At 64.0% G+C, this 55201-nt stretch carries 58 protein-coding genes (2 of these 58 running past the window's edge); 17 read left to right on the forward strand and 41 right to left on the reverse strand.

The annotated features are described in order from the left end of the window. The 4 genes from NKI17_RS15860 to NKI17_RS15875 form a co-directional block, all read left to right on the forward strand. Positions 1-182, forward strand: the 3' portion of a protein-coding gene (locus tag NKI17_RS15860; RefSeq protein ID WP_352782892.1) for a YciI-like protein. The gene continues 115 nt to the left of window position 1, outside the view; only the last 182 of its 297 coding nucleotides appear in the window; the start codon falls outside the window, past its left edge; the stop codon is at positions 180-182. A gap of 134 nt (positions 183-316) precedes the next feature. After that, positions 317-742, forward strand: coding sequence for an EVE domain-containing protein (locus tag NKI17_RS15865; RefSeq protein WP_352906303.1), 426 nt, complete (start codon positions 317-319; stop codon positions 740-742). Next, complete coding sequence (locus tag NKI17_RS15870) at positions 739-1395, forward strand: class I SAM-dependent methyltransferase (protein ID WP_352906398.1); 657 nt, start codon at positions 739-741, stop codon at positions 1393-1395. The genes NKI17_RS15865 and NKI17_RS15870 overlap by 4 nt, the downstream gene beginning before the upstream one ends. A gap of 48 nt (positions 1396-1443) precedes the next feature. After that, a complete protein-coding gene (locus NKI17_RS15875) occupies positions 1444-1863 on the forward strand; it encodes a DUF1761 domain-containing protein (RefSeq protein WP_352826622.1) in 420 nt (139 codons plus the stop codon). A gap of 3 nt (positions 1864-1866) precedes the next feature. Here NKI17_RS15875 and gcvA read toward each other — a convergent pair whose 3' ends face one another. Then, positions 1867-2787 carry a transcriptional regulator GcvA gene (gene gcvA, locus NKI17_RS15880; protein WP_352826620.1) on the reverse strand — a complete coding sequence of 307 codons (921 nt, stop codon included), beginning with the start codon at positions 2785-2787 and terminating at the stop codon, positions 1867-1869. A 162-nt stretch (positions 2788-2949) separates the two neighbouring features. Between gcvA and NKI17_RS15885 the strand changes: the two genes are divergently transcribed. Further along, on the forward strand, positions 2950-3198 hold the full coding sequence (locus tag NKI17_RS15885) for a hypothetical protein (RefSeq protein WP_352817338.1): 249 nt from the start codon (positions 2950-2952) through the stop codon (positions 3196-3198). Positions 3199-3307: 109 nt separating this feature from the next. On the opposite strand, the gene NKI17_RS15890 is transcribed toward NKI17_RS15885, so the two are convergent. Then, positions 3308-3844 (reverse strand): L,D-transpeptidase family protein, encoded by a 537-nt coding sequence (locus tag NKI17_RS15890; protein WP_352456366.1) that lies wholly within the window; start codon positions 3842-3844, stop codon positions 3308-3310. Between the two features lie 144 nt (positions 3845-3988). Here NKI17_RS15890 and NKI17_RS15895 point away from each other — a divergent pair, with 144 nt between their 5' ends. Both NKI17_RS15895 and NKI17_RS15900 read left to right on the forward strand, forming a co-directional pair. Continuing rightward, complete coding sequence (locus tag NKI17_RS15895) at positions 3989-4672, forward strand: response regulator transcription factor (protein ID WP_023680479.1); 684 nt, start codon at positions 3989-3991, stop codon at positions 4670-4672. A 125-nt stretch (positions 4673-4797) separates the two neighbouring features. Next, positions 4798-5253, forward strand: a complete 456-nt coding sequence (locus tag NKI17_RS15900) for a Crp/Fnr family transcriptional regulator (protein WP_023680480.1) — start codon at positions 4798-4800, stop codon at positions 5251-5253. A gap of 46 nt (positions 5254-5299) precedes the next feature. Here the strand turns inward: NKI17_RS15900 and NKI17_RS15905 are convergent, their stop codons facing one another. The 6 genes from NKI17_RS15905 to NKI17_RS15930 form a co-directional block, all read right to left on the reverse strand. Next, positions 5300-6193, reverse strand: a complete 894-nt coding sequence (locus tag NKI17_RS15905) for a sugar phosphate isomerase/epimerase family protein (RefSeq protein WP_352594143.1) — start codon at positions 6191-6193, stop codon at positions 5300-5302. 110 nt (positions 6194-6303) lie between these two features. Further along, positions 6304-7242 (reverse strand): ABC transporter substrate-binding protein, encoded by a 939-nt coding sequence (locus tag NKI17_RS15910; RefSeq protein ID WP_352906304.1) that lies wholly within the window; start codon positions 7240-7242, stop codon positions 6304-6306. An 86-nt stretch (positions 7243-7328) separates the two neighbouring features. After that, entirely contained in the window at positions 7329-8306 is a 978-nt protein-coding gene (locus NKI17_RS15915; protein ID WP_502894527.1) for an ABC transporter permease subunit, read from the reverse strand. Positions 8307-8326: 20 nt separating this feature from the next. Next, the gene (locus NKI17_RS15920) at positions 8327-9871 is read right to left on the reverse strand and encodes a sugar ABC transporter ATP-binding protein (RefSeq protein WP_023680484.1); all 1545 of its coding nucleotides are present in this window, start codon (positions 9869-9871) and stop codon (positions 8327-8329) included. Further along, positions 9868-11247: an FGGY-family carbohydrate kinase gene (locus tag NKI17_RS15925; protein ID WP_352906306.1), complete on the reverse strand. Its 1380-nt coding sequence runs from the start codon at positions 11245-11247 to the stop codon at positions 9868-9870. Before NKI17_RS15925 ends, NKI17_RS15920 begins: the two co-directional genes overlap by 4 nt. Then, the gene (locus NKI17_RS15930; RefSeq protein WP_352638296.1) at positions 11244-12026 is read right to left on the reverse strand and encodes a DeoR/GlpR family DNA-binding transcription regulator; all 783 of its coding nucleotides are present in this window, start codon (positions 12024-12026) and stop codon (positions 11244-11246) included. Before NKI17_RS15930 ends, NKI17_RS15925 begins: the two co-directional genes overlap by 4 nt. Positions 12027-12253: 227 nt before the next feature. Between NKI17_RS15930 and NKI17_RS15935 the strand changes: the two genes are divergently transcribed. Genes NKI17_RS15935 through NKI17_RS15945 form a run of 3 tightly spaced genes read left to right on the forward strand, consistent with a single transcriptional unit; the run spans position 12254 to position 15433 of the window. Beyond that, complete coding sequence (locus tag NKI17_RS15935) at positions 12254-13297, forward strand: class II aldolase/adducin family protein (RefSeq protein WP_352906307.1); 1044 nt, start codon at positions 12254-12256, stop codon at positions 13295-13297. A 1-nt stretch (position 13298) separates the two neighbouring features. Continuing rightward, positions 13299-14585: an FGGY-family carbohydrate kinase gene (locus tag NKI17_RS15940; RefSeq protein WP_352906308.1), complete on the forward strand. Its 1287-nt coding sequence runs from the start codon at positions 13299-13301 to the stop codon at positions 14583-14585. Beyond that, on the forward strand, positions 14582-15433 hold the full coding sequence (locus NKI17_RS15945; protein ID WP_352456310.1) for a TIGR01459 family HAD-type hydrolase: 852 nt from the start codon (positions 14582-14584) through the stop codon (positions 15431-15433). Before NKI17_RS15940 ends, NKI17_RS15945 begins: the two co-directional genes overlap by 4 nt. 20 nt (positions 15434-15453) lie before the next feature. Here the strand turns inward: NKI17_RS15945 and NKI17_RS15950 are convergent, their stop codons facing one another. From NKI17_RS15950 to tesB, 6 genes are all read right to left on the reverse strand, one after another. Further along, positions 15454-16260: an exodeoxyribonuclease III gene (locus tag NKI17_RS15950; protein ID WP_352906309.1), complete on the reverse strand. Its 807-nt coding sequence runs from the start codon at positions 16258-16260 to the stop codon at positions 15454-15456. Positions 16261-16394: 134 nt separating this feature from the next. Beyond that, positions 16395-17078 carry an outer membrane lipoprotein carrier protein LolA gene (locus tag NKI17_RS15955; RefSeq protein WP_031213172.1) on the reverse strand — a complete coding sequence of 228 codons (684 nt, stop codon included), beginning with the start codon at positions 17076-17078 and terminating at the stop codon, positions 16395-16397. A gap of 134 nt (positions 17079-17212) precedes the next feature. Continuing rightward, the gene (locus NKI17_RS15960) at positions 17213-19870 is read right to left on the reverse strand and encodes an FtsK/SpoIIIE family DNA translocase (protein WP_352906311.1); all 2658 of its coding nucleotides are present in this window, start codon (positions 19868-19870) and stop codon (positions 17213-17215) included. Positions 19871-20210: 340 nt separating this feature from the next. Beyond that, the gene (locus tag NKI17_RS15965; RefSeq protein WP_031212694.1) at positions 20211-21533 is read right to left on the reverse strand and encodes an ammonium transporter; all 1323 of its coding nucleotides are present in this window, start codon (positions 21531-21533) and stop codon (positions 20211-20213) included. A gap of 49 nt (positions 21534-21582) precedes the next feature. Continuing rightward, positions 21583-21921 (reverse strand): P-II family nitrogen regulator, encoded by a 339-nt coding sequence (locus tag NKI17_RS15970; protein WP_023679755.1) that lies wholly within the window; start codon positions 21919-21921, stop codon positions 21583-21585. Between the two features lie 219 nt (positions 21922-22140). Continuing rightward, positions 22141-23016, reverse strand: coding sequence for an acyl-CoA thioesterase II (gene tesB / locus NKI17_RS15975; RefSeq protein ID WP_352906312.1), 876 nt, complete (start codon positions 23014-23016; stop codon positions 22141-22143). Between the two features lie 101 nt (positions 23017-23117). Here tesB and NKI17_RS15980 point away from each other — a divergent pair, with 101 nt between their 5' ends. Beyond that, positions 23118-24362, forward strand: coding sequence for a ubiquinone biosynthesis hydroxylase (locus NKI17_RS15980; protein WP_352906313.1), 1245 nt, complete (start codon positions 23118-23120; stop codon positions 24360-24362). 31 nt (positions 24363-24393) lie between these two features. Here the strand turns inward: NKI17_RS15980 and NKI17_RS15985 are convergent, their stop codons facing one another. The 3 genes from NKI17_RS15985 to NKI17_RS15995 form a co-directional block, all read right to left on the reverse strand. Next, positions 24394-24921 (reverse strand): hypothetical protein, encoded by a 528-nt coding sequence (locus NKI17_RS15985; protein ID WP_352578116.1) that lies wholly within the window; start codon positions 24919-24921, stop codon positions 24394-24396. Between the two features lie 143 nt (positions 24922-25064). Then, entirely contained in the window at positions 25065-25421 is a 357-nt protein-coding gene (locus NKI17_RS15990; RefSeq protein WP_352450152.1) for a YciI family protein, read from the reverse strand. A 2-nt stretch (positions 25422-25423) separates the two neighbouring features. Next, a complete protein-coding gene (locus tag NKI17_RS15995) occupies positions 25424-25663 on the reverse strand; it encodes a hypothetical protein (RefSeq protein WP_031212700.1) in 240 nt (79 codons plus the stop codon). A 223-nt stretch (positions 25664-25886) separates the two neighbouring features. Between NKI17_RS15995 and NKI17_RS16000 the strand changes: the two genes are divergently transcribed. Continuing rightward, the gene (locus tag NKI17_RS16000; RefSeq protein ID WP_352757304.1) at positions 25887-26312 is read left to right on the forward strand and encodes an OsmC family protein; all 426 of its coding nucleotides are present in this window, start codon (positions 25887-25889) and stop codon (positions 26310-26312) included. Between the two features lie 302 nt (positions 26313-26614). Here NKI17_RS16000 and NKI17_RS16005 read toward each other — a convergent pair whose 3' ends face one another. The 7 genes from NKI17_RS16005 to NKI17_RS16035 all read right to left on the reverse strand — a co-directional run bounded on the left by NKI17_RS16005 (position 26615) and on the right by NKI17_RS16035 (position 31994). Further along, entirely contained in the window at positions 26615-27253 is a 639-nt protein-coding gene (locus NKI17_RS16005) for a YceH family protein (RefSeq protein WP_352572237.1), read from the reverse strand. A 239-nt stretch (positions 27254-27492) separates the two neighbouring features. After that, a complete protein-coding gene (locus tag NKI17_RS16010; protein ID WP_292663232.1) occupies positions 27493-28272 on the reverse strand; it encodes a succinate dehydrogenase iron-sulfur subunit in 780 nt (259 codons plus the stop codon). Beyond that, positions 28272-28709: a DUF3052 family protein gene (locus NKI17_RS16015; protein ID WP_031212704.1), complete on the reverse strand. Its 438-nt coding sequence runs from the start codon at positions 28707-28709 to the stop codon at positions 28272-28274. The genes NKI17_RS16010 and NKI17_RS16015 overlap by 1 nt, the downstream gene beginning before the upstream one ends. A gap of 2 nt (positions 28710-28711) precedes the next feature. Further along, positions 28712-30550, reverse strand: coding sequence for a succinate dehydrogenase flavoprotein subunit (gene sdhA, locus NKI17_RS16020; RefSeq protein WP_023679766.1), 1839 nt, complete (start codon positions 30548-30550; stop codon positions 28712-28714). Between the two features lie 4 nt (positions 30551-30554). After that, positions 30555-30950: a succinate dehydrogenase, hydrophobic membrane anchor protein gene (gene sdhD, locus NKI17_RS16025; RefSeq protein ID WP_023679767.1), complete on the reverse strand. Its 396-nt coding sequence runs from the start codon at positions 30948-30950 to the stop codon at positions 30555-30557. A 1-nt stretch (position 30951) separates the two neighbouring features. Beyond that, on the reverse strand, positions 30952-31371 hold the full coding sequence (sdhC, locus tag NKI17_RS16030) for a succinate dehydrogenase, cytochrome b556 subunit (RefSeq protein WP_292663224.1): 420 nt from the start codon (positions 31369-31371) through the stop codon (positions 30952-30954). A gap of 242 nt (positions 31372-31613) precedes the next feature. Next, positions 31614-31994, reverse strand: a complete 381-nt coding sequence (locus tag NKI17_RS16035; RefSeq protein ID WP_031212707.1) for a hypothetical protein — start codon at positions 31992-31994, stop codon at positions 31614-31616. A gap of 249 nt (positions 31995-32243) precedes the next feature. Between NKI17_RS16035 and NKI17_RS16040 the strand changes: the two genes are divergently transcribed. After that, entirely contained in the window at positions 32244-32603 is a 360-nt protein-coding gene (locus tag NKI17_RS16040; RefSeq protein WP_031212708.1) for a hypothetical protein, read from the forward strand. Here the strand turns inward: NKI17_RS16040 and NKI17_RS16045 are convergent. Beyond that, complete coding sequence (locus NKI17_RS16045; protein WP_023679771.1) at positions 32587-33807, reverse strand: GGDEF domain-containing protein; 1221 nt, start codon at positions 33805-33807, stop codon at positions 32587-32589. The genes NKI17_RS16040 and NKI17_RS16045 overlap by 17 nt on opposite strands. Before the next feature lie 77 nt (positions 33808-33884). Further along, positions 33885-35081 (reverse strand): GGDEF domain-containing protein, encoded by a 1197-nt coding sequence (locus NKI17_RS16050; RefSeq protein ID WP_023679772.1) that lies wholly within the window; start codon positions 35079-35081, stop codon positions 33885-33887. A 161-nt stretch (positions 35082-35242) separates the two neighbouring features. Here NKI17_RS16050 and NKI17_RS16055 point away from each other — a divergent pair, with 161 nt between their 5' ends. Continuing rightward, positions 35243-35554: a hypothetical protein gene (locus tag NKI17_RS16055; protein ID WP_023679773.1), complete on the forward strand. Its 312-nt coding sequence runs from the start codon at positions 35243-35245 to the stop codon at positions 35552-35554. A gap of 58 nt (positions 35555-35612) precedes the next feature. On the opposite strand, the gene leuC is transcribed toward NKI17_RS16055, so the two are convergent. From leuC to rplS, 5 genes are all read right to left on the reverse strand, one after another. Beyond that, positions 35613-37022, reverse strand: coding sequence for a 3-isopropylmalate dehydratase large subunit (gene leuC, locus NKI17_RS16060; protein WP_023679774.1), 1410 nt, complete (start codon positions 37020-37022; stop codon positions 35613-35615). Positions 37023-37428: 406 nt separating this feature from the next. Beyond that, positions 37429-38064 carry a class I SAM-dependent DNA methyltransferase gene (locus tag NKI17_RS16065; protein ID WP_352906314.1) on the reverse strand — a complete coding sequence of 212 codons (636 nt, stop codon included), beginning with the start codon at positions 38062-38064 and terminating at the stop codon, positions 37429-37431. 52 nt (positions 38065-38116) lie between these two features. After that, on the reverse strand, positions 38117-38932 hold the full coding sequence (locus NKI17_RS16070; RefSeq protein WP_352906316.1) for an amino acid ABC transporter permease: 816 nt from the start codon (positions 38930-38932) through the stop codon (positions 38117-38119). A 266-nt stretch (positions 38933-39198) separates the two neighbouring features. Then, positions 39199-39996, reverse strand: a complete 798-nt coding sequence (locus NKI17_RS16075) for a transporter substrate-binding domain-containing protein (protein WP_031212709.1) — start codon at positions 39994-39996, stop codon at positions 39199-39201. A 256-nt stretch (positions 39997-40252) separates the two neighbouring features. Further along, complete coding sequence (gene rplS, locus NKI17_RS16080) at positions 40253-40792, reverse strand: 50S ribosomal protein L19 (RefSeq protein ID WP_352572231.1); 540 nt, start codon at positions 40790-40792, stop codon at positions 40253-40255. Between the two features lie 382 nt (positions 40793-41174). On the opposite strand from rplS, the gene NKI17_RS16085 reads away from it, so the two are divergent. Continuing rightward, complete coding sequence (locus tag NKI17_RS16085; RefSeq protein ID WP_352572230.1) at positions 41175-41927, forward strand: sulfite exporter TauE/SafE family protein; 753 nt, start codon at positions 41175-41177, stop codon at positions 41925-41927. Here the strand turns inward: NKI17_RS16085 and trmD are convergent. After that, positions 41909-42607 (reverse strand): tRNA (guanosine(37)-N1)-methyltransferase TrmD, encoded by a 699-nt coding sequence (gene trmD / locus NKI17_RS16090; protein ID WP_352593785.1) that lies wholly within the window; start codon positions 42605-42607, stop codon positions 41909-41911. The genes NKI17_RS16085 and trmD overlap by 19 nt on opposite strands. Continuing rightward, positions 42604-43203, reverse strand: coding sequence for a ribosome maturation factor RimM (rimM, locus tag NKI17_RS16095; protein WP_352906317.1), 600 nt, complete (start codon positions 43201-43203; stop codon positions 42604-42606). Before rimM ends, trmD begins: the two co-directional genes overlap by 4 nt. A 115-nt stretch (positions 43204-43318) precedes the next feature. Between rimM and NKI17_RS16100 the strand changes: the two genes are divergently transcribed. Next, a complete protein-coding gene (locus NKI17_RS16100) occupies positions 43319-44257 on the forward strand; it encodes a tyrosine recombinase XerC (RefSeq protein WP_352906318.1) in 939 nt (312 codons plus the stop codon). Between the two features lie 85 nt (positions 44258-44342). After that, positions 44343-45410: a TraB/GumN family protein gene (locus tag NKI17_RS16105; protein ID WP_023679785.1), complete on the forward strand. Its 1068-nt coding sequence runs from the start codon at positions 44343-44345 to the stop codon at positions 45408-45410. An 892-nt stretch (positions 45411-46302) separates the two neighbouring features. Here the strand turns inward: NKI17_RS16105 and lpdA are convergent. The 8 genes from lpdA to NKI17_RS16145 all read right to left on the reverse strand — a co-directional run. Then, positions 46303-47709, reverse strand: a complete 1407-nt coding sequence (lpdA, locus tag NKI17_RS16110) for a dihydrolipoyl dehydrogenase (RefSeq protein ID WP_352906319.1) — start codon at positions 47707-47709, stop codon at positions 46303-46305. Between the two features lie 18 nt (positions 47710-47727). Beyond that, positions 47728-48483, reverse strand: a complete 756-nt coding sequence (locus tag NKI17_RS16115) for an SDR family oxidoreductase (RefSeq protein WP_352906320.1) — start codon at positions 48481-48483, stop codon at positions 47728-47730. Next, positions 48480-49007, reverse strand: coding sequence for a hypothetical protein (locus NKI17_RS16120; RefSeq protein WP_352906321.1), 528 nt, complete (start codon positions 49005-49007; stop codon positions 48480-48482). The genes NKI17_RS16115 and NKI17_RS16120 overlap by 4 nt, the downstream gene beginning before the upstream one ends. 23 nt (positions 49008-49030) lie before the next feature. Then, positions 49031-50329: a 2-oxoglutarate dehydrogenase complex dihydrolipoyllysine-residue succinyltransferase gene (gene odhB, locus NKI17_RS16125; RefSeq protein ID WP_352906322.1), complete on the reverse strand. Its 1299-nt coding sequence runs from the start codon at positions 50327-50329 to the stop codon at positions 49031-49033. Positions 50330-50358: 29 nt separating this feature from the next. Further along, positions 50359-53346 (reverse strand): 2-oxoglutarate dehydrogenase E1 component, encoded by a 2988-nt coding sequence (locus NKI17_RS16130; protein WP_352906323.1) that lies wholly within the window; start codon positions 53344-53346, stop codon positions 50359-50361. 125 nt (positions 53347-53471) lie between these two features. Then, positions 53472-54374: a succinate--CoA ligase subunit alpha gene (sucD, locus tag NKI17_RS16135; RefSeq protein ID WP_352906324.1), complete on the reverse strand. Its 903-nt coding sequence runs from the start codon at positions 54372-54374 to the stop codon at positions 53472-53474. A 49-nt stretch (positions 54375-54423) separates the two neighbouring features. Next, positions 54424-54795: a cupin domain-containing protein gene (locus NKI17_RS16140; protein ID WP_352623530.1), complete on the reverse strand. Its 372-nt coding sequence runs from the start codon at positions 54793-54795 to the stop codon at positions 54424-54426. Positions 54796-54827: 32 nt separating this feature from the next. Beyond that, positions 54828-55201, reverse strand: the 3' portion of a protein-coding gene (locus tag NKI17_RS16145; protein ID WP_352570012.1) for a hypothetical protein. The gene runs 118 nt beyond the window's last position; the window shows 374 of its 492 coding nt (coding positions 119-492); its start codon lies off the right edge, out of view — the gene reads right to left on this strand; it ends in the stop codon at positions 54828-54830.

The raw sequence follows: 55201 nt of genomic DNA on the forward strand, positions 1-55201 counted from the left end.
TCGCCGGCCCGTTCCTCGACGCCGACGGCAAGCCGAACGGCACTCTCGCCGTTGTCGAGGCGCCCGATCTGGCTGCGGCAAAAGCCCTGTCGGCGGCCGATCCCTATACCAAGGCAGGGCTGTTCGAAAGCGTCGAAATCCGCCAGTGGAACTGGAGCTTCAACAAGCCGACGGATATCTGATGCATGTCGCGCAAAAGTGTGCAGCGGTTTTGTGATAACGACATGCATACAACAAGAACCTAAAGCGCGTCGCATGAGGCCGGTCGAACGCGACGCGCTTTTAGTCGCGGCGGCACCTGAGGAGGAGCAACACAATGAACTACTGGCTGTTCAAATCCGAACCTTCGGTCTTCGCCTTCGAGGACCTCAAGGCCAAGGGCAAGGCCGGCACGCAATGGGACGGCGTGCGCAATTATGCGGCGCGCAACAACATGAAGGCGATGCAGATCGGCGATCTCGGCTTCTTCTACCATTCCAATGACGGGCTCGACATCGTCGGCATCGCCGAAGTCTGCGCTCTGGCCCATCAGGACAGCACCACCGACGATCCCCGCTGGGAGTGCGTCGACATCCGCGCCTTCAAGGCCATGCCGAAGCCGGTGACGCTGGAGCAAGCCAAGGCCAATCAAAAGCTGGCCGACATGGCGCTGGTGCGGCTCGGGCGGCTGTCTGTGCAGCCGGTGACGCCGGCCGAATGGCAAGAGGTTTGCCGCATGGGCGGCCTGACGCCGGCGCCATGACGGCGCTGACGCCGGACAGCGCCAGGAAATTCATCCTCGACAACACGGCGCCGACGGCGCCGCCACATGTGCCGGAGATCCGCCTGCACCTGGCCGACGAGGCGCACGAACTGTGGCGGCGGACCGAGGACGAGCTGACCGAAATCGGCCTGCCGCCGCCCTTCTGGGCTTTTGCCTGGGCCGGCGGCCAAGGCCTTGCCCGCTACATCCTCGACAATCCGGCGGCGGTGCGCGGCAAGCGCGTGCTGGACTTCGCCTCCGGCTCCGGCCTTGTCGCCATTGCCGCGGTGAAGGCCGGAGCTGCCGAGGTGATCGCCGCCGATATAGACCCATTCTGCGCGACCGCGATCCGCCTCAATGCCGAGGCAAATGGGACCGAGATAAAATTCCTCGTCGGCGACTGCATCGGCACCGATGCGGGCTGGGACGTGGTGCTGGCCGGCGACGTCTTCTACGACAAAACTTTCGCCGACAGGCTGATGCCGTGGTTCGCGGCGTTGAAGGCGCGCGGCGGCGACATCCTGGTCGGCGATCCCGGCCGTTCCTATCTGCCGAAGACCGGGCTGGAACCGCTTGCCGTCTACGAAGTGGCGGTGACCCGGGCGCTGGAGGACGCCGAGGTCAAGCGCACCACCGTCTGGCGCCTTGCTTGACGGCATCGCCGAACAGGCGTTCCATCGCGCAATCGACCGGAGGGAACCATGGATTTTTCAGCAATCAATTGGCTGGCGGTAATCGTTGCTGCCGTCGTGGCGTGGCTGTTCGGCGCGGCCTGGTACATGGGCTTGAGCAAGCCGTGGCTGAAGGCCGCCAAGCTTGATCCGGCGACGATGAGTAAATCGATGCTACCCTTCGTCGTCTCCTTCGTCGCGGAGCTCGTCATGGCGCTGGTCATGTCGCTGATCATCGGCGCCGTAACCGGCGGCGAGCCGAGCCTGCTTGCCGGGGTGATCTTCGGCTTCGTTCTCTGGCTGGGGTTCGTCGCCACCACGCTTTCTGTCAACCATCGCTACGAAGGTTTCGGCTGGGATCTGACGCTAATCGACACCGGCCATTGGCTAGGCGTGCTGCTTCTCATCGGCGCGGTGATCGGCTGGTTCGGCGCGGCGGCGACAGGCTGACCGTCAGCTCGGCGTCTTGGCGACTTCCTCGAGGAGCCAAGCGCGAAAGGCGACGATGCGCGCATCGTTCGCCGCAGTCTCCGGATAGACCAGGAAATAGGCGAATTCAGGCGCGACCTTGATGCCGAGTTCGAACGGCCGGATCAGCCTGCCTTCGGACAGGTCGTTTGCCACCATGGCGAAATCGGCGAGCGCGACCGCGTTGCCGTCGAGCGCGGCCTGGACGGCATCGGTCGAGTTGCCGAACACGATGGTCCGGCTGTCGTCGAAATCGTCGACGCCCGCCGCCGCCATCCACATGCTCCAATTCGGCCAGGTGACGCCCTGGCGCGACCACTCGATATGGGCCAGCGTATGATGGAACAGGTCGCGCGGCTCCTTGAGCGGCGGCCCTGACCGCAGCAAGGCCGGGCTGCAGACGGGGATGATGACGTTTTCGAACAGCCGGTGCGAGCGAAGCCCCGGATATTTGCCGGTGCCGAAACGGATGCCGAGATCGACGTCGTCGCGCTCGAAGTCGCGCACCTCGTAACTGATGTCGAAACGCAGCTCGATTGCCGGATGCTGCTTGCGAAAATCGTCGACGCGCCGCATCAGCCACTTCGTCGCGAATTGCGCATCGAGGGTGACCTTCAGCAGCGCCGATCCGCGCGCCGTCTTCTGCGCCCGTGAGACGGCCCGGCCAAGCAGGTCGAGCGCATCGGTCGAAGCTTCGAACAGCACCGCGCCCGCCTCGGTCAGCCGGATCGTGCGGCTGGTGCGTGTGAACAGCACGATGCCGAGCTGATCCTCGATTTCCTTGATCTGATGGCTGACCGCTGCCGGCGTCAGGCCGAGCTCGTCGGCGGCGCGGGTGAAATTGAGGTGCCGCGCCGCTGCCTCCAGCGTCCGCAGCGCACGGGTTCCAGGCAGCAGGCGCGCCATCAGTGCCAGACGAGGAGGGTTCGGTCGAGCATTCCAATCATCAAACAGAACTTGAAGATGCAGAAAAAACTACTCGTTTCCCCTTTGAATTTCAATCCGCCATGCTCTGAACATCGAAGAAACATCAAACCGGATTTGATGTCCGGAGAAGCGGATTGCACCATGTCTGACATCGCCTTGCGCTCGGTAACCCTCCGCCCGGCCTGGCTGCGCGCCATGCTTGACTGGCTTCGGCACGCAAAAATCGCGGTCAGTCTTCCCTACGAAAATGTCGAGGATCTCTCCGATCGCCAGCTTCGCGACATCGGCGGCGAACGCAAGGACATCGCACGCGCCATGGACCGCGAACTCGGCCGGCTCGGCCTTCTCGACATAGGGTGGCAGAGGCCGAGGAAGCGGATAGGGCAGTAGTGAATGGTGAATGGTAAATGGTGAATGGGAAGCTAGGCGGTGCGCCTGCACATGTCCCTACCGATCGCTTCTCGCCACTCACTATTCACTATTCACTATTCACTATTCACTACCTCACCACCCTTACCACCGTCCGCTCCGACAGCAGCGGCAGCAGCCGTGCCATGGTGCGGGCCGTTACCGCGACGCAGCCTTGCGTCGGCGTGAAGCCGGGGCGCGCCAGGTGGAAGAAGATGGCGCTGCCGCGCCCGCGCCGGCGCGGCACAATGTTCCAGTCCAGCACCAGGCAGGCGTCATAGAGATCGTCGGTGCGCAGCATCCGCTCATGGCTGGCGCCATAGGGGATTTTGACCGGGCGGTTGTAGTTGCGGTCCCCAGGCACTTCGCACCAGCCGAGGTCGCGGCCGATCGGCATCATCGCCAGCCGCGTCCGGCGGCCGCCGGCAAAACGGTCGCCGCGAAAATATCCCGACAATATCCGCATCGAGGCAAGCGGCGTGGCGCCGTCGCCCTCGCGCTTGCCGGCCGAGATGCCGCCATGCCCCAGCGCACATGGAAACACGAGTTTGCCGGCCTGCAGAAAGCCCTGGCTGGGTTGGCCGGGGCGCGCGCGCACGGTGAGCACGGTGAGCCCTTTCGGCAAAATTGCGCCGACTGCATTGCGATCGTGTTTTTTCTTGTATGATCGTGCCACGGAACAAATCACTGTGAACGGCTGTTGTGCCGGTCAGCTTCCGCATAAACAGGCAGCGGTCAACTGAAATCTCTTTTCAAAACAACGGATTGATCCATGACTTCACGCACCATTCTGATCGTCGACGACGATGACGACCTGCGCGGCACCCTTGTCGAGCAATTGTCGCTTTATGAGGAATTCGATGTCCTGCAGGAAGCGACCGCCGCCAAAGGCGTCGCCACGGCGCGTGGCGGGCTCATCGACCTGCTCATCATGGATGTCGGCCTGCCCGACATGGATGGCCGCGAGGCGGTAAAGATATTGCGCAAGGGCGGCTACAAGGCGCCGATCATCATGCTGACCGGCCATGATACCGATTCCGACACCATCCTTGGCCTCGAGGCCGGCGCCAACGACTATGTGACGAAGCCGTTCCGTTTTGCCGTGCTGCTGGCCCGCATCCGCGCGCAGTTGCGCCAGCACGAACAGAGCGAGGACGCCACTTTCTCGGTCGGCCCCTACACGTTCAAGCCCAGCCAGAAGCTTCTGATCGACCCGCGCGGCGCCAAGGTGCGGTTGACCGAAAAGGAAGCCTCGATCATCAAATATCTCTACCGTGCCGACCAGAAGGTGGTGACCCGCGACGTGCTGCTGGAGGAAGTCTGGGGCTACAATTCCGGCGTCACCACGCATACGCTCGAAACTCACGTCTACCGGCTGCGCCAGAAGATCGAGCGCGATCCTTCCAACGCGGAAATTCTCGTGACAGAAAGCGGCGGCTACAAGCTGGTTCCTTAAACATTTCATTATTCAAATAAGCGATCCGGGCGGGGCGCTTTTCGGGTACGGTCCTGAGGCTGGAGGTGGTTTTGGATCGGCCTCGTAGGGGAGGAGTCGGACTGACGGTTCGGGGACATAGCTAGATGGCGCTGGATGACGACATCCGCATCCTGTCCACCGTGAGGCTCTTCGAGGGCTTTACGCAGGAACAGCTGCGTCTGCTCGCCTTCGGCGCCGAAACCACCATGTTGAAAGCCGACCACAAGCTTTACCGCGAGGACGACGAGGCTGATTCGGCCTACATCGTGGTCAGCGGCCGCATCGTCCTCTACCGCGAGCACGACGGCGAGCGCATCCCGATCGGCACCGCCGGCCCCGGCACCATACTCAGCGAACTGGCGCTGATCGCCGACACCAACCGGCTGACCAGCGCCTCCGCCGAAATCGATTCGGAAGTGCTGCGGCTCAGCCGCAAGATGTTCCGCCGCATCCTCGAGGAATACCCGGAACTGGCGGTTCACTTGCACCAGCGCATTTTGGAGGATTTCCAGGCGATGATCCGCCGCATCGAGGAACTTGGGCCGCGTTTTGCCGGCTAATATAGCGCCTCTGGCCTAACCAGATCGATTTCGGAACTGCGAGGGCTCAGGGCCGGTGCGTTGCGGAAACAAGCTCGGCCTTGCGTCGCGCCGTCTCCAGTCCCAGCGCAATGAAGCGGCGCGCATGCTTGGCCAGCTCCATATTGTCGGTCCACAGATTGCGCCAGATCGCGGTTTTCCGCGACAGGTTCTCGTCGACGATTTCCGACGAGAAAGATTCGAAGCTGAGGTCGTCGCTGTAGCCGATGGCGGTCAGCGCGTCGAATATCGCGGCAAAATCGATATTGCCGGTGCCGAGGAAGCCGCGATGGCTCTCGCCGATATGGACATAGCCGATCTTCCCGACCGCATTGCGAATGGCCAGGCCGACATCGGCCTCCTCGATGTTCATATGGAAGCTGTCGAGATGCAGGAAGATGTTGTCGGAGCCGCTGTCCGCGATGAAGGCCATGCCTTGCGCGGCGGTGTTGAGCAGATTGCTTTCGAAGCGGTTGACGATTTCGAGGTTGAGGGTGACGCCGGCTGATTTTGCCGTGTCCGCCACCTCGGCCAGCGTCCCGGCGCTGCGGTTCCACTGGTCACGCGTCGGCGCCTCGCTCTGCAAGCCGTGGCTGGTGCTGAGTATGCCCGCAACCTTCTGGCCGCCGAGATCGCGGGTCAGCGCGATCGTACGTTCCAGGATTTCGACGCCGTGCGCGGCAATCGTTTTGTCGGCGCTCGAAATATCGCCGTCGGCCGGCAGTCCAATGCTGATCGCAACGCCGAGGCCGAGATCGGCGATCCGCTTGGCCAAGCCGTCAATGTCGACATTGGCGGGATCGAGATAGGAGAATTCGATCAGGTCGAAGCCGGCTTCCCTGGTGTTGGCCAGCGTCCGCTCGAGGTCGCCCTGCGCCGAGCTCGCCGACCAGACGAATGAGTGGATTCCGATGCGCGACATGATTGTCTCCGGTTATTTCCAGCTGACCCAAGTCCAAAGCGGTTTTGGAAATCCTTTGCTCGCACAAAACGGTGCGCCCGGGCACCCCGCCCGCACCAGGCTTGGGAGGCTTAGCGAGCCGCGGTCCAGCCCTTGTAATCCTTCAAATTGTCGGCCGTGATCAGCTTCGGGTCGAGCAGCACCGTCGGCTCGGCCGGCTTCTTGCCGGCAAGCAGGTCAGCCGCCATCGTCAGCGACTGGCCGGCCATCACATAGGGATCCTGCGAGGCCGAGGCCTTGATCATCGACGTGCCGGAGGCGAGTTCCTTCTCGATATCGGGTGCACCGTCGACCGCGGTGAAGATGAACTCCGAGCGGTTGAGCTGCTTGGCCGCAAGCTGGGCGCCGATCGCCGTCGGATCGTTGATGGCGAAGACCGCGTCGACCTTGTCGAAACGCGTCAGCAGCGACTGGAACACTTTCAGGCCGCCGTCACGCGAGCCTTCGGCGTTCTGGTCGTCGGAAAGGATCTTGATGTCGGGGTGCTTTGCCAGCACGTCCTTGCAGCCCTTGACCCGCTCCAGGATCGACGACGAGGCCGGGCCATTGAGGATGACATAGTCGCCCTTGCCGCCGGTATTATCGACCAGATACTGGCACGCCTCTTCGCCGGCCTTGACGTTGTTGGTCATCACGGTGACGTCGGCGCCCGGCGCCGAAACGTCGAAAGCGGCAACGACGATGCCGGCCGCCTGCGCCTTCTTCACCGCCGGCGCGATCGCCTTGGCATCGACTGCGTTGAGCATAATGACGTCGACACCGGCAGCGATGAAGGAATCGACCTGCGATACCTGCTTGTTGAGATCGTAGTCGGCCGATACCGAGGTCACCTGCACATTCGGGTTGATCTTCTTGGCCGCGTCCTCGATGCCCTTGATGGTGGCGACGAAGAACGGGTTGCCGAGCAGTCCGACCGAGATGCCGACCTTGTTCAGATCCTTTGCCGATGCCGGCGCGATGACGGCGGCCGCAAGGGCGACGCCGCAGAGCAGTTTAGCGATGGTCTTCATTGTTTTATTTTCCTCCTGATGCCCCGCGCCTCTCACGGTGCGTTACACATGAAACCGGCTCGTTGGATGCCGGCGACTAAGGGCCATCACGTTCTTGCTCCTGCCTGGAGCCGGTAACGGTCGAGGGCGACCGCCACGATGATGACCAATCCCTTGATGATGTACTGCCAGATGTCCGAAACACCGGCGAGGATGAGCCCGTTGGACAGCACGGCGATGATCAGGCCGCCGATCAGCGTGCCCCAGATCGAGCCGACACCGCCGACGAAACTGGTGCCGCCGAGGATGACTGCGGCAATGGCGTCGAGTTCGTAGGACTGGCCGAGCTGAAGCCCGTTGGCGGCATAGAGCCGGGCCGCCGACATGGCGCCGCCAAGGCCGGCCAGAAGGCCGGAAACGCCGTAGACGAAGAGCAGCACCAGCGGCACCTTGATGCCGGTCAGCCTGGCGGCCTCGGCGTTGCCGCCGACGGCGTAGATCCAGGTGCCGAGCACGGTGCGCTTGAGCACCAGCCAGGACAGGACGACGACCGCCAGCGCGATGATTACCAGCCACGGAATGCCGAACAGCGAACCGTTGCCGATGAAGTCGAACGGCAGGTCCGCGTTGAACACCGTCGTGTCCTGGCCGAGCAGGCGGGCGACGCCGCGCACGGCGGTCAGCGATCCCAGCGTGACGATGAAGGGCGGCAGCTTGATATAGGCGATCAGCAGCCCGTTGATGACGCCGAAACCGAGCCCGACGAGAATGGCCGCGGGCACGCCCAGCAGTCCCCAATCGGGCACCAGCGACACCATCACCGCCACCATCGCCGAGGCGGCAAGGATCGAGCCGACGGACAGGTCGATGCCGCCGGTCAGGATGACGAAGGTCATGCCGGCGGCCAGCACGATGTTGATCGACGATTGCTGCATGACGATCAGCAGGTTGGTCTGGGTGAAAAAGCGCGGATTGATGAACTGGAAGCCGACCGCCAGCAGGATCAGGATCGGCAGCATGCCGAGTGCGGCGATGGCGGTACGCCACCTCGTGCTCCTGCCGACCGCCCGGTCGTCCGCTTTCATCGTGTCGGCCACCTTGTCGGTCATCGCTGAGCCGCTCCCGTTGCAAGTTCCATGATCGCTTCCTGCCGCAGCGGCTCGCCCTCCGACGCCGTCACCTCGCCGGCAATGGTGCCGTCGCGCATCACCAGCACGCGGTCGGCGATGCCGATCACCTCCGGCAGTTCGCTGGAGATCATCAGGATGGCGATGCCTTTCTTGGCCAGGTTGTCGATCAGCCGATAGATTTCCGACTTCGCCCCGACATCGACGCCGCGGGTCGGCTCATCGAGGATGACGACCTGCGGCTCGGTTTCCAGCAGGCGGGCGAGCAGCACCTTCTGCTGGTTGCCGCCCGACAGCGAGCCGGCATTGGCCTGCACCGAGCTGGTGCGGATGGAGAGGTCTGACACCGCCTTGGCGGCGCGCTTTTCGGCAGCCGTGAAGTCGCGCAAACCGCCGGCCTTCGCGTCCTTTGCCAGCACGCCCATGCTGATATTGTCGGAGATCGACATGTCGAGAAACAGGCCAAGTTGCTTGCGGTCCTCGGTCAGGTAGGCGATGCCGGCATCGAGCGCCTCGCTCGGCGAACCGATGGATATCGGTTTGCCGCCGAGCTCCAGCGTGCCTGATGTGTGCCTGTCGGCGCCGAAGATCAGCCGTGCCAGTTCGGTGCGGCCCGAGCCGACCAGGCCGGCCAGTGCCAGCACCTCGCCCTTGTGGAGGTCGAAGGAACAATTCTTTATGAGATTGCCGTCCGACATGCCGCGCACCGACAGCGCGATGGCGCGCTTGCTGTCCGGCGGACGGTGATCCTTCTTGTAGAACGTCGACAGATCGCGCCCGACCATCATCGATACCAGGCGCGAGGCGTTCAGGTCGGCGCGGTCGAGCGTGCCGACATAGCCGCTGTCGCGTAGCACGCTGACGCGGTCGGCGAGCTGGTAGACCTCTTCCATGCGGTGGCTGATGTAGATGATGGCGATGCCCTGCGACTTCAGCGTCGCGATCACCTCGAACAGCCGGTCGGTCTCACGCGAGGTCAGCGACGTGGTCGGCTCGTCCATGACGATGATGCGCGCATTGGTCGACAGCGCGCGGGCGATTTCCACCAGCTGTCGCTCGCCGAGCGACAGGCTTGCGACTGGAGTGCGCGCCGAGAAGGTCACGCCGAGCCGCGCGATGATCTCGCTGGCGCGCCGATTGCACTGCTCGCGGTCGACAACGCCGAACCGTCGCGGCTCGTTGCCGAGAAAAATGTTCTGCGCTACCGACAGATTAGGCGCCAGCGACAGCTCCTGATAGATGACCGCAATGCCGGCGGCGCGCGCCTTGATCGGGTCGCCAGTCGCGGCCGGCACGCCGTCGATCAGGATTTCGCCGCCGGGGTCCGGCCGGTAGGCGCCGGACAGCACCTTCATCAGCGTCGACTTGCCGGCACCGTTTTCGCCCATCAGCGCGTGCAGCTCGCCGGCGTGAACGGTCAGCGACACATCGTGCAAGGCGCGGATCGCACCGAACGTCTTGGAGATGTGGCGCATCTCCAGCACCGGCTGGCGCACCGTCTCGATCCGGGCGGCGGCGCTCATCGCGCACCTCCTGCAGCTGCGCTGGCCACAGCCCGGTCGGCGGCAAGGCCGCGCCAGTCGTTGCGATAGCCGGCAAGGCCGCTGAAACTTGCCGCATGCACCGCCTCCGGCGCTTCGATGGCAAACTCGCGTCCGACGCTTTCGAAGGCAAGTGCGGCAGCACCGGTGGCGCTGCCCTCCAGCGTTGCGCCCTGCAGGAAAGCCTGCCCGGGCCGCAACTGCGCCAGCAACGCGGCAAGCAGCCCGCCATTGTTCAGGCCGCCGTCGACGATCACTGTGTTGTCCGAATGGATCAGCTCGAGGCACAGATCGACCATCAGCGCGACATAGAGCAGCGCCATGGCCGCGCGTTCCTCGGCATTGGGCGTACGCCCGACCAGTTCGCCGCGGCGGTGCGGCATCGGGCCGCCGGGCGCGAAGCTCGGCAGCGCCATAATGCCGGCGTCGATCACCCGTTGTATCGATGACGGCGCGATTGCGCCCTGCCAGCCGGCGCTGATCGTGGCGAATTCGCGCCCGCCCATGAAGCGGACGGTTGGCACCGGGCTGCCATCGACATCGACATTGACCAGCATGTCGCGCTCACCGTCGAGTGCGTCGAGCGGGCAGTCCGGATTGAGCACGACCACCCAGGTGCCGGTCGAGACCACGGTCACCGGCCCGAGCTGCTGCCGGCGGTAGGCATGGAGCGCGGCATTGCTGTCGTGGACGCCATTATGGATGGCGACTGGCTTCGCGGCCTGGCCGAAGCGCTGCTCGCCGATCACCGCGCCGGCACGCTCGAAGGCGGGCATCTGGCCGCGCCAGCCTTCGGCATCGACCAGCGAGCTGAAATCGCGTTTGCGCGGCGCCCATAAATGCGAGTGGCAGCCAAGATACGACACTTCCGATACCGGCCGGCCGCCAAACCGCCAGCTCCAATATTGGGGGTAGCCGAGGATCGATTTCGCTGTGTCGAAGGCACCGGGCTCCACCTCCTTCAGCCACAACATGTGGCGGCCGTAGTTGAAGCCAAGCGGCAGGCGCGGCGAAAAGGTCTCGGCAAAATCCGGAATGCGGCGGTCGATCTGCGCGGCGATTTCAGCTGGCGGTTCCTGCTCGTAATCGAGGATCGGATGCGTCAGCGCGGCTTCGTCGACCAACGCGAAGGTGCAGCCATGGCCGGATACCATCAGCCCTTCCACGCCATGCGTGTCGACTGCATCATCAACGGCGCGAGCCGCCCAGTCGTGCAGCGCTGGCTCGTCGAGCACGCTGAAGCCGCCTTTGCGGATCCAGCTCGGCTGGGTGCGGCGCTCGTCGAGGATCTGTCCGTCCTGGCCGAAGACGAACAGCTTCGAATTGGTCTTGCCGAAATCGAGGACGGCGATGTTCACTGGGCGCCTCCCGAGGAAGCCGCGATCCGCACCATGACGCCGGCATCTTCGAGCGTGCGGGCATCTGTCTCGGACAGGCCGTCATCGGTGACCAGCGTGCCGATCCGCGACAGCGGCAGTGCCACATTGCGCGCGTGGATCGACAGTTTTCGGCTGTCGGCCAGCACGACGATCTGGTCGGCGCAGAGGCTGAGCTCGACGATCGAGCGGACCAGCAGCGGGTGCGATTCCAGAAGGCCTTCCTGGCCGATGCCTTGCGCGCCGAGAAAGAACTTCGAGGCGTAGAACGGCACCGTCTGCGTCAGCGAATGGATGATGCCCGGCTCGCGGTGCAGTTCGCCGCCGGCGACGGTGAGGCTGCAATGGCCGTGGTCGCTGAGATAGGCCGCGAGCGGCATCGAGTTGGTGTAGAGCCGGATGTTGCGGTCCGCGAGCTTGACGCCGAGATGGAAGCAGGTCGAACCGCCATGCACGATGACCGCGTCGCCGTCGCGCACCATGGTGGCGGCGAGAGCGGCGATCTGCCGCTTGGCCTCGACGGCGAGGTCGCGGTTCTCGTCATAGGGCCTGGCATAGGCGACGCCGGCTTGCGAAGCGCCATCGAGCGCCGAGATGCCGCCATAGACCTTGCGCGCTTCGCCGGCCTCGTCGATCTTGTCGATGTCGCGCCGCACTGTCGCCGCCGACACGCCAAGCCGCTCCTGCAGCTCGCGCACCGATGCGAAAGGCCGGTCCCGCAAAAGCTCGACAATCTGGCGCTGGCGGCCGGAGTCGCTCAACCCTTACCTCCCAATGCGCTTGCCTCCCAAGCATTTGCACGGCATTGCCATTTTGCACGGCAATTGGTGCAACTTACTCAACACGCCTCGGATTGCAAGCCTGATCTGACGCGATAACATCACTGTTGACGTAACTTACTCGCATCTGCGATACCAGCGTCGGTCTTCGTCCCGGCACCGGGACGTCCAAAGCCGTGGCCACGCGGCCGGTTTGTGGAGGAATTTCGATGACGATCAGTGCGGATGCGCAGGAACTGGCAGCGCTGCGGTCGCTTTCGGCCGCCATCGGCAGCGACCCGCATCTGACCCAGGCCGCCGGCGGCAACACCTCGCTGAAAGCCGGCGACACCCTCTGGATCAAGGCCTCCGGCACCTGGCTGAAGGACGCGCTCATCGCCGACATCATGGTGCCGGTCGGCATCCCGCCATTGCTCGACGCCATCGAACGGCGCGACCCGGCCGCCGAACAGCCGCAGGCCTTCACTGTCGACGCCCTCAACGCGCGCGGCTTGCGCCCGTCGATCGAGACCACCGTGCATGCGCTGATGCCGCAGCGCATCGTTCTGCATGTTCACTGCGTCGAGACCATTTCGCTGGCCGTGCAGGCCGACTGCGAGGCCGAGGCCGCCAGGCGGCTCGACGGCCATCAATGGGCGTATATTCCCTATCGCCGGCCGGGACTGCCGCTCGCGCAGGGTATCGCCGAGCGCCTTCGGCCAGGCGTGGATATCCTGATCCTCGGCAATCACGGCCTGGTCGTTGCAGCCGAGACCGTCGCCGCGGCCGACATGCTGCTGCGGCGCGTGACACGACTGTTGGCGCGGCCGCCGCGCCAGGTGGCGGAACCGGACATCGCGGCATTGACGGCGCGCGCCGGCGACAGCGACTACAGATTGCCGGCGGACGTTGAGGCGCATGCGGTGGCGATCGACCCCGAAAGCTGCCGCATGGCTTCGGCTGGCAGCCTCTACCCCGACCACGTCATCTTTCTCGGCGAAGGCTCGGTCCTGGCGAGACCGGACGAGGGTGTGAAGCGCGTCATCGAGCGCTGCGGCGCCGCACCCGTGGCGATCCTGTTTCCTGGACTCGGCGTGTTGATGCGCGGCGACGCCGGCGCCGGTGCCGACGCCATGCAGCGCTGCCTTTCCGACGTGACAGCGCGGATCAATGTCGCGGCGAAGCTGAATTATCTGACAGCGGCGGAGAATAACGAGCTGATCAACTGGGACGCCGAAAAATATCGCCAGAAACTCAATGCCGGAGGCAGCTGACATGCCGCGTTCGTCTGGTCCGCTTGCCATCGGCATCGACATCGGCACATCCGGCGCGCGCGCCGTCGCCATGCGTCCGGACTTTTCAATTGCCGCGCATTCCGCTATTGCCCTCGAGCGATTTGGGCCGAACGGCCGCGACCCAGCCATATGGTGGGAGGCGGTCGGCGCGACGTTGGCGGAACTGCTCAAATGTATCGATCGCGCGGCAGTGCGCTCGATCGCCGTCGACGGTACGTCGGGCACGCTGCTGCCGGTCGACGGCGCCGGGCGGCCGCTGGCCGAACCGCTGATGTACAACGACAAGGTCGCTGACGACACTATCCTGACTGAAATAGCCGGCGCGGCACCGGCAACGAGCGCTGCACTTGGGGCGACCTCCGGTCTCGCCAAGGCGCTGTCTTTCCAGCACCTGCCCGGCGTCGCCACTGTGCTGCACCAGGCAGACTGGATCGCCGGACAGTTTTCCGGCCGCTTCGATGTCAGCGACGAGAACAACGCCCTGAAGACCGGCTACGACGTCGGGGCCCGGCACTGGCCGGACTGGATCGCGGCGACCGGCGTGCGCATGGAATTCCTGCCCCGCGTCGTGCGGCCGGGCGATGTCACGGACACGCTCACCGCCAGCGCTGCGAAAATGTTCGGCCTGCCGCGCGACGTGGTTATCGTTGCCGGCACGACGGATGGCTGCGCCTCATTCCTGGCGACCGGTGCGAGTGCCGCGGGCGACGGCGTTACCGCGCTCGGCTCGTCGCTGACCATCAAGATCCTCTCCGACCGGCCGATCTCGGCGCCGCAATTCGGCATCTACAGCCATCGGCTGGGTGACACCTACCTGGCGGGCGGCGCCTCGAACTCCGGCGGCAAGGTGCTGGCCCAGCATTTCCCCGTCGCCCGCATTGTCGAACTCAGCAAAAAAATCGACCCGGCGACGAAGACCGGCCTCGATTATTACCCGCTGCCGGCGCCGGGCGAACGCTTCCCCATAGCCGATCCGGCGCTGCCGCCGCGCCTCGAGCCGCGGCCCGCGGACGACGCCGACTATCTGAAAGCGATGTTCGAGGGTATTGCGGCGATCGAAGCGCTCGGCTATCGCCGGCTTGCCGAACTCGGCGCCCCCCGGCTGACATCGGTCAGGAGCGTCGGCGGCGGTGCGGCCAATCCGGCCTGGACAGCGATCCGGCAGCTCAAGCTTGGCGTCGCTCTCGTGCCGGCTCTTTCGGAGGAGGCCGCTGCCGGCACGGCGCGGCTGGCGCTGATGGGCGCAAGCGCAGCGGGGCTTTTATGACGGCCAAGGCAATTCAACACCTCGACGGCATCGCCGCGCTGACCGACCGCTATCAGGTGTTCCTGCTCGACCAATTTGGTGTGCTGCACGACGGCACCAGCGCCTATCCAGGTGCTGTCGAAGCGTTGTCGGCACTCAAGCGCGCCGGCAAGACCATCGTACTGATCTCGAATTCCGGCAAGCGGGCGCAACCCAATGAGCGCCGCCTGCTGAAGCTCGGCTTCGAACCGGGAAGCTGGGATCACTTTGTCTCCTCCGGCGAGGTGGCGTGGCGCTCCTTCCACCAAATGGCAGCATCCGGAGCCCTGCGCCCGCAGACAAAATGCCTGCTGATCCGCCGCGACAATGACCGTTCGGCTGTCGACGGCCTGCCCTTCGTCCTGGCCAAGGACGGCAACGATGCCGAACTGGTGCTGATTTCCGCCAGCGAGGGCGATCGCTACGACCTCGACCATTATCGCCGGCTTCTTGGTCCGGCGGCGGCGCGGCGGGTGCCATGCTTCTGCACCAATCCCGACAAGATCATGCTGACTGCCGTCGGCCCTCGCTTCGGCGCCGGCCGGCTCGCCGATCTCTATGAGAGCCTCGGCGGCAGCGTGGCGCGCATTGGCAAGCCCAATCCGCAGATATTCGAGGCAGCGCTGGCACTGGCGGGCCACCCGGAGCGCGACAGCGTGGTCTGCGTCGGCGACAGCGTCGAGCACGACATCGCCGGCGGCAACGGCGTCGGCGTCGCGACGACGCTGGTCCTGTCGGGCATATTGGCGGGGGCGCCTGACCTGGAGGACGTTTTCGCCACGCTGAACGCCCGTCCCGACTACATCGCGGATAGCTTCAGGTTTCGCTGAGTTGTTAAGGCGAGACAAAGCTAATCCAGGTTGAAACGCCCGATCACCGGCACATGGTCCGAGGGCCGTTCCCAGCCGCGCGCCGGCCGCAGGATTTCATAGCCGGCAAAATGCGGCACCAGGTTTGGCGACGACCAGACATGGTCGAGGCGGCGGCCGCGATTTGAGGCCTGCCAATCCTGGGCGCGATAGCTCCACCAGGTGTAGAGTTTCTCCTCGTAAGGCACATTGAGCCGCATCAGGTCGATCCAGTCGCCGGCGAGCCGCATTGCCTCGAAGTTTTCCGTCTCGACCGGCGTATGGCTGACGACATTGAGGAGCTGCTTGTGCGACCAGACATCGTGCTCGAGCGGCGCGATGTTGAGGTCGCCGACCAGGATCGAGCCGGAGTGCTCGTCATGCTCGGCGCGGACGGCGTTCATCTCGGCAACGAAATCGAGCTTGTGCTTGAACTTGCGGTTGACGGCCGGGTCGGGCTCGTCGCCGCCGGCCGGAACGTAGAAATTGTGCAGCAGGATCGTTTTGCCGCCGGCCTTGACGGTGACCGACAGATGCCGGCTGTCGTCGATCTCGCAGAAGCGGCGCTTTTCGACCACCTCGATCGGACGGCGCGCTATGGTCGCAACGCCGTGATAGCCCTTCTGGCCGTGGAAGGCGATGTGCTCGTAGCCGAGCTTGTGGAACGCCTTCTCCGGAAACAATTCGTCCGGAACCTTGGTTTCCTGCAGGCAGAGCACGTCCGGCGCCTGCTCGACCAGCAGGCGCTCGACGATCGGCATGCGCAGCCGGACGGAGTTGATGTTCCAGGTAGCGACGGAAAACGGCATGTGGGGTTCCGGACAACGCAAGATCCGCCGGATGGCTCCGACGGAAGTCAATCGCGGAAACTACTGCCAGCCGCGCACCGCAAAAACAAGCCGCCCGCACCAACGCGGAAAAGCCATCCAGCAGCAGTAGCAAGTTACCGCGTCTTGGTGTTCAGCTCGCGGTTCGCCGTATAGTCGATGGCGAAGGTGTCGGGGGCGAAGCTGACGCCCTCCTTGGTGTTGAAGATCATCACCGTCGTGTCCTTGCCTTGCGCATCGGTGATGGTCCACTGCCGCAATTCATAAGATTTCGGATCGAACATCATGGTGATCTTCGAATTGCCGAACACCGATTTGTCGGCAAGCTGGATGGTGGTGAGATCGTCCTCTTCCTTGACGCTTCTGACGCGCCCGCCCGACAGATCGATCTTGTCGTCGAGCAGCAGCTTCAGCGGCGTCTTCGACAGCGGATAGAGGTCGGAGGTCCGCAGCTTCTTGTTGAGGATGACCACCGACTTGCCGTCGGAAATCACCCTGAAATTCGAGGCGCCGTCGTAATTGAAGCGGATCTTGCCCGGCCGTTCCAGAAAGAACTTGCCGCCGGTCTGCTCGCCCTTGGGTCCGAACTGCACGAACTCGCCGCTCATCGATTTGACCGAGGAGAAATGATCGGCGATCTTCTGCGCCGTCGCCGGAACCGCTGCTTGCGCCGACGCCAGCAACTGGAAGCCGGGCACGAGGTTGGCGGCCGCCGCACCGGCCAGGACCAGGCCGAGGCCGAGCACCTGCCGGCGGGTTGGGGCGAAATCCCTGCTTGGGGCGAGAGTTGCGTTTTTCATGCCGGTCACCATCATCTGATTGCTTGCTCGTTATATTGGTCTGGCCCCCCAGTTGGGCTTAAGTTTGGCGGGCCGCACGGCGCCCGTCCGCTGTAACGCGCCAAAAGGTTCAAAGTTGCCGGCGCGGACGCGCTCTAGAACTTGTCGTCCTCCGTCGGCACCAGGATTTCGCGTTTTCCGGCATGGTTGGCCGGGCCGACAATGCCTTCCTTCTCCATCTTCTCGATGATCGAGGCGGCGCGGTTGTAGCCGATGCCGAGCCGGCGCTGGATGTAGCTGGTCGAGGCCTTGCCGTCGCGCAGCACCACCGCGACCGCCTGGTCGTAGGGATCGTCGGAATCCTCGAAATTGCCGCCGTCGCCGCCGCCACTGCCTTTGCCCGTCGGCTCGTCGTCATCCTTGTCGTCATCCTCGGTGATGGCGTCGAGATATTCCGGCACGCCCTGCAGCTTCAGATGCGCGACAATTTTCTCCACCTCGTCGTCGGAGACGAAGGGACCGTGCACGCGCTGGATGCGGCCGCCGCCGGCCATGTAGAGCATGTCGCCCATGCCGAGCAGCTGTTCGGCGCCCTGCTCGCCCAGGATGGTGCGGCTGTCGATCTTCGATGTCACCTGGAAGGAGATGCGGGTCGGGAAATTCGCCTTGATGGTGCCGGTGATGACGTCGACCGACGGCCGCTGCGTCGCCATGATGACATGGATGCCGGCGGCGCGCGCCATCTGCGCCAGGCGCTGCACCGCGCCTTCGATGTCCTTGCCGGCGACCATCATCAAATCGGCCATCTCGTCGATGATGACGACGATGTAGGGCATCGGCTCGAGGTCGAGGTTCTCCGTCTCGTAGATCGCCTCGCCGGTTTGGCGGTCGAAGCCGGTCTGCACGGTGCGCGAGATCCTTTCGCCCTTTTTCTCGGCCTGCTGCACGCGCGCGTTGAAGCCGTCGATGTTGCGGACGCCGACCTTGGACATCTTGCGGTAGCGGTCCTCCATCTCCCGCACGGTCCATTTCAGCGCCACCACAGCCTTCTTCGGATCGGTGACGACCGGCGTCAGAAGATGCGGAATGCCGTCATAGACCGAGAGCTCCAGCATCTTTGGATCGATCATGATCAGCCGGCAGTCCTGCGGCGTCAGCCGATAGAGCAGCGACAGGATCATGGTGTTGATGGCGACGGACTTGCCCGAGCCGGTGGTGCCGGCGACCAGCACGTGCGGCATTTTGGCGATGTCGACGATCACCGCCTCGCCATTGATGGTCTTGCCCAGCGCCAGCGCCAGCTTGGCCTTGGTGGTTTCGAAATCGCGGCTGGCCATGATCTCGCGCAAATAGACCGTCTCGCGCCTGGCGTTCGGCAATTCGATGCCGATCGCGTTGCGGCCGGGCACCACGGCGACACGGCAGGCGATGGCGCTCATCGAGCGGGCGATGTCGTCGGACAGGCCGATGACCCGCGACGATTTGATGCCGGGCGCCGGTTCCAGCTCGTAGAGCGTGACGACCGGACCCGGACGCACATGGATGATTTCGCCCTTGACGCCGAAATCCTCCAGCACGCCCTCGAGCAGGCGGGCGTTCTGCTCCAGCGCGTCCTTGGACAGGCTGGCGTCGCGCACCACGTTCTTTGGTTCCGACAGGAAGTGCAGCGACGGCATCTCGAATTTTTCCGAGCCGATCAGCGAAGTCTGCGCCTCGCGCTGGACGCGGGCGCCGGGGGCCGGCCGCGGCGCCGGCGCCTCGACGCGTGTCGCCGCGTCGGAACGGAAGTTCTGCACCTTTGCCGTCGGCGCCGCGCGGCGCTGGCCGGCCGGCTCGGGCGCGAAATCCATGTCGTCGTCATGGTCGTCGTTATCGAAGACGTCGGCATCGTCAGGGTCGATCGAGGCACTGCGGTCGTTGACCATGGCGGCGAAGAATTCCGGCTCGACGCGGGCGCGCCCGCCCGGGCTCATCCGCGCCTCGGCGAACTCGGCCGATTCGACCCGTTCGGCCGCCCGCCGCCAGGCGCTGGGGCGCGGTTCCATCTCCGGCTCGAAATCGTCGCGCTCGCGCCGGCGCGCGGCGCGGCGGCGCAGATAGGCCCGCAGCGACAGCCACCAGTGGGTGATGGCGCCAAGCGCCAATATACCTTCGTCGCCCTCGTCCTCTTCATTGTCGAAAAGCAGGTCGTCCTGCGGATCGGGCACTGCAGGCTGTTCGAGGACCGCAAAGCCGTTCTTGCGCGAAATCAGCGCCGAGCCATACAAGAATACCCACAGCGCCGGCGCTGCCAGGAGCACGGCGAGCACGCTGGCGACGAGGCCGGTCGGATAGCCGCCGATGACCAGGCCCGGGATATTGAGCACCATGTCGCCGAAGACGCCGCCGAGGCCGGTCGGCAGCGGCCAGGTCTTGGGCGGCACCACGCAGCCGGCAATTGCCGCGCCAAGCAGCGAAAACCCGAACCAGGCCAGCGCCCGTTTCGGCAGCCGGTCGACGCCGCGCGCGGTAAACAGCAGAAATCCCCAGATCACCGCCGGCACCAGCGCCGCAACGGCGGCAAGTCCGAAGAACTGCATGGCAATGTCCGAAAAGACGGCGCCGGCATAACCCATTGCATTGGTGACGATATTGTCGGTGGCATGCGAAAAGCTCGGATCGGCGACGTTCCAGGTGGCAAGGGCCGCGACGCCGAAACCAACCAGAGCAAACAGCCCGGCACCGACCAGCCGCCCGACCTGGCGCCTCGCGAACGACCGGATGCCGTGCCCCGTATCGGCCAGCGCAAGCGGTGCTGAAGCCCCTGAACGCATGCTCTTCCTCGTCTGTCGTTGCCCGGCCGGGCGCGGACGCGCAACACGGCAGATTCGGCTGTCAGACTAGCGGCGGGAAGGTTAAGGGCGCATTAACCATGGGCATTCTGCGTCACCGGAACGGGCGACCGCCACCACAGTTCGAAGCCGCTGCGGCCGATGTTTCACGCCGCCGGCGGATCGAGCACCTTGATCAAGCGACCGTGATTGAGCCATCACGGCCATCCGCGCGCAAAAAAGAGGCCCGGAAATCTTCCGGGCCTCAAGGCGTGAGCCCTTTCGGGAGCATCACGACGGGATCTTCCCGGCACCGGCAAAACGCCGGTACCAGCCAATACCTTTACGGCACCACTTCGCCGTGCTGGCTGATGTCGAGGCCTTCGACCTCTTCCGGGGTGGAAGGACGCAGGCCGACCAGCGCCTTGACGATGTAGAGGATCACGAAGCTCGCGATCGCCGTCCACAGGATGGTGAAGACGATACCGTAGAGCTGCTTGCCGACAGAGGCGCCCGAGCCGAGGCTGTTGATCGCCGGATCGGCGAGCACGCCGGTCAGCAATGCACCGATGATGCCGCCGATGCCGTGCACGCCGAATGCATCGAGCGAGTCGTCATAGCCGAACGCGTGCTTGAGCTTGACGGCCGAGACGTAGCAGAGCACGCCGGCGACGATGCCGACGATGAAGGCGCCGGTCGGATTGACGAAGCCGGAAGCCGGCGTCACCGCGACCAGGCCAGCGACGGCGCCCGAGATGATGCCGAGAACGCTCGGCTTCTTGGCGACGATCCATTCGGCGAACATCCAGGCGAGCGCCGCAGCAGCAGCGGCAACCTGGGTGTTCAGCATCGCGGCACCGGCAAGGCCGTCGGCGGCCAGTTCCGAGCCGGCGTTGAAGCCGAACCAGCCGACCCACAGCAGCGAAGCGCCGATGACGGAGTAGACGAGGTTGTGCGGCGCCATGTTGGTGGTGCCGTAGCCTTCACGTTTGCCGAGAACCAGCGCGCAGACCAGGCCGGCAACACCGGCATTGATGTGAACGACCGTGCCGCCGGCGAAATCGAGAACGCCGGCTGTGCCGAGGAAGCCGCCGCCCCACACCCAGTGCGCGATCGGGGCGTAGACCACCAGCAGCCACGCGCCCATGAAGATGAGCAGCGCCGAGAACTTCATGCGTTCGGCGAAGGCGCCGGCAATCAGCGCCGGCGTGATGATGGCGAAGGTCATCTGGAACATCGAGAAGACGAACTCAGGAATGTTCGCCACGCCCGGCAGCCACAGCGAGGAGGTGGTGATGCCGTTGTGGAAGAACTTCGAGAAGCCGCCGAGATAGGCATTCATGCCGCCGCCATCCGAGAAGGCCAGCGAGTAGCCGAACATGAACCACAGCACCGTCACCAGGCAGGTGATGGCAAAGCTCTGCATGATGGTGGCGAGCACGTTCTTTTTGCGCACCATGCCCCCATAAAACAGCGCCAGGCCCGGTATGGTCATCATCAGCACCAGCGCCGTCGAGGTCAGCATCCAGGCTGTGTTGCCGGTGTCGAGCGCGGGCGCAGGGGCAGCCGGTGCCGCCGGTGCCGCTTCCTGCGCGAACGCAGCAACCGTGCCCAGTGCAGCGAGAGCGAGCGAACCTAAAACGGCCGCGCGTCCCGTTATCTTCAAGGTGGAAGGAATATTCATTGAACTCTCCATTGGAATACGTATCCGCAGCTCAAAGCGCGTCGGTGTCTGTTTCGCCGGTGCGAATGCGCACCGCCTGGTCGATGCCGAAAACGAAGATCTTGCCGTCGCCGATCTGGCCGGTCTTGGCCGCCGCGGTGATGGCTTCGACGGCCTTGTCGACCATGTCGACAGCGACCGCGACTTCGATCTTGATCTTCGGCAGGAAGCTGACCGCGTATTCCGCCCCGCGATAGATTTCCGTGTGCCCCTTCTGACGTCCGTAGCCTTTTACTTCGGTGACGGTCAGGCCCTGGATGCCGACTGCGGTGAGCGCCTCGCGCACCTCGTCGAGCTTGAACGGCTTTATGATTGCCATCACGATCTTCATAAGGTTTCACCCTTTGCTGTTGCGGGTCCCCGCGTTTGCACGACTTCGCCGATCCCCATGAGAGCCGGAGAGTGCCCGCTAGGATTCAAGCTCCGTGCCAATTGCCGAAGCAGGGTGTTAAGCTGTTGTTAAACAACGAAATCGAGAAGGTCTGGCAGCTGCCTGTTCACAGGCGCGGCAGTGCATATGCTTAAAAAATAGGCAAATTTCGAAAAATGCCTACTCCGCAGGCGGCCGCTTCAGCCGGATGAGTCCTTCTTGGGCAACCGAGGCGATCAAGATGCCGTCGCGGGCAAACAGCGAGCCGCGGGTAAAGCCACGCGATCCTTGCGTCGACGGGCTGTCTTGCGTGTACAGCATCCAGTCGTCGAGCGGATGGCTGCGGTGGAACCACATGGCGTGGTCGAGGCTGGCTGCCTGGATATCACGATCGAAAATGGCGCGGCCATGGGCAAAGGTCGAGGTGTCGAGCAGCGTCATATCCGAGAGGTAAGCGAGCACGGCCGCCTGCGTGGCGCGGTCGGCCGGCACCGGGCCGGTGGTGCGGATCCAGATGTTCTGCTTCGGCTCGAGCTTTTCCCGGCTGGTATAATGCTTCAGCATCACCGGCTTCATCTCGATCGGCCGGTCGCGCTCCCAATAGCGCTTGATGCCGTCGGGCACGGCTTCGCCGAACTTGCCCAGCAATTCGCGCTGCGACAGCAACGTGTCGGGCGCCGGCACGTCCTGCGGCATCGGCACCTGATGTTCCAGGCCGACCTCATCCTGCTGGAACGAGGCTTCCAGCGAAAAGATCGCCTGGCCGTGCTGGATCGCCACGACGCGGCGCGTGGTGAAGGAGCCGCCGTCACGGATGCGGTCGACCTCGTAGATGATAGGCACCTTGGTGTCGCCCGGCCGCATGAAATAGCCATGCAGCGAATGCACGTGGCGCTCGGGCTCGACCGTTCGCTGCGCGGCGACCAGCGCCTGGGCGATGGTCTGGCCGCCGAAGATGCGCTGCCAATCGAGCTTGGGGCTGCGACCACGATACAGGTTGTGTTCCAGCTGCTCGAGGTCGAGAATGCCGAGAAGCTCGTCCATGGCTGCCGTCATCTTGACCTCGCCGCAAAATTACCATGGCGGTTTCCGACAGGAACAGCGGGCAGTCAAGGGCGGAATGCCCGGCGACAGTCAGGCTGCGAAAGGAATTGCCCATGGTCGACAGCAAGAATTCGCTCGACGTTCTGGTCGCCGGCGCCGGTTATATCGGCTTGGCCGCCGCCGTGTCGCTGAAGCAGGCGCGGCCGAGCCTCGCCGTCGCCGTCGTCGATGCCGCGCCGGCCGGCGTCTGGCAGAAGGACGGCCGCGCCTCGGCGATTGCCGCCGCCGCGTGCCGCATGCTCGACCAGCTCGGCGTCTGGAACGAGATCGCGCCGGAGGCGCAGGCAATCACCGAAATGATTGTCACCGATTCGCGCACATCCGATCCGGTCCGCCCGGTGTTCCTCACCTTCGACGGCGAGGTCGCGCCCGGCGAACCCTTTGCGCATATGGTCGCCAACAAGGATTTGAACGGCGCCTTGCGCCGGCGCGCCGAACAACTCGGCATCGGCATCATCGAAGGCGTCGCCGTCAGCGCCTTCGACATCAACGGCGCCGGCATAACGGTGCATCTTGCCGACGGCGCGACGCTGAAGACGCGGCTGCTGGTTGCCGCCGACGGCGTCAATTCGAAGCTGCGCGACATGGCCGGCATCAAGACGGTGAAATGGGAGTATGGCCAGTCCGGCATCGTCTGCACGGTGGCGCACGAGCGGCCGCACAACGGCCGCGCCGAAGAGCATTTCCTTCCCGCGGGCCCGTTTGCCACGCTGCCGCTCAAGCCGGGCAAGGACGGCACCAACCGCTCATCGATCGTCTGGGTCGAACGGTCGCAGGATGCCGAAAAGCTGGTCGCGGGCGACACCCTGGTCCTGGAATATGAACTCGAGCAGCGCTTTGGCCTCAAACTCGGCGAAATCCATATCGCCGACAAGCCGCGTGCCTGGCCTCTCGGGCTGACCATTGCGCGCGCCTTCGTCGCGCCGCGCATCGCCTTGGCCGGCGACGCCGCCCACGGCATCCACCCGATCGCCGGCCAGGGTCTCAATCTCGGCTTCAAGGACGTGGCGGCGCTGGCCGAAGTGGTGGTCGAGGGCGACCGGCTCGGCCAGGACATCGGCGCGCTCGACGTGCTCGAGCGCTACCAGCAATGGCGGCGTTTCGACACGGTGCAGATGGGCATCACCACCGATGTGCTGAACCGGATGTTTTCCAACGATTTCGGCCCGCTGCGCACTTTGCGCGACATCGGCCTCGGCCTTGTCGAACGCATGCCGCGGCTGAAGGGGTTCTTCATCCGCCACGCGTCGGGTCTGTCCGGCGACACGCCGAAACTGTTGAAGGGCGAGGCGATTTAGGCTTGGCAAGTGCGCGTCACTGGCCGTTCGGTCAGTTGACCTCGAAGCCCAGCTTCTGGCGCAGCCTGAGCATTCGCTGGTCGGAAATCTGCAGGCTTTGCCCACCCGCCTCCGCCACACGGCCGACCATCTGCAGCAGATCGTTCCTTTCAGCCGCGTCGAGGCGTTCGCGCAGGAACGGCGCCAGCTTGTCGATGACGACCGTGGCGTCGTCGATTTGCGAAGCCGCCCATTTGGCGTAGATCACCGCCTCATCGGTCTGCTTTTTATCGGCAATCTCCGAAATGACCGATTGAATGGCGGCTTCGCGTTGCGGCAGGATAGGACCGTTCTCGGAAACGATGGCGGTGATCAGCGTCGCGGCCGCCACGACCGGATCGTCGATCGCCGTCAGCGGCGAGAGTGCCGCCTGCTTGCGCAGCTTCTTGCGGCGCACATTGCCCTGCACGCGGCCAACGACGTCGGCAACCTCACGCGCCGCGTCGTTCATGATCTTCAGCCGGTACCACCAGAAGCCCGCTGCTCCGAGCAGGCCGATTGCTGCAATCAATATATGCATGCCCCGAAATCCCCCGATCTCGGCGACGATAGGAGAAGTATTGCTTCGCTTCAACACGCAAAAGTTGCGTCCGACGAAGAAAACGAAAGCCCATGCCAGTCGTTGGTCCCCGCCGCTCCGCGGAGGAACTTATCGAGACATCTCTATGACCCGGGCACCTTATAGATCGCCCGCACCTCGATCGTGCCGATTTCGGCCAGCGGAATCTCGCCCGCGATCTCCAGCGCCTCGTCGAGGCTCTCGGCCTCGATCATGACGAAACCGAGCAACTGCTCCTTGGTTTCGGCGAAGGGGCCGTCGGTGACCAGCCGCTTGCCCTTGCGCCTGCGAACGGTTTTCGACGTTTTCACCGATTGCAGCGCCTGCGCGATGATCAGCATCCCGCGTTGGTCCAATGACCGGTCATGGGCCATCGAATCGGCGTCGAGCTTGGCCAGCCTCTCGGGCGTCATTGCGTAGAGATCTTTTTCTTCACCATAAACCAGGCAAACATACTTCATTTTTATCTCCATTCCTGGCTTGAAGCCGAAGACGAGGCTACGGAAATCTCCGCGGAGCCCTTGCCTGCCGCAGAATCGAGACCGGCCGCAGCATAGTCGAGAAGAGATACCGCAATCCCGATAATGGCAATCGCCGCAAGCAATCGGCCGAAGCCGGAAGGCTGCAGGCGCGACCAGTCGGCTTGTTGTTCACCGGCCCTGTAGCCGGTGCTTGTGCAGTGAGCAGAAAACAGGTTGTTCATGTGGTCCTCCATCCGGCCACCAAGTCCATGGCCGCCCGCAGGACGGCCGGGACAGATGGAAGTCGACATTTTTGCACGCGTATTTTTTTCGAATTTTTTTTCGCTCGACATGATGTGTCACGCTGCCGCCGATACGAAAGCGTGGGTGGCCTTCGCTCCGGCGCGCGCTATAGTCGACTGGATGCCGATCACGGGCTCAATCACGACAATCAAGGAGGAATTGATGGACCGCACCGCCAACGCCGTTTGGAAAGGCAGTTTCAAGGAAGGCAAAGGCACGCTCGATACACAGAGCGGGACGCTGAAGGGCACGCCCTATTCCGCCAAGATGCGTTTCGAGGACGAGAGCGGCAAATCCGGCACCAACCCGGAAGAGCTGATCGCCGCCGCCCATGCCGGCTGCTACGCCATGCAGCTTTCGCATTTTCTCGCCGAGAACGGCACTCCGGCCGCCGAACTCGACGCCAAGGCCGTGGTAACGCTGGTTCCCGGCACCGGCATCATCGGCAGCGCGATCACCCTGGTCGGCAAGGTACCGGGCATCGATGCCGCCAAGTTCAAGGAATTGGCCGAGAAGGCCAAGGCCGAATGCCCGGTCTCGAAAGCGCTCGGCGCCATCAAAGTATCGCTCGACGCTAGGCTCGGGTGAGGGAGCTTTTATGCCTGATAGATTCCAACTGGTGTTGGAGTCCATCAATTGTTGAAGTCGGCGCCGCCCCTCATTGCCCTGCCGGGCATTTCTCCCCGTAAGTGACGGGGAGAAAGAAGCTGGCCGCAGCTGCGGCACTCTTCTTGCAACGTTGATGATTGACGAAACCGTCGAAGAGCGTCCCTCTCCTCGTCCCTATACGGGAGAGGTCGCCGGCAGGGCAATGAGGGGCGGCGCCAGCCAATCGAAAGTAGGCAACGAACACGTTACCTGAGGGGCCGTCCCCGACGTCTCGAAAATCCTTATCGCCCATCGCCGGACAGTGCGTCGAGACGGGCGCGCAATGCCGCGACCTCTTCCTCGAGGGCCTGCACGCGCGTCTCCAGATCCGACGCCGGCGAGGACGACTGCAGGGGCGCTGCGGCAGCCGACAGCTGCGGCGACCCGCTGAGCAGATGGACATAGCGATCCTCGCGCTGGCCTGGGCCGCGATCGATCTGCTGCACCAGCGGTGGCCGGCGGCCGATCAGCAGATCGAGATTGCCGCGAAGCTCGTCGATCGACGGCAGCCGCGCCATGCGCTCGCTTCGCGCCAGCAATTCATAGGCCGTCTGCGGGCCGCGCAGCAGCAACAGGCCGAGCAGCGCGATCTGCGCCGAGGTCAGGGAAAAGCGCTGCGCCACCACATGCTCGTAGCGCTCGACGCGCGACGCGAACACCTGCCTGACTAGGCCCTTCTGCTCGAGCTGGCCAAGCGCTCTTCTGACCTCGCCAAGTTCGACCGACATCACCGGCTCGCGCGCCGTCTTCTGGTTGGCCGCCGCATGTGCCGCATTGAGCGTCAGCGGATAGACGTCCGGCGTCAGCTCCTTCTTCTCGATAAGGCAGCCGAGCACGCGGGCTTCGATGGGAGAGAGGATGGGAAGGTCGATATCGGTCATAAGTTTGCTATCCTTTCGAACTCGGCGGGACAGCGCCCCCCTCTGTCCTGCCGGACATCTCCCCCTCTAGTGGGGAGATTGGCTGTCATCACCGCTTCGCCACTTTTCAAGGCTGCAGAAAGGGCGCTGTCCTCCAAGCTGCTAATCTCCCCCCTTGAGGGGGAGATGTCCGGCAGGACAGAGGGGGGCGCGAAGGATCGCTGCGGACGAGACGATCTCGGCTGCAACTCGCCCGCCGCCTACACCCGTCGCTCCACCATCATCTTCTTGATCTCGGCGATCGCCTTGGCCGGGTTGAGCCCTTTGGGGCAAGTCTGGGCGCAGTTCATGATGGTGTGGCAGCGATAGAGCCGGAACGGGTCTTCGAGATTGTCGAGCCGCTCGCCCGTCGCCTCGTCCCTGGAATCGATCAGCCAGCGATAGGCCTGCAGCAGCGTCGCCGGGCCGAGATAGCGCTCGCCGTTCCACCAGTAGCTCGGGCAGGAGGTCGAGCAGCAGGCGCACAATATGCACTCGTAGAGCCCGTCGAGCTTTTCGCGGTCCTCATGGCTCTGCAGCCATTCCTTGGCCGGCTCGGGCGACACCGTCTTCAGCCACGGCTCGATCGAGGCGTGCTGGGCGTAGAAATTGGTGAGGTCGGGCACCAGGTCCTTGACCACAGCCATGTGCGGCAGCGGATAGACCTTGATCGCGCCGGAAATGTCGTCGCAGCCCTTGGTGCAGGCCAGCGTGTTCGACCCGTCGATGTTCATGGCGCACGAGCCGCAAATGCCTTCGCGGCAGGAGCGGCGCAGCGTCAGCGTCGGGTCGATCTTGTTCTTGATCCAGAGCAGCGCGTCGAGCACCATCGGCCCGCAATCGTCCATGTCGACGAAATACGTATCCATGCGCGGGTTCTCGTCATCGTCCGGCGACCAGCGGTAGATGCGGTATTCGCGCAGATTGGTCGCGCCCTCCGGCTTCGGCCAGGTTTTTCCGGCCATGATCTTCGAGTTTTTCGGAAGCGTGAGTTCGACCATTACCTCAGGTCCTTTCGGATGACGAGCTTCAGCCCGGACCAGATCTCGTTCACGGCGGCGACCTTGACGTCGACGAGGTCGAGCTTCAGCGCCTCTGTGCGGATAACGTCCTCGGTGACGTCGGTCGGCACTTTCGATGCCTTCTTCGGCCATGACACCCAGACCATGCCGTCCCGCTTGATCGCCGCTTCGACGTCGCCGAGACGGTCCTCGATCTCGACACGCTGCCTGGTGAAGGCGTGAACGGCATCGTATTTCTCATGAACGCCAGAGATCGCCGACCAATCAGCCAGCCGGTCGACGTGGGCAAACTCGACGGCGTCTGCCAGATCGTCGAGTTCGGGCGGCAAGGCGACGAAGGCGGCAATCATCCCGTCCTTCAGGCCGAGCTTGGCCGGAAGGGGCGTGCCGGAATATCCCGCAACCGCCAGCGCCATCATCAATACACCCTGGCCTTCGGCGCGATCTTGGCCGGGTTGATGCCGCCGTCTGCTTCCTTAAGCAGCGTTTCGGTGTGCACCGGCCGGTAGGTGAGCGCCACCTCGCCGGCCTCGTTGAGCCGAGCCAGCGTATGCTTGCGCCAGTTGGCGTCGTCGCGGGCCGAAAAGTCCTCCCGCGCGTGCGCGCCGCGGCTTTCCTTGCGCGCCTCGGCGCCGTAGACGGTGGTGATGGCGTTGGCCATCAGGTTTTCCAGCTCCAGCGTCTCGACCAGGTCGGAGTTCCAGATCATCGAGCGGTCAAACACCTTGACGTCGCCGAGTTCACCCCAGATCTGCGAAATGCGCCTGCAGCCGCTTTCCAGCGATTCCTGGGTGCGGAACACCGCCGCGTCCTCCTGCATCGCCTTCTGCATCTTTTCGCGCAAAACCGCTGTCGGCGTCGAGCCGTTGGCGTGACGCAGCCGGTCGAAGCGGTCCATTATCTTTTCGACGGCGGCCTCGTTGGGCGAAGGGATCGCCGATGTGCGGTCGATCACCTGGCCGGCCCGGATTGCCGCCGCACGGCCGAACACCACCAGGTCGATCAGCGAGTTGGAGCCCAGCCGGTTAGCACCGTGCACCGAGGCGCAGCCGGCTTCGCCGACCGCCATCAGCCCGGGCGACACCTGGTCCGGATTCGACGCCGTCGGGTTCAGCACCTCGCCCCAGTAATTGGTCGGCACGCCGCCCATATTGTAGTGGACCGTCGGCAGCACCGGGATCGGCTCCTTGGTCAGGTCGACGCCGGCAAAGATCTTTGCCGATTCCGAAATACCCGGAAGCCTCTCGTGCAGAACGGCCGGGTCGAGATGGTCGAGATGCAGGAAAATGTGATCCTTCTTCGGGCCGACGCCGCGGCCCTCGCGGATTTCCAGCGTCATGCAGCGCGAAACCACGTCGCGCGAAGCCAGATCCTTGGCTGACGGCGCGTAGCGCTCCATGAAGCGCTCGCCCTCGGAATTGACGAGATAGCCGCCCTCGCCGCGCGCGCCCTCGGTGATCAGGCAGCCGGCGCCGTATATGCCGGTCGGGTGGAACTGCACGAACTCCATATCCTGCAGCGGCAGGCCTGCGCGTGCGGCCATGCCGCCGCCATCGCCGGTGCAGGTATGCGCCGAGGTGGCCGAGAAATAGGCGCGGCCATAGCCGCCGGTCGCCAGCACCACCATCTTGGCCGAAAAGCGGTGGATGGTGCCGTCGTCGAGGTTCCAGGCGACGACGCCGGTGCAGGTGCCGTCCGGCTCCATGATCAGGTCGAGCGCGAAATACTCGATAAAGAACTGCGCATTGTGCTTCAGCGACTGGCCGTAGAGCGTGTGCAGCATGGCGTGGCCGGTGCGGTCGGCGGCCGCACAGGTGCGCTGCACCGGCGGCCCCTCGCCGAAATTCATCATCATGCCGCCGAACGGCCGCTGGTAGATTTTCCCGTCCTCGGTGCGGCTGAAGGGAACGCCGTAGTGCTCGAGCTCGTAGACCGCCGCCGGCGCTTCGCGCACCATGTATTCTTGAGCGTCGGTGTCGCCCAGCCAATCTGAGCCTTTGACGGTGTCGAAGAGATGCCACTGCCAGTTGTCGGGCCCCATATTGGCGAGCGAGGCGGCGATGCCGCCCTGCGCCGCAACCGTATGCGAGCGCGTCGGGAACACTTTGGTGATGCAGGCGGTGCGCAGGCCCTGCTCAGCCATGCCGAGCGCGGCGCGCAGGCCGGCGCCGCCGGCGCCGACGACCACGACGTCGAATTTGTGATCGACATAGCTATAGGCGGAAGCCGTGTTGGCGTTCTTCGCGTCCTTGGCCAAAAAATCAGCCTCCAAATGCCAGTTTAAGCAGGGCGAAGACCGAAGCGACGCCGACGACTACGGGAAAGAATGTGTTGAGGGCGAGCAGCGCCAGCCTGGTGCCTTCGCCATGCACATAGTCTTCGATGATCGCCTGCATGCCGAGCCGCATGTGGTAGAGCACCGACAACAGCACCAGCGCCAGCACCAGTGCAACGAACGGATTGGCAAGTGCGGCGCGCACCTCGAGATAGCTGGCGCCGTTGAGTGCGATCAGGAAGCCGACGAAGAACAGGACCAGCGGGATGTTGGAGATCGCCGTCAGCCGCTGGCGCCAGAAATGGCCGGTGCCCTCGCGGGCGGAACCGAGGCCGCGGACCTTGGCCAGCGGCGTGCGCATGTCGGGGTTCTTGCCGTTCATGTCAGGCTCCCCGCGCCATGTAGCCGGCAATCCAGATCAGCAGCGTCAGCGTGACCGAGCCGGCCAGCGTCGCCCAGGCGATCCTCGATGCCGTATGCTTTTCCAGCCCTGCCCCAGTGTCCCAGATAAGATGGCGCACACCGCCCAGCATGTGGTGCATCAGCGCCCAGCTGTAGCCGAACAGCACCAGCCGTCCCAGCCACGAGCCGAAGGCCCAGTTGACGGCATTGAAGGTCGCCTCCGAGCTCGCCGCCGCCATCAGCCACAGCGCGACCAGCAGCGTGCCGAAATAGAGCGCCCCGCCGGTGATGCGGTGGACGATCGACATCGTCATGGTGATCGGCGGCCGATAGACGGTCAGATGCGGCGAAAGCGGCCGTTCACGTCTGGCAAATTCGCGGGTGGCTGGTGATTTGCTCATGGCTCCCCCAGTTCGGCGTCTCTGGAGCCTCAGGTGGGAATGCGGCATTACCGCTTCCGGTTGCGACTTCGGACAGCCGGTTTCTAATGCTCTTTTTGCACCGCGTCAAAGCCGGAAAACCGTTTCGAAAACGTAATTTAGTCTGATGAAAGCGAGGCTTTCAGCTTCAATCGATTAGGGCTGTCGCCTTGCGCCGGCACAATGTCGCCGCACTGCAAAATATGGCTGGCGCAAGGGGCGGATCAGCGCTTGCAGGCCAGCGGTGATGCACCGCCCTTCATCACCAGCGCCTCACGCCCATCGATCACGATTGCGTCATGCGCCTCGCCGTAACGGCTGGTCTGATTGGCCGGTGACGCCGGCAGCTCGGCGCTGGCGCCGTTCTGGCCGAGGACGCGCACCGACGTGCCGAGATTCTCGATGGTTATCACGCTACCGTCGGCGCAGTTGTAAGTAGCTGTGCGCGGCTGCGGTGCCGTCGGTTCGCTAGCGGCGGGAGCAAGCGACACGGAAGCGGCGGCCGTGTTGCCGAGCTTGGGCGCGCTGGTCTGCGGCGCGCAGGCGGCGGCAGCCAGCAGCGGCGGAATGGCCAGCGCCATCCGAAACGTGCGGCGTAATCTCATTTGCTGCTTTCCCCCCGCGTATCGAGCCCGCCGCGATGCTCCGGCAAGCCACCGGATTTCATGCTTTTCGAGTCGCGCCCGATGCTGGGGATGGTGGGAACAAGGCATGGCCGAATGATGGCCGGTGGGCGATCGAGTATTAACCATATTTTCCGAGACCTCGCCCCTGCTGCGGTTGCCCTCAAAGGTTAATAAAAGGTTAATTTCTGATTCGAGGAGGCTTGCCTCTCAGCAATGGAGCAGCACGCCATGCATTCGAATTCAGCAGGATCGCGCCTTCCCTGGTTCCTAGTGGCGGCGCTCGCCGTCGGCGTCGTCGCACCGGCATTCGCCGGGACGCGCCATCATGACCGCGTCTATGCCGATTCCTTCGGCAATCTCGTCATCGACAGCGCCGCCGGCTACAAGCGTATCCTCGTTGGCGAGGGCAAGCTGGCCAAGGAATTGTCCGACTACACCAGCGCCGGCCAGCCCGACGTGATCTACGAAAACGAATCGGACGATGTCCGCGGCGGCGACTGCTATAGGCCGCCGGTTTTCGTCAAGGGCCGCAGCTATATGTACGGCCTCTCCGACGGCGAAATGCCGGAGCTCAGCCCCTGCCGCTGACGGCCACGCCGCCCTTGGTTGACGGCGCCGGCAGGGCAACAGCCGGCCCCGCCGAGACACGCACGCAATCGCGACCGCTGCCCTTCGCCTGATAGAGCGCTTTGTCGGCGCGCCGCAGCAGGTCGGAAAAGCTTTCGCCCGGACCAAGCTCGGCAATGCCGAAGCTGGCGCTGCAGCGGTGATCCGCGGGCAGGCAGTCGATCGGCGTGGCACCGAAGGCGCTACGCGTGCCCTCGGCAAAGAGCCGGGCGGCGGCTAGATTGGTCCCCGGCAGGAAAATAGCGAATTCCTCGCCGCCGATGCGGCCGGCGACATGATGGTCGGCCGCGGCATCGCGGAGAAACCCGGCAAAGGTCTCGATGACCCGATCGCCCGACGCGTGGCCGTAAGTATCGTTGATGCGCTTGAAATGGTCGAGATCGGCAATGACCAGTGCCGCTGGAACGGCGCGCCGCATGGCGTCACGCAGCGCGATCTCGGCATGGCGCTCGAAGCCGCCACGGTTGAGCAGCCGCGAAAGCGTGTCGGTTTCCGATTTCGACGTCGCCTCGGCGAGCACGTCGCGGACCAGGATAGCCAATGTCACCAGCGCAAGCGCCAGGCCGAACACGGTGCCGACCGACTGCGACACCAACGCATAGCTGGTCTGCGCATAAGATTGCGGATTGGCGCCCCAGCCACCAAGCGCATGGGCGATGAAGGGTTTGCTGGCGAACTGCAAGGTGCTGGCCGCTAGGACAGCCATCAGCATATAGTCGAGCCGCTCGCGTCTTTGCCTGGACGACAAGACGATCGCCAGCCCGGTGAACTGCATAGCCGCATAGGGAAGCTGGTAGGCCGCCATTCGCACAAAGGATTGGCGTGGCAGGTCCTGCACGAAGTGGACCGCGAGGGTGGCGAAGACCAGGAAGAACAGCATCGGCGGCCAAGGCGGCGAAACGCGGTATTTATGGGCAAGCCCGCCATTGAAGGCGACGGTAGCGCCAAGGAAGGCGGCAAAGGCGGCGACAACCACGGGGCGCGCATTGTCGAAGGCAGGAATGCTGAACTCGATCGCAAAATAAGCCGTGCCGAGCACATAGCCGAACGCCAGCCAGCGTGCCGACACCCGGCCGGCGTCATAGACCGCGATCGTCATGAAGGCCGCCGCCAGCAGCCCGGCAACGAACAGGTTGATCAGCAGGATGAAATTAGCGCTGCCCATGGCGTTTTGGCACTTCCCCCCGAACAGCAAATCACCAACGCGCGAAAAAGACGTTAATTCGAAGCCGCCGCTGACGCTCAGCCAGCACTGGTCCGATTGGGAAGGACGACCGTTTCAGGCCGCGGATAGGACAGGCATACGCTGTCGCGGCCACTCCTTTTGGCTTTGTAGAGCGCTTCGTCGGCGCGGCGCATCAGCGGGTCCAGCCCTTCGTCGCTGGTGCGGGCGGCCACCCCGAAGCTCGCGGTCACTCTCGTGTCGGGCGGAAGTCCGTCGATTCTGCCCGCCGAATAGACCGTGCGAATGGCTTCGGCAAACAGTCTTGCCGCGCCAAGGTCGCTGAGCGGCAACAGCACGGCGAACTCTTCGCCGCCGATACGGCCGGCAACGCCGCGCGTACCTGCAGCCGACAGAAGCTTGGCAGCGAAGTCGGCGATGACGCGATCGCCGGCCGCGTGGCCATGCTGATCGTTGAGCGCCTTGAAATGATCGAGATCGGCAAGCACCAGCGCAACCGGCAATTGCGCCGTGGCACAGTGCTGCAGGACAAGCATGGCGCGCTCCTCGAAGCCGCGGCGGTTGAGCAGGCCCGACAGCGGGTCTGTCAGGGTTTCGGTCTTCAGGGCCTTCATCACATCGAGCGCGGCGGCGCCGAACAGGCAAAGCGCAATAAGCAGCGACAGCAATGCATGCGATAGCAGAGCCGTCGTCCAGTAGGACGAGGAGTAAAGCCCTTCATAGCTGGTGAACGGCCCATGCGCGATGACGACGGCAAGCGTCCGCGCCAGGAAGTTCAGGCCGGAAAGCAGCGACAGCACGAACAGGATCATTTCTGTCGGGCCGTTGTTGCGCACCACGCGCAACTCGGCGGCGACAACCAGGCTGATGCCGCCGAAGCTGAAATTGATGGCAAGGATGCGCCAGGTGAGATCCGGCCGGGCAAAAAGAAACCACGAAAACGCGGCCAGGCCGCCGCAGGCCAGAATGCCGACCGCCGGGTAAGGCACGCGCCGCCCATAGCGCGCAATGACCGCGCCGGCGAGACAGCAGGTGGCGAAGGTGAAGCACAGGATCGAGATGAGCTTGGTCGGTGCCATGCCGACCGGCAGCGTGAAATACTGGAGCAGGAAGCCTGCGGCCGAGGCCGAGTAGCCCGCCGCCAGCACGCCCAGATAGGGACGGTGGCGCTGATAGAACCACAGCACGAGAAATGCCGCGCCGAGTGTGAGGGCGATGCCTGGATTGAGCAGCGCTATGAGCAGGCCGGTGTCCAAGCGCTGTAATTTCCCCTCGCTTCCCCTTGGAGGACCTTAGAGCGGAAGCCCAAACAAGCGGTTAAGCGAAAGCGAATATACGACAGGTGCGTCGACAAAGCCGCTGGGCGGAACCGCGAACGGCGAGCGGCGTTTCACGACGGCAACCAGGAGACGCTCCGATGGCCGACACGATCATGCTGACCGATCACGATGCAATTCGCTCATGGGCCGCGGCACGCGCCGGCTTTCCGGCGATCGTCGACGTGTCGCCCGAAGCCGGAACGCAGCCCATGCTGAGGCTGGTCTTCGGCCAGCATGCCTACCAGGACCAGGATGAGGCCGAACGCCCGGTCAATGCCGGCGGCTACGAACTGGTCGAATGGGACGAATGGTTCAAACTCTTCGACGAGCGCCAACTGGCGCTGGTCGTCGCAAAGGACCAACCCGGCCGCCGTGAGGGATTCCACGAATTCGTCAGGCGGCCCGACTGAAGAATGCCCGAACCGCATTGCGGCTCGGGCTCCTCATATCCGACTGCGCGCGCCTGCCCTATTTCCACTCGCGGATGTCGACGAAATGGCCGGCGATCGCCGCCGCCGCGGCCATTGCCGGCGACACCAGATGCGTCCGGCCCTTGAAGCCTTGGCGCCCCTCGAAATTGCGATTCGAGGTCGAGGCGCAGCGCTCATGCGGCTTCAGCCGGTCGTCGTTCATGGCAAGGCACATCGAGCAGCCCGGCTCACGCCAGTCAAAGCCGGCGGCGACAAAGATCTTGTCGAGGCCTTCGGCCTCTGCCTGTTCCTTGACCAGGCCGGAGCCCGGCACGATCATCGCACTGACCCGCGGATTGACCTTCTTGCCCTCGATCACCTTGGCTGCGGCGCGCAGATCCTCGATGCGGCCATTGGTGCAGGAGCCGATGAAGACGCGATCGAGTTCGATATCGGTGATCTTGGTGCCCGGCTTCAGGCCCATATAGTCGAGTGCGCGCTGCTTGGAGGTGCGCTTGTTCTCATCAGTGATGTCGTCCGGGTTCGGCACGATGCCTTGCACCGAGACCACGTCCTCGGGCGAGGAGCCCCAGGAGACGATCGGCGGCAGCTTTGCCGCGTCGAGCACGACCACCTTGTCGAAATGCGCGCCTTCGTCGGACTGCAGCGTCTTCCAGTAGGCGAGCGCGGCGTCCCAGGCTTCGCCCTTGGGGGCGCGCGGCTTGTCCTTGACATAGGCGAAGGTGGTCTCGTCGGGCGCGATCAGGCCGGCGCGGGCGCCGGCTTCGATCGACATGTTGCAGATCGTCATGCGGCCTTCCATCGACAGCGCACGGATTGCCTCGCCGGCATATTCGATGACATAGCCGGTGCCGCCGGCCGTGCCGATCTCGCCGATAATGGCGAGGATGATGTCCTTGGCGGTGACGCCTTCCGGCAGTGCGCCGTCGACGCGCACCAGCATGTTCTTGGCCTTGCGCTGGATCAGCGTCTGCGTCGCCAGCACATGCTCGACTTCAGAGGTGCCGATGCCATGCGCCAGCGCCCCGAACGCGCCATGCGTCGAGGTGTGGCTGTCGCCGCAGACGATGGTCATGCCGGGCAGCGTAAAGCCTTGCTCCGGCCCGATGATGTGGACGATGCCCTGGCGGATATCCTTCTCGGAATAATATTCGACGCCGAAATCCTTGGCGTTTTTGGCCAGCGCTTCGACCTGGATGCGGCTTTCCTCGTTCTTGATGCCGAACTTTCGCTCCGGCGAAGTCGACACATTGTGGTCGACCACGGCCAGCGTCTTTTCCGGATGCCGAACCTTGCGGCCGGTTATGCGCAGGCCTTCGAAAGCCTGCGGGCTGGTGACTTCGTGGACCAGATGGCGGTCGATATAGAGCAGGCAGGTGCCGTCGTCCTGGCGGTCGACAACATGGTCGTCGAAAATCTTGTCGTAGAGGGTGCGCGGTGCGCTCATTTGCGTAAATCCGTCGATTTAAAAAGGGAAAACGACGCCGGTCGGACCGGCGAAACAGCCTGGCGAGTCTGCCCTAGCTAAGTCGGCTGGTCAGCGCCCCGCAGACGCGCGCGGAAAATCGCGACGGCAGGCGTTTCCTGTCCTGCAGCACGAAACCTTTATAGGCCGGATCGCCAAAAAGCTCTTCCATGGCGCTGCTCATATCAATGTTTTGGCTTTTCGGCAATTGGCGGGTTGTGGCGCGGCTTCCCCTTCTCCCCTTGTGGGAGAAGGTGTCGCCGAAGGCGACGGATGAGGGGTGCTCCAGGGAACGCCAACGCCTCATTCCGTCCAACACCCCTCATCCGTCTCGGCGCTGCGCGCCGATCCACCTTCTCCCACAAGGGGAGAAGGAAGAAGGCGCCACTCAAACCACCTCGAACACGAAGGTCTTCACCAGCGCGTCGGGCTCGGCGATTGCGTAGCAGCGAAACCACGGGCTCTCCTCGACCGGCCGCCATTTTTTCGCCTGCTCCAGTTCGCCAAACACGGCCTTGAACCCGCCGCTTTCAAACACCTGATCGCGAACCGTGAAGATGGCGTGGCCGCCCGTCCTGGTGATGCGTACCAGTTCATGCAGGCCCGACGCCGGTGCGTGGCTGATGGTGAACACGCCGGTCGAGAAAAAGGCGCGGAAATACCCGTCCGCCCAAGGCAATGGCCCGCCGAGCATCGCCTGTTTCAGCTCGCTGTAGGCCTGCCGGCTGCCGGCGATTTTCAGCATGTCCTGCGACAGGTCGAGCCCGGCAATATCGTGGTAGCCGAGTGCCTTCAGGGACGGCCCCGACAGGCCGGTGCCGCAACCGGCGTCGAGCAGCGGCCCTTCGCCCGGCGGCACATGGCGCGCCACCCAGGCGGTGATCAGGAACGGCAGGAGATAGCCGAGCGCCGCGGTTTCGCCGTCATAGGTCGCGGCCCATTGCGCATAGGCCTTGGCGAGCGTCTCAGGCGTGTCGGCCGTATAGACCGCTTCCAGCGCCGCATTGGCCTTGTCGATGATCATGGGTCCTCCCCGGTCGCGTCCGCTCGATGGTAGCGCCGTTTTCGCCTGCCTTCTATTCCCCATGCTGGTGGCGGAGCCGCTTCTCCAGCGCCCGCAAGGCCAACGACAGGCCGACGGTCAGGATGAGATAGATATAGGCGACGATCGAATAGGTTTCGAAGAAGCGGAACGAGCCGGCGGCGTAGATCTTGCCCATCTGGGTGATGTCGGCGACGCCGAGCACCGAGACCAGCGAGGAATCCTTGACCATGGCGACGAAATCATTGCCGAGCGGCGGCAGGATGGTGCGGATCGCCTGCGGAAAGATGACCAGCCGGAAGCACTGGGTGCGCGTCAGCCCGAGCGCCTTGGCCGCCTCGATCTGCCCCTTCTCGACCGCCTGGATACCGGCGCGGAACACCTCCGAGATGAAGGCGGAATAGCCGATGGTCAGCGCCATGACGGCGCGCCAAAGCAACGACACGTCGCGTACCAGCAGCTCACCGAAGAGGCCGGCGCTTTGCAGCGGCGCCGTCAGCGCGTTCCATGCCGCGACGAAGGCCGGCGCCCCGGCAAAGGCGATCCAGAACAACAGCACCAGCATCGGCACGCCGCGGATGATCTCGACGTAGAAGCGGCCGATCTGGCTGAGCCAGCGTGAGCCCGACAGGCCCATCAGCGCGACGCCGAGGCCGATCGCGCAAGCCAGCGCGAAGGCGACCACCGTGACGAAGATGGTGACGCCGATGCCCTTGGCGACGGTTGCGAAGACCTGGGCATAGAGGTCGCTGGCAGCGATGAAGATGGCGGCGGCCAAGGCGATCGCCACGGCCACGGCAAGCCACCACGGGAAGTCGGATTTGGCTGAGGCGGGAGGCGCCGACGGCATCAAGCGGTACCGATAACAGAGTCACGAAGGCAGCGTTCTGTCACACCCCCCTCTGGCCTGCCGGCGATCTCCCCCTCCAGGGGGGAGATCGGCAGCTTTGACCTCGCGGCCCGTTCTGCAACACTGAAAATTGGCGAAAGCCGATGCGAAATCCGATCTCCCCCCTTGAGGGGGAGATGTCCGGCAGGACAGAGGGGGGTGTACGAGCGCAGAGTCAGCGCGAGTTCCCGCGCACAATCGTCATGAAATGCGCGCAACAAGCGGGCCTACTGCCCCATCTTGTAATCAAGGAACCACTTCTTGTTGAGCGCGTCGAGCGTACCGTCGGCCTTGAGCGCGGCGATTGCCGCGTTGACCGGCTTCACCAGGTCGGAGCCCTTGGGGAAGATGAAGCCGAAATCCTCGGTGCCGAGTGGGCCGCCGATCAGCTTAAGGCCGCCATTGGACGCATCGACATAGCCCTTGCCGGCAGTGCCGTCGGTGAGCACGACGTCGACGTCGCCGGCCTTCAGTGCCTGCACCGTCGCGCCGAACGTCTCGAACAGCTTGATGCGCGGGTTCTGCTCGTTGCCGTCGAGCACGCTGTAGACGGCGGTGTAGAAGGGCGTGGTGCCGGCCTGCGCGCCGATCAGCCCGTCCTTGAAGGCGGCGAACGTCTTTGCATCGGTGAAGCGCTTCTCGTCGCCGCGCACCAGCATGAACTGTTCCGAGCGCATATACGGATCGGAGAAATCGACCTTCTGCTTGCGGTCGTCCTTGATGGTGATGCCGGTCATGCCGATGTTGTACTGATTGTCGGAAACCGCCTGGATCATCGCGTCCCAAGAGGTATTCTGGTACTCGACCTTGAAATTCAGCCGTTTGGCGATCTCGTTCATCGCGTCATATTCCCAACCGATCTGCTTGCCGGTCTTGGCATCGATGAACTGCAGCGGCGGATAGGCGTTTTCGGTCACCACCACCACCTTCTTGCCGCCGAGGTCGGGCAGCGCCTGCGCCAGAGCCGCGACCGGCACGAGAAGGCAAGCCAGCAGGCCGGCCAGCAGCAGTTTCGAATTGATCATGACTATGCTCCCCAGGAACTGAACCGCCTCGATCGACCGAGGCATGCAGGAAATCCGGCGCCGACTTTAGCTTTCCGCAGGCGCCTTGCAAGCCGCTCTGATGCGCCGCTCGGCACGAAAATGAATTCCAATGCTTTCAACGGCGGCAATTACAGAACGATCCGTATCGATTGCGGACCGGCAAAATCGAATCCACCTCGTGAAATAAAAAGGCGGCCGAAGCCGCCTTTCCAAAACCATGAGTTTTGAAGACGCCTTATTCGGCGGCAGTTGCTTCCGCGGCCTTGGCGGCCTCGTCGGCGGCCTTCTTCTCGGCGGCGTCCTGCGCGGCCTTCTCGGCGGCCAGCGCCTGGGCGGCGGCCACTTTCTCGGCCTCGATGCGCGCCTTCTCGGCGTTCAGCGCATCGCGCTCTTCGTCGTTGAGCTTGCGGGCGCGCACGCCGGTGTTTTCCGAAATGCGGGCCGATTTGCCGCGACGGTCTCGCAAATAGTACAGCTTGGCGCGACGCACCTTGCCGCGGCGCACGATCTCGACGCCCTCGACCATCGGCGAATAGACCGGGAACACCCGCTCCACGCCTTCGCCGTAGGAGATCTTGCGGACGGTGAAGTTTTCCTGGAAGCCGGCGCCGGCGCGGGCGATGACGACGCCCTCATAGGCCTGGACGCGGGTGCGGGTGCCTTCGGTCACACGGACCTGGACGCGCACGGTATCGCCGGGCTGGAATTCGGGGAGCTTGCGCTTGGCTTCGATCTTGGCGGCCTGCTCGGCCTCGATCTGACGGAGGATGTCCATCTCAAAAATCCACTTCTTGTTCTTCCGACAGTCAGAGCGCCCGACACTCGCCTTGCAGTCGCATCGACCGCTCGGCTATGCCCTTCGTTCGAGAACGTCTGTTCGAGAACATCGGGCAGGGGCGACTACACCGTCATTGTTGACGGGCCAGAAGATCGCTCTTGGCAGATTTTTCTTCCGGTTCGGCGCGCACATACAGCTATTTCGGCGCTTTGTCACGTCTTCGCCGTTTCTTTTTTGGGCCGTTTCTTTTTTGCGCTGCTTCTTGGGCTGGCGCCCGCTGTGGCAATCCCGTGATCGCTTGTGGTCCAGGGGGTTGCGCCCGCGCGTCAAGCTTCCTAAGCCGGAAGATAAGCATTTTCCTCCAGCGACGACACCCCTCATGCCAATCTTGGACGCGGTCCTGCTCTTTCTCGCCGGCTTTCTATCAGGCGCGGTCAATGCCGTTGCCGGCGGCGGCACGTTCATAACCTTTGGCGCCATGACCCTGGCCGGCCTGCCGCCGATCGTCGCCAATGCGACATCGTCGGTGACGCAGTTCCCCGGCTACATCACCTCGACGCTCGCCTATTGGCACGACATCAAGCATTTCTGGCGCGGCGCACTGCTGCTCAGCCTCATTTCGGCTCTCGGTGCGCTGTCTGGCGCGCTCATCCTTCTAGGGCTCGACAACCCGTCCTTCCGCGCCTTGGTGCCGTGGCTGCTGCTGGCGGCAACCGCATTGTTTGCTGCCGGGCCATGGCTGAAGCCGGCGCCCAAGCCGGAGCATGAGGCCGCGGTGGGTTCTCTGGTCGGGTCGCTGGCGCAGTTCGCCACCGCCGCCTATGGCGGCTTCTTCGGCGCCGGCATGGGCGTCATGATGCTGGCGACGCTCGGTCTCACCCAGTCCGGCGACTATCACCGGCTGAACGCACTGAAGAACATGCTGGCCGTGGTCATCGCTGCGGTTGCCATCCTCGTCTTCGTCTCGGGCGGCGTCATTGCCTGGCTGCAGGCGATCATCATGATCCCGGGTGGCGCGCTGGGCGGCTATGCCGGCGTCTGGATCGCTAGGCGCGTGCCGCAGAACGCGGTGCGCGGCTTCGTCATCGCCGTCGGCCTGTTCCTGGCTTTCTACTATTTCGACAAAGGCTGAGCGGCTGAAAGATCCGGCCGTCGCTCCTTCGTCAGCCTCTCCGCTTCGGCCCGCCGCCAAGCCGCGATCTTCCTGTGATTGCCCGAAATCAGCACTTCGGGAATCGGCCGGCCCTCGAACTCCTGCGGCCGCGTATAATGCGGATGTTCGAGCAGGCCGTTTTCAAAGCTCTCTTCCTCGCCCGATACCGCATTGCCCATGACGCCGGGCAGCAGGCGCACCACGGCGTCGAGCAGCACGAGTGCCGCCGGCTCGCCGCCGGACAGGATGAAGTCGCCGATCGAAACTTCCTCGAGGCCGCGCGATTCAATGACCCGCTGGTCGACGCCTTCGAAGCGGCCGCAGACGATCACCGCACCCGGCCCGCCGGCGAGCTCGCGCACCCGTGCCTGCGTCAGCGGCTTGCCGCGCGGGCTCATCAGCAGGCGCGGACGTGGATCGGCTGCCGGCGAGGCATGGTCGATGGCGCTGGCCAGCACGTCTGCCCGCATCACCATGCCGGCGCCGCCGCCGGCCGGCGTGTCATCGACGGTACGGTGACGATCGCTGGCAAAGTCGCGGATCTGGATCGTTTCGAGCGACCAAATGCCGGTCTCGAGCGCGCGGCCGGCCAGCGACAGGCCAAGCGCGCCGGGAAACATCTCGGGATAGAGCGTCAGCACCGAAGCCGAAAAACTCACCGGTTGCCTCCGGCGTCCCTCGGCCCGCGCGGCCTGCCCTTGGGGTCGAAGCTGTCGCGGTCGGCAGACTCTCCGTCCTCGTCCTCGACCAACCCTGCGGCGGCTGGATCAACGCGGACAAAGCCGCCGGCGATCGACACTTCCGGAACAGCGGCCTGCGTGAACGGGATGAGCACGCCTTTGCGCCCCGCCAGCGTCACGTCGAGAATGTCGCCGCCGCCGAAATTATGCACGGCGACGACCTTGCCGATGATGGCACCGATGTCATCCTTGACCTCCAGCCCGACGAGATCGGCGTGGTAGAATTCGTCCTCTTCGCCCTCATCAGGCAACACCGAACGGTCGACGAACAATTCGGTGCCGGCCAGCGCCTCGGCGGCATTGCGGTCGTTGACGCCTTTGAACCGCACCACCACCACGGTGTTGGCGGGCCTGATGTCGACGATCTGGAAGGCGCGGCCATCCCTGGCGTAGAGCGGACCGTAATCGGCCAGCGCCAGCGGGTCGCCGGTAAAGCTCTTGACGCGCAATTCGCCCTTGATGCCATGCGCGGCACCGATCACGGCCATCTGGACGGGGTTTTGCGGCTTGATCATCTGCGGAAAATCCTTTGCCTTGCTCTAACCCCAGCCCGTCGTCATTTCAATGACGCCGCTCTTCACCGCTTCCTAACCCGCGTGCCGGAAGATGGCGGGGAACTGGAAGAGTGCAATGCAGGAATTCCTCATACCGGCAAAACCCGACCTGCAGGCGGCGCGCGAGGCCTGGCTGAAGATGCTGGCGCGCGAACGCCGGCTATCGCCCGAAACCGTCGAGGCCTATGAGCGCGACACACGCCAGTTCCTGCATTTCCTGACCGGCCATTGCGGCGGCTCGCCCGGCATTTCCGACATCGCCGATCTGCGCCCCGCCGATCTGCGCGGCTTTCTCGCTGCCCGCCGTGCCGAGGGCGCCCGCGCCCGCACGCTCGGGCGCGGGCTGGCCGGCATCCGCTCGCTGCTGCGTTTCCTGGAACGGCGCGGTCTCGCCAATGCGGCAGGTGCGACAGCCTTGCGCGCGCCGCGGCAGCCGAAATCGCTGCCCAAGCCGCTGACCGCAAGCGATGCAAAACACGTCGTCTCGGTGGAAGGCCAACTGGCGGAGGAGCCGTGGATTGCTGCGCGCAACGCCGCCGTGCTGACCCTGCTCTATGGGTCCGGCTTGCGGATCTCCGAGGCGCTCGGCCTGTCGGGCGCCGATCTTTCCTCACCTGGTGATACCGTGCTGCGCGTCACCGGCAAGGGTGGCAAGACCCGGCTGGTGCCGGTGCTGCCGGTAGCGCTGCGGGCGATTGCCGAATACCGCCGCTTGTGTCCCTGGCATCTCGATCCCAAGGGCCTGCTGTTTCGCGGTGCCCGCGGCGGCCCGCTGAACCCGGCAATCGTCCAGCGCGACATGGCCAAGCTGCGCTCGGCGCTCAACCTGCCCGACACGGCGACGCCGCATGCGCTGCGCCATTCCTTCGCCACGCATCTGCTAGGGCGGGGCGGCGACCTGCGCACCATCCAGGAGTTGCTCGGCCACGCCAGCCTGTCGACAACCCAGATATACACCGGCGTCGACACCGCCAGGCTGCTCGAGATTTACGAAGCAGCTCATCCTCGTGCGTGATCGATGCATATGTCGGTGGCCATCTCGCAACAATTTTGATGCGCCGGTTAACCGTTTTGCCGCTTTTTGCGCCTAGAACCGCAGCATGAAACGCCTCATCGCCATCGCCGACCGCGCGACCCATATGTCGCTGAAGCTGCTCGTCGCGCTCAACGCCCTGTTTTTCCTCTCTTTCCTCATCGTCGCGCTGCTCGCCGCGGGCAAGGCACGCGCCGAGACTTCGGCCTGCGCCGGTAGCGATATGCTGAGCGCGCTGCAAAAGGACGACCCGGCTGCCTACCGCAAGATCGAGGCAGACGCGGCAGCGACGCCGAACGGCAAGGGCCTGCTGTGGAAGCTCGAAAAATCGGGCGAAAAACCGTCCTTCCTGTTCGGCACCATGCACGTTACCGACCCGCGCGTCACCACGCTGCCACCCGCCGCGCAGAAGGCATTCGATGCGGCTGGCACCGTCATCATCGAGACCACCGAAGTGCTCGACAAGCAGAAGATGATGGCAGCACTGCTGAAAGAGCCGGATCTGATGATGTTCACCGACAAGACGACGCTTTCGTCGCTGCTGTCGCCGGAGGATGCGGCGGTGGTCAACAAGGCGCTCGATGCGCGTGGCATCCCGCCAGCGACCGTCGCCAAGATGAAACCCTGGTTGCTGTCGGCGATGGTGGCGCTACCTGCATGCGAAGTCGCCCGCCAGGCTGGCGGTGCGCCGGTGCTCGACGTCAAGCTTGCCAAGGACGCCGAGGCTTCGGGCAAATCGGTCGAGGGCCTGGAGACAATCGCCGACCAGCTGCGCGCCATGGCTTCGCTGCCGATCGCCTTTCACCTGAAGGGGCTGGTCGATACGCTGAAGCTTGGCGACAAGGTGAACGATGTCAACGAAACCATGATCGTGCTTTACCGGCGTGGCGACACTGGCATGTATGTACCGCTGTTTCGGGCCGTCATCCCCGAACAGGTCGACGACCAATCGGGTTACGCCGAATTCGAGCAGACCATGATCACCAGCCGCAACAAGGTGATGGTCGATCGTGCAGCGCCGATCCTCGCCCACGGCAATGTCTTCATGGCGGTCGGCGCCATGCACCTTCCCGGAGCGCAAGGCTTGGTCGAGGGTTTCCGCAAGACCGGCTATACGGTGACCGCCGTCAACTGAACGACACGGCGGAGTTGCACACCGAATCATTGCCGAGGCGGGACCAGCCCTTACTCGTGGCGCGACGGCGGACCAGCCGCGCTTCGTGCCAAGAAACTGAAAAAGGTTCGGTTTGGCTCGATCGAAACCCATTTTGCGGTGGAAATGCATGCCTGCAAGCGATTCCGGATCAGAATTGCCCTGTTTTCGGCGTTTTCAACGCCTAATGTGAAACCGATTCAACGATTGTACGTTGATGGCTATTACTTGATGTTTTTCATCCACGGAGGACACTTTTATGGCGAACACACCCAATCCGAACGACCCATTCACCTCACCGGGTACCGCACGGCCACGCGGCGGCGGCAGCGGCTGGCTGATTGCACTGGTCGTCGTTATCCTGGCAATTGTCGCCTATTATGTTTTTGGAAGACGTAGCGAGGCACCTGCGCCTGCCGAACCGCCCGCAGCCAGCACACCGGCTCCGGCCCCAGCACCTGCCGAGCCGATGAAGCCAGCCGAACCGGCTCCTGCGCCAGCTCCGGCGACACCCGCTCCGGCTCCGGCTCCGGCAGAACCTGCACCCGCTCCGGCCCCTGCGCCAGCCCCGGCTCCGGCTCCCGCACCAGCACCGGCCCCGGCTCAGTGATCAGACTGCTGATTTAATATATGAACGGCCCGCTGAAAGGCGGGCCGTTTTGTTTTTGGGAGCAGCCGTCGATGGCTTCGTCATCCCGGGGCGGAGCGGTTACCAGCCGATGCGAAGAGGCACTCGATTCTGGTTCGCCGGAACACTGCCCCTAGATAACGGCATGGATGTCTCCGCGACGTCGCTTCGCTCGTGCTCCGCCCTGGGATGGCGAAGCGCAGATGTTTCAGCCAATCTCTAAGGTTTGCGATTCACCGCGTTTGCTCAGATATGGATGGGCTTGAAGAACGTCGCCAATGCCGCCTCCTTTACCGCCTCCGACATTGTCGGATGGGCGTGACAGGTGCGGGCTAGGTCTTCCGACGAGCCGCCAAATTCCATCAGCACCGCCGCCTCGTGGATCATCTCGCCGGCGCCGAAGCCGACGATGTGGACGCCGAGCACACGGTCGCTGGCCTTGTCGGCCAGGATTTTCACAAAGCCGTCGGTGTGCAGCATGGCGCGCGCGCGGCCATTGGCGCTGAACGGGAATTTTCCGGCCTTGTAGTCGATGCCGGCCTTCTTCAATTCTTCTTCGGTCTTGCCGACCGAGGCGATTTCCGGCGTGGTGTAGACGACGCTCGGAATCACGTCATAGTTCACATGGCCGGCCTGGCCGGCGATGGTTTCGGCTACCGCCACGCCCTCGTCTTCGGCCTTGTGGGCAAGCATCGGCCCGGCGATGACATCGCCGATGGCATAGATGCCAGGCACGTTGGTCCTGAGATGGCCGTCGGTCTTGACCCGGCCGCGCTCATCGACGTCGACGCCGGTCTCCTTCAGCCCGAGAGCGTCCGAATAGGCCCGTCGTCCCGTCGCAATCAGCACCGCGTCCGCCTCGATCGTCTCGGCTGCTCCGCCCTTGACCGGCTCAAAGGTAACCGTCGCCCCCTTCTTGGCCTTGGCGACGCCGGTCACCTTGGCGCCCAGCCTGAACTCAAAGCCCTGCTTCGACAGCAGGCGCTGGAACTGCTTGGAGACCTCGCCATCCATGCCGCCCAGGATGGTGTCGAGGAACTCGACCACGGTGACCTTGGCGCCGAGCCGCGCCCATACCGAGCCGAGCTCCAGACCGATGACACCACCGCCGACCACCACCAGATGGCCCGGCACCTTGTCCAGCGACAGCGCGCCGGTCGACGAGACGATCACCTTCTCATCGAAATCGACCTCGACGCCGGGAATGCCGGCGACGTCGGAGCCTGTGGCGATGACGATGTTCTTGGTCTCGATCTCCTCGACCTTGCCGTCATCAGAGGTCACCGACACCTTGCCGGCCGCAACTACCTTGCCGGTGCCACGAAAACTGTCGATCTTGTTCTTCTTGAACAGGAAGGCGACGCCATTGACATTGGCCGTCACCGTCGCATCCTTGTGTGCCATCATCTTCCCAAGATTGAGCTTGGGCGCGCCGATCTCGACGCCGAGCGCATCGAAGGAATGGCCGGCCTCGGCAAACATCTCGGACGCATGCAGCAGCGCCTTTGACGGGATGCAGCCGATGTTGAGGCAGGTACCGCCGAAGGTCGGGTTCTTTTCGACTACCGCCGTCTTCAGACCGAGCTGCGCCGCCTTGATGGCGCAGACGTAGCCGCCTGGTCCCGATCCGATGATAACGACGTCATAGGCCATGATACTGTCCCTTTTGCTTTAGCGGCCGCCGCCGATTTCCAGATTGGCGCCTGTTGTGTAGGACGCCTCGTCCGACAGCAGCCAGAGAATTGCGGCTGCGACTTCCTCGGCGGTGCCGACGCGCTGCATGGGCACCACCTTGCGCATTCTCTCGGCGCGATCCGGCTGACCGCCAGAGGCATGAATTTCGGTGTCGATGATGCCCGGGCTGACCGCGTTGACACGAATGCCTTCGCCGGCCACTTCGCGGGCAAGCCCGATGGTGAAGGAATCGATCGCGCCCTTGGAGGCGGCGTAGTCGACATATTGACCCGGCCCGCCAAGCCTTGCCGCGATCGAAGAAACATTGACGATGGCGCCACCCTTGCCGCCATGCCTGGTCGACATCCGCTTCACCGCCTCGCGGGCGCAAAGCATCGGCGCGATCACATTGATGCGCATCATGCGCTCCAGCCTTGCAGCGCTAAGCTCGTCGACGCGCGCGCTCTGGTCGACCACGCCGGCATTGTTGACGAGCGCGTCGAGCCGACCGAAACGGCCATCGACAGCCTCGAACATGGCCAATACGTCCGTCTCGCTGCCGACATCGGCCTTGACGGCGAAGGCTTCTCCGCCAGCGGCATCGACGTCGGCGACCACCGCTTCGGCGGCTTTTGCATTCGACGCGTAATTGACCGCAATGCGATAGCCGGCCTTGGCGGCAAGCCTGCATGTAGCGGCGCCGATGCCGCGGCTGCCGCCGGTCACCAGCAGGATTTTTCCGCTCGCGCTCATTCCTGACATCCCTTCAGGGCAAAGACGTCCCAGGGCACCTTGGAAAAGCCGTTGGCGCCATAGGCCGCCGACATCTGCAGCGACGCTCCCAGATCGGGCAAGATCAGCTTCTTCGGCGCATCCTTTCCTTCGCCCGGCAGCAACGCGATATTGCCCTGGTCGTCGGCAGTGTAGATGACGCCCTCCCACACAGTGCAGGCGGCGAGCTCGTCGCCGGTGACGTCGCCGGCCGGGCATTTGTACATCAGCGAGCCATGCGGCCGCGCCGCGCCCTCCGTCCACATGACGATGCCGTCGAGCACGACGCCCTTATCGAGCACCATCTTGAAGCTGTTGGTGACGGCGGCCGACTCGCCGGTCGGCCTGAAATCGATCTCGGCGGCGTTCTCAGGATCGCCATAGACGGCGAGCTCGAGCGGGCAGGCGGCGAGGGCCGCGGAGACCGTCTGCACGCCGAGTGCGCAGATTGTGACAAACAAACCGGACCGGAAACGAGAGGAATTCATCCGGCGGCGCAGATCCATGCTCCGGCTCACGTCGGCCGCCCCTAGAGGTCGAGCACCAGCCGCTCAGGATCCTCCAGGCTTTCCTTGACGCGGACCAGGAAGGTCACCGCTTCCTTGCCGTCGACGATGCGGTGGTCGTAGGACAGCGCCAGATACATCATCGGCCGGATGACGATCTGGCCGCCGACCACCATCGGCCTCTCCTGAATCTTGTGCATACCCAAAATGCCGGACTGCGGCGCGTTGAGAATCGGCGTCGACATCAGCGACCCGTAAACGCCACCGTTGGAAATCGTAAACGTGCCGCCTTGCATATCCGCAACCGACAGCTTGCCGTCGCGCGCCGCAAGCCCCAGCCTGCCGATGTCCTTCTCGATTTCGGCGATCGACATCTGGTCGGCATTGCGCACAACCGGAACGACGAGGCCTTTCTCTGTACCGACGGCAACGCCGATATGGGCGTAGTTCTTGAAGATGATATCGGTGCCGTCGATCTCGGCATTGACCGACGGGATCTCCTTCAGCGCATGGGTGACCGCCTTGGTGAAGAAGCCCATGAAGCCGAGCTTCACGCCGTGCTTCTTCTCGAACACGTCCTTGTATTTGCTCCTCAGCGCCATCACCGCGCTCATGTCGACCTCGTTGAAGGTGGTCAGCATGGCGGCGGTCGATTGCGCTTCCTTGAGGCGGCGCGCGATGGTCTGGCGCAGCTTGGTCATGCGCACGCGCTCCTCGCGCGAGGCATCGTCGGCCGAGGACGGCGCGCGCGCGGCAACGGGTGCCGGTACAGGCGCGGCCTTCGGCATTTCTGCCGGCTGCGACGGCGCGCCCCTGGCGATAAGGTCGAGCACGTCGCCTTTCAGCACCTGGCCGCGCTTGCCCGAGCCCGACACCTGGTCGACTGCGAGATTGTGCTCGGCCAGCAGCTTTGCCGCCGACGGTGCCGGCGGCATGGTGCGCGTCTCGATTGCGCCGGCGTCGCCGGCGATCTTGGCCGTCTCGGCAGCGGCCTGCTTGACGCTCGAGGCCGCAGTCGGAGCCGAAGCCTGCGACATCGCCTCCTGCTTCGTTGCCGGAGCGGCGGCATTGGCTGCCGCGCCGGCGCCTGCCGAAATCGTGCCGAGCAGTGCGCCGACGCCGACCGTCTCGCCTTCCTTGACGGCGATCTCGGCGAGCGTGCCCGCGGCGGCGGCCGGCACTTCCACCGTCACCTTGTCGGTTTCGAGCTCAACCAGCGGCTCATCGGCGGCGATCGCGTCGCCGACCTTCTTGAACCATTTGCCGATGGTCGCCTCGGTGACGGATTCACCAAGTGTCGGGACGCGGATTTCGGTTGCCATTGTGCCTGTCCGTTTCTTTCGGTTCTGTTCTATTCACCAAGCGCGTCGTCGAGCAAGGCGGCAAGCTGGGCGAGATGCTTCGACATCAATCCGGTCGCCGGCGAGGCGGCGGCCGGCCGGCCGGGATAGAGCACCCCCTGAAGCTTTGCGTCGATATGCGCCAGCACCCATTCGAGATACGGATCGATGAATGACCAGGCGCCCATGTTCTTGGGCTCCTCCTGGCACCAGACCATCTCGGCATTGCGGAAGCGCGACAGTTCGGTGATCAGCGCCTTGGCCGGGAACGGATAGAGCTGCTCGACGCGCAGCAAGTAGATGTCGTTGATGCCGCGCTTCTCGCGCTCCTCGTAGAGGTCGTAATAGACCTTGCCCGAACAGAGCACGACACGGCGGATCTTCGAATCCTTGGTGAGCTTGATGGCCTGGCCCGACAGCAGCTGGGCATCGTCCCACAACAGCCGGTGAAAGGCGCTTTCGCCCGACATCTCCGGCAGCGTCGATACCGCCCGCTTGTGGCGCAGCAGCGACTTCGGCGTCATCAGGATCAGCGGCTTGCGGAAGTCCCGCTTCAATTGCCGGCGCAAGATGTGGAAGTAATTGGCCGGCGTCGTGACGTTGGCGACCTGCATATTGTCTTCGGCGCAAAGCTGCAGGAAGCGCTCGAGCCGGGCCGATGAGTGCTCCGGCCCCTGGCCTTCATAGCCGTGCGGCAGCAGGCAGACGAGGCCCGACATTCTGAGCCATTTGCGCTCGCCCGACGAGATGAACTGGTCGAAGACCACCTGGGCGCCGTTGGCGAAGTCGCCGAACTGCGCTTCCCACAGCGTCAGCGCCTTCGGCTCGGCCAGCGAGTAGCCATATTCGAAGCCGAGCACGGCCTCTTCCGACAGCATCGAGTTGATGACCTCGAAGCCGGCCTGCGCCGCCGACAGATTGTTGAGCGGGATGTAGCGTGTCTCGTCGCGCTGGTCGTAGAGCACGGAATGGCGCTGCGAGAAGGTGCCGCGCTCCGAATCCTGGCCGGACAGCCGGATCGGATTGCCGTCGAGCAGGATGGCGCCGAAGGCCAGCGCCTCGGCCGTAGACCAGTCGATGCCTTCGCCCGACTCGATCGCCTGGCGGCGGTTGTCGAGGAAGCGGATGATCGTCTTGTGCGCCTCGAAATCCTTCGGCACCTCGGTCAGCTTCTTGCCGATCTCCTTCAGCGTCTTGACCGGCACGGCGGTCTTGCCGCGCCGCTGTTCGTCCTGGTTGTCGGCCGAGCGCAGGCCGGACCAGGCGCCGTCCAGCCAATCCGCCTTGTTCGGCTTATAGTGCTGGCCGACCTCGAATTCCTGCTCGAGATGCGCCCGCCAATCGGCCTTCACCTTTTCGAGCTCGGCCTGGGTGATGTGGCCTTCCGCGATCAGCCGGTCGGCATAGATCTGCATGGTCGTCTTCTGGTTGCGGATCTTGCGATACATGATCGGCTGGGTGAAGGCGGGCTCGTCGCCCTCATTATGGCCGAAGCGGCGGTAGCAGAACATGTCCACCACGACCGGCTTGTGGAACTTCATGCGGAATTCGATCGCCACCTTGGTGGCATGGACCACCGCTTCCGGGTCGTCGCCGTTGACGTGGAAGATCGGCGCCTCGATCATCTTGGCTACATCCGACGGATAAGGCGACGAGCGCGAGAAGCGCGGGTTGGTGGTGAAGCCGATCTGGTTGTTGATGATGAAATGCAGCGTGCCGGCGACGCGGTGGCCGCGCAGGCCCGACAGGCCGAGGATTTCGGCAATCACGCCCTGGCCGGCAAAAGCGGCGTCGCCATGCAACAGCAGCGGCAGCACCTTGGCGCGCTCTTCCAGCGGCACGATCTCCTCGCGGCTGCGGCCGAACAGATAATCCTGCTTGGCGCGCGCCTTGCCCATCACCACCGGGTCGACGATTTCCAGATGCGACGGGTTGGCGGTCAGCGACAGATGCACCTTGTTGCCGTCGAACTCGCGGTCCGACGAGGCGCCGAGATGGTACTTCACGTCGCCCGAGCCCTCGACCTCGTCGGGCGCGGCGGAGCCGCCCTTGAACTCATGGAAAATGGCGCGGTGCGGCTTGGCCATCACCTGCGACAGCACGTTCAGCCGGCCGCGATGCGCCATGCCGAGCACGATCTCCTTCATGCCGAGCTGGCCGCCTCGCTTGATGATCTGCTCCAGCGCAGGGATCAGCGACTCGCCGCCATCAAGGCCGAAGCGCTTGGTGCCCTTGTACTTGACGTCGATGAATTGCTCGAAGCCTTCCGCCTCGACCAGCTTCTGCAGGATCGCCTTCTTGCCGGCGGCGGTGAAGGAGATCTCCTTGTCGGTGCCCTCGATGCGCGCCTGGATCCAGGCCTTCTCCTCGGGATCGGAAATATGCATGAATTCGACGCCGAGCGTCGAGCAATAGGTCCGGGTCAGGATGTCGAGCATCTGCCGGATGGTGCCGAATTCCAGCCCGAGCACATTGTCGAGGAAGATCGGCCGGTCGTAGTCGGCTTCGGTGAAGCCGTAATTCTCCGGCGACAGCTCGTTGTAATCCTCGAGCGGCTTGGCAATGCCCAGCGGATCGAGATTGGCGTGCAGGTGGCCGCGCATGCGGAAGGCGCGGATCATCATGATGGCGCGGACGGAATCGCGCGTCGCCTGATGCACGTCGGCGTCGGAAAGCGCTGCGCCGTTGCCGACCGCCCTGTCCTTGACCTTCTTTTCGATGTGCTTTTCGACCAGGCCCCAATTGCCGTCTAGCGCCGAGACCAGCTCGCCATTGGCCTGCATCGGCCAGGAGGGCTTGGCCCAAGAGGCGCCCTTGGCGTTCCTGCGCACGTCGCCGGCGTCATCCTTCAGCGCCGCGAAGAAGTCCTGCCATTCGGGATCGACCGACGCGGGATCGTCCTCATAGGCGGCATAGAGCGCGTCGATATAATCGGCATTGCCGCCATAGAGGAAAGAGGTAAGCGAAAACTGGTCGTTGGTTTGATCTTGTCGTGCCATTTTGCCTAGCGGAGCGCCTGCCCCGTCTCCTGTTTTGGAGGGGAGTAGGGCAATAGGGCAGTACGGGAGTAGGGCAATGCCCTCATCTTGTCCCTACTGCCCTACTCCCCTACTCCCTTACTCCCCTAACCCTTTATCGCCTCGACCAGCGTCGTGCCGAGCCGGGCCGGCGACGGCGAAACCTTGATGCCGGCCGATTCCATCGCCGCGATCTTGTCTTCCGCGCCGCCCTTGCCGCCGGAGATCACCGCGCCCGCATGGCCCATGGTGCGGCCCGCCGGTGCGGTGCGCCCGGCGATGAAGCCGACCATCGGCTTGCGGCGGCCGCGCTTTGCCTCGTCCTTGAGGAACTGCGCGGCGTCTTCCTCGGCCGAGCCGCCGATCTCGCCGATCATGATGATCGACTTGGTCTCGTCGTCGGCGAGGAACATCTCCAGCACGTCGATGAACTCGGTGCCTTTGACCGGATCGCCGCCGATGCCGACGGCGGTGGTCTGGCCGAGGCCGACATTGGTGGTCTGGAACACCGCCTCATAGGTAAGCGTTCCCGAGCGGGAAACAACGCCGACCGAGCCCTTGCGGAAGATGTTGCCGGGCATGATGCCGATCTTGCATTCGTCGGGGGTCAGCACGCCGGGGCAGTTCGGCCCGATCAGCCGCGACGTCGAACGGTCGAGCCTCGCCTTGACCTTGATCATGTCCATCACCGGTATGCCCTCGGTGATGCAGACGATCAGCGGGATCTCGGCCTCGATCGCTTCCAGGATCGCTTCGGCAGCACCCGCCGGCGGCACGTAGACGACCGAAGCGTTGGCGCCGGTCCTGGCCTTGCCTTCGGCTACGGTGGCGAAGATCGGCAGCGCCTCGCCCTTGGCGCCGGTCCAGGTTTCGCCGCCCTTCTTGGGGTGGATGCCGCCGACCATTTTCGTGCCGTGATAGGCCAGCGCCTGTTCAGTGTGGAACGTGCCGGTCTTGCCGGTCAGGCCCTGCACCAGCACCTTGGTGTTCTTATCGACGAGAATGGACATGGTGGTCCTTTTCAAAAACCGTTGATCGGGGAAGGCCGCGCGCTCATGGTCACAACCGCTTCAGCTCGGCGACGGTAAGGTTGCTTTTGGCATTGCCGGTGTTGAGCGTCGTTGCCGGCTCGAACATCAGCACCACCGGCTCCTCGCTTAGCGAGCGCGGCCGGTGCTCGACGGCGCGCGGCACGACAATGAACTCGCCGCTGGAAAGCTCCACCGTGCCGTCGCGGAAATCGATGGCGATGCGCCCGCGCAGCACCAGGAACGCCTCGTCCTCATTGTCATGCGCGTGCCAGTCGAAGACGTCGCCGAACTTGGCGATCTTGACCTGGCTGTCGTTCACGTCGCCGGCGATATGCGGATCGAAGACCTTCTTGATCTTCTGATCCGCCGCCTCGACGAGGTTTATCTTGTGCGGAGGCATCGCCTATCGACCTTGACCCTGAAGTTCTGTTTTCAAGCTGGGCATTTTTGGTTTCCGTGAACGACAGCACCGATCCATCGGCCCCCGGCGCGCCGGATCGTCACGATCTGCACCGATAAATTGCCGCCAGACGTTCTCAATTCACCAAGGGACTTGGGGTCATCATCGGCTTGGAAACTGCTGCCATATTTGGTCAGAAGCCTTTTCAGGATCATGTTGGCGGCCAGCTTCGGATCGTTGGTGCCGAAGGAGACCAGGCAGTCGCAGCGACCACTCGAACTCTTGATTGAGGCAACGATTTCCGTAGCCTTGTAGACTTGCAGCCCGTCGGATCCGGCCTTGAACCCGCTTTGCCGGGCAACCGCGTTGAACCGGCCGAAGCTGGGCGCCGTTGCCGGACATAAGT

The sequence above is a fragment of the Mesorhizobium sp. M0816 genome, from assembly GCF_040320005.1.
GTDB lineage: Bacteria > Pseudomonadota > Alphaproteobacteria > Rhizobiales > Rhizobiaceae > Mesorhizobium.

Excerpts from the sequence above, each read along its gene's own strand:
- NKI17_RS15955 (WP_031213172.1), bottom strand. The coding sequence starts at position 17,078 with ATGAAAAACGCAACTCTCGCCCCAAGCAGGGATTTCGCCCCAACCCGC.
- NKI17_RS16055 (WP_023679773.1), top strand. The coding sequence starts at position 35,243 with ATGGCCGACACGATCATGCTGACCGATCACGATGCAATTCGCTCATGG.
- NKI17_RS15870 (WP_352906398.1), top strand. The coding sequence starts at position 739 with ATGACGGCGCTGACGCCGGACAGCGCCAGGAAATTCATCCTCGACAAC.
- leuC (WP_023679774.1), bottom strand. The coding sequence starts at position 37,022 with ATGAGCGCACCGCGCACCCTCTACGACAAGATTTTCGACGACCATGTT.
- NKI17_RS16040 (WP_031212708.1), top strand. The coding sequence starts at position 32,244 with ATGCATTCGAATTCAGCAGGATCGCGCCTTCCCTGGTTCCTAGTGGCG.
- NKI17_RS16115 (WP_352906320.1), bottom strand. The coding sequence starts at position 48,483 with ATGAGCGCGAGCGGAAAAATCCTGCTGGTGACCGGCGGCAGCCGCGGC.
- NKI17_RS16035 (WP_031212707.1), bottom strand. The coding sequence starts at position 31,994 with ATGAGATTACGCCGCACGTTTCGGATGGCGCTGGCCATTCCGCCGCTG.
- NKI17_RS15915 (WP_502894527.1), bottom strand. The coding sequence starts at position 8,306 with ATGAAAGCGGACGACCGGGCGGTCGGCAGGAGCACGAGGTGGCGTACC.
- NKI17_RS15960 (WP_352906311.1), bottom strand. The coding sequence starts at position 19,870 with ATGCGTTCAGGGGCTTCAGCACCGCTTGCGCTGGCCGATACGGGGCAC.
- NKI17_RS15905 (WP_352594143.1), bottom strand. The coding sequence starts at position 6,193 with ATGTCGCGCATCGGAATCCACTCATTCGTCTGGTCGGCGAGCTCGGCG.
- NKI17_RS15935 (WP_352906307.1), top strand. The coding sequence starts at position 12,254 with ATGACGATCAGTGCGGATGCGCAGGAACTGGCAGCGCTGCGGTCGCTT.
- NKI17_RS16120 (WP_352906321.1), bottom strand. The coding sequence starts at position 49,007 with ATGGATCTGCGCCGCCGGATGAATTCCTCTCGTTTCCGGTCCGGTTTG.
- NKI17_RS15895 (WP_023680479.1), top strand. The coding sequence starts at position 3,989 with ATGACTTCACGCACCATTCTGATCGTCGACGACGATGACGACCTGCGC.
- NKI17_RS16010 (WP_292663232.1), bottom strand. The coding sequence starts at position 28,272 with ATGGTCGAACTCACGCTTCCGAAAAACTCGAAGATCATGGCCGGAAAA.
- tesB (WP_352906312.1), bottom strand. The coding sequence starts at position 23,016 with ATGACGGCAGCCATGGACGAGCTTCTCGGCATTCTCGACCTCGAGCAG.
- NKI17_RS15900 (WP_023680480.1), top strand. The coding sequence starts at position 4,798 with ATGGCGCTGGATGACGACATCCGCATCCTGTCCACCGTGAGGCTCTTC.
- NKI17_RS15985 (WP_352578116.1), bottom strand. The coding sequence starts at position 24,921 with ATGCATATATTGATTGCAGCAATCGGCCTGCTCGGAGCAGCGGGCTTC.
- NKI17_RS15865 (WP_352906303.1), top strand. The coding sequence starts at position 317 with ATGAACTACTGGCTGTTCAAATCCGAACCTTCGGTCTTCGCCTTCGAG.
- NKI17_RS16140 (WP_352623530.1), bottom strand. The coding sequence starts at position 54,795 with ATGCCTCCGCACAAGATAAACCTCGTCGAGGCGGCGGATCAGAAGATC.
- NKI17_RS15945 (WP_352456310.1), top strand. The coding sequence starts at position 14,582 with ATGACGGCCAAGGCAATTCAACACCTCGACGGCATCGCCGCGCTGACC.
- NKI17_RS16045 (WP_023679771.1), bottom strand. The coding sequence starts at position 33,807 with ATGGGCAGCGCTAATTTCATCCTGCTGATCAACCTGTTCGTTGCCGGG.
- NKI17_RS16130 (WP_352906323.1), bottom strand. The coding sequence starts at position 53,346 with ATGGCACGACAAGATCAAACCAACGACCAGTTTTCGCTTACCTCTTTC.
- gcvA (WP_352826620.1), bottom strand. The coding sequence starts at position 2,787 with ATGGCGCGCCTGCTGCCTGGAACCCGTGCGCTGCGGACGCTGGAGGCA.
- NKI17_RS15940 (WP_352906308.1), top strand. The coding sequence starts at position 13,299 with ATGCCGCGTTCGTCTGGTCCGCTTGCCATCGGCATCGACATCGGCACA.
- rimM (WP_352906317.1), bottom strand. The coding sequence starts at position 43,203 with ATGATCAAGCCGCAAAACCCCGTCCAGATGGCCGTGATCGGTGCCGCG.
- NKI17_RS15995 (WP_031212700.1), bottom strand. The coding sequence starts at position 25,663 with ATGAACAACCTGTTTTCTGCTCACTGCACAAGCACCGGCTACAGGGCC.
- NKI17_RS15875 (WP_352826622.1), top strand. The coding sequence starts at position 1,444 with ATGGATTTTTCAGCAATCAATTGGCTGGCGGTAATCGTTGCTGCCGTC.
- NKI17_RS16100 (WP_352906318.1), top strand. The coding sequence starts at position 43,319 with ATGCAGGAATTCCTCATACCGGCAAAACCCGACCTGCAGGCGGCGCGC.
- odhB (WP_352906322.1), bottom strand. The coding sequence starts at position 50,329 with ATGGCAACCGAAATCCGCGTCCCGACACTTGGTGAATCCGTCACCGAG.
- NKI17_RS15970 (WP_023679755.1), bottom strand. The coding sequence starts at position 21,921 with ATGAAGATCGTGATGGCAATCATAAAGCCGTTCAAGCTCGACGAGGTG.
- NKI17_RS15950 (WP_352906309.1), bottom strand. The coding sequence starts at position 16,260 with ATGCCGTTTTCCGTCGCTACCTGGAACATCAACTCCGTCCGGCTGCGC.
- NKI17_RS16065 (WP_352906314.1), bottom strand. The coding sequence starts at position 38,064 with ATGATCATCGACAAGGCCAATGCGGCGCTGGAAGCGGTCTATACGGCC.
- NKI17_RS15980 (WP_352906313.1), top strand. The coding sequence starts at position 23,118 with ATGGTCGACAGCAAGAATTCGCTCGACGTTCTGGTCGCCGGCGCCGGT.
- sucD (WP_352906324.1), bottom strand. The coding sequence starts at position 54,374 with ATGTCCATTCTCGTCGATAAGAACACCAAGGTGCTGGTGCAGGGCCTG.
- sdhD (WP_023679767.1), bottom strand. The coding sequence starts at position 30,950 with ATGAACGGCAAGAACCCCGACATGCGCACGCCGCTGGCCAAGGTCCGC.
- NKI17_RS15920 (WP_023680484.1), bottom strand. The coding sequence starts at position 9,871 with ATGAGCGCCGCCGCCCGGATCGAGACGGTGCGCCAGCCGGTGCTGGAG.
- NKI17_RS16075 (WP_031212709.1), bottom strand. The coding sequence starts at position 39,996 with ATGATCAATTCGAAACTGCTGCTGGCCGGCCTGCTGGCTTGCCTTCTC.
- NKI17_RS16105 (WP_023679785.1), top strand. The coding sequence starts at position 44,343 with ATGAAACGCCTCATCGCCATCGCCGACCGCGCGACCCATATGTCGCTG.
- NKI17_RS15910 (WP_352906304.1), bottom strand. The coding sequence starts at position 7,242 with ATGAAGACCATCGCTAAACTGCTCTGCGGCGTCGCCCTTGCGGCCGCC.
- NKI17_RS15885 (WP_352817338.1), top strand. The coding sequence starts at position 2,950 with ATGTCTGACATCGCCTTGCGCTCGGTAACCCTCCGCCCGGCCTGGCTG.
- NKI17_RS16000 (WP_352757304.1), top strand. The coding sequence starts at position 25,887 with ATGGACCGCACCGCCAACGCCGTTTGGAAAGGCAGTTTCAAGGAAGGC.
- lpdA (WP_352906319.1), bottom strand. The coding sequence starts at position 47,709 with ATGGCCTATGACGTCGTTATCATCGGATCGGGACCAGGCGGCTACGTC.
- NKI17_RS16070 (WP_352906316.1), bottom strand. The coding sequence starts at position 38,932 with ATGCCGTCGGCGCCTCCCGCCTCAGCCAAATCCGACTTCCCGTGGTGG.
- sdhC (WP_292663224.1), bottom strand. The coding sequence starts at position 31,371 with ATGAGCAAATCACCAGCCACCCGCGAATTTGCCAGACGTGAACGGCCG.
- NKI17_RS16015 (WP_031212704.1), bottom strand. The coding sequence starts at position 28,709 with ATGGCGCTGGCGGTTGCGGGATATTCCGGCACGCCCCTTCCGGCCAAG.
- NKI17_RS16005 (WP_352572237.1), bottom strand. The coding sequence starts at position 27,253 with ATGACCGATATCGACCTTCCCATCCTCTCTCCCATCGAAGCCCGCGTG.
- NKI17_RS15990 (WP_352450152.1), bottom strand. The coding sequence starts at position 25,421 with ATGAAGTATGTTTGCCTGGTTTATGGTGAAGAAAAAGATCTCTACGCA.
- rplS (WP_352572231.1), bottom strand. The coding sequence starts at position 40,792 with ATGGACATCCTCCGTCAGATCGAGGCCGAGCAGGCCGCCAAGATCGAA.
- NKI17_RS16085 (WP_352572230.1), top strand. The coding sequence starts at position 41,175 with ATGCCAATCTTGGACGCGGTCCTGCTCTTTCTCGCCGGCTTTCTATCA.